The sequence below is a fragment of the Bacteroides sp. genome, from assembly GCF_028690125.1.
Classification (GTDB): domain Bacteria; phylum Bacteroidota; class Bacteroidia; order Bacteroidales; family Bacteroidaceae; genus Bacteroides.
Window position 1 is genome coordinate 1 of the sequence record NZ_JAQVBV010000034.1, and the last position, 57,403, is coordinate 57,403.

The 57,403-nt window shown below is 40.4% G+C and carries 58 protein-coding genes, 1 tRNA gene and 1 pseudogene; 16 read left to right on the forward strand and 44 right to left on the reverse strand.

Annotated features, from left to right (window positions below; genetic code table 11):
• Nucleotides 1-107: 107 nt before the first annotated feature.
• The 5 genes from PHO71_RS18725 to PHO71_RS18745 all read right to left on the reverse strand — a co-directional run bounded on the left by PHO71_RS18725 (nucleotide 108) and on the right by PHO71_RS18745 (nucleotide 7,545).
• Entirely contained in the window at nucleotides 108-1,280 is a 1,173-nt protein-coding gene (locus PHO71_RS18725) for a 6-bladed beta-propeller (RefSeq protein WP_300206259.1), read from the reverse strand.
• Nucleotides 1,281-1,282: 2 nt separating this feature from the next.
• Nucleotides 1,283-2,458, reverse strand: coding sequence for a 6-bladed beta-propeller (locus PHO71_RS18730; RefSeq protein ID WP_300206261.1), 1,176 nt, complete (start codon nucleotides 2,456-2,458; stop codon nucleotides 1,283-1,285).
• Nucleotides 2,459-2,488: 30 nt separating this feature from the next.
• Nucleotides 2,489-3,952, reverse strand: a complete 1,464-nt coding sequence (locus tag PHO71_RS18735; RefSeq protein ID WP_300206263.1) for a lipopolysaccharide assembly protein LapB — start codon at nucleotides 3,950-3,952, stop codon at nucleotides 2,489-2,491.
• 274 nt (nucleotides 3,953-4,226) lie between these two features.
• Complete coding sequence (locus tag PHO71_RS18740; RefSeq protein WP_300206265.1) at nucleotides 4,227-5,867, reverse strand: C69 family dipeptidase; 1,641 nt, start codon at nucleotides 5,865-5,867, stop codon at nucleotides 4,227-4,229.
• 25 nt (nucleotides 5,868-5,892) lie between these two features.
• On the reverse strand, nucleotides 5,893-7,545 hold the full coding sequence (locus PHO71_RS18745) for a M23 family metallopeptidase (protein WP_300206267.1): 1,653 nt from the start codon (nucleotides 7,543-7,545) through the stop codon (nucleotides 5,893-5,895).
• 198 nt (nucleotides 7,546-7,743) lie between these two features.
• On the opposite strand from PHO71_RS18745, the gene PHO71_RS18750 reads away from it, so the two are divergent.
• The 5 genes from PHO71_RS18750 to PHO71_RS18770 all read left to right on the forward strand — a co-directional run bounded on the left by PHO71_RS18750 (nucleotide 7,744) and on the right by PHO71_RS18770 (nucleotide 17,491).
• Entirely contained in the window at nucleotides 7,744-10,380 is a 2,637-nt protein-coding gene (locus PHO71_RS18750; RefSeq protein ID WP_300206269.1) for a zinc-dependent metalloprotease, read from the forward strand.
• Nucleotides 10,381-10,411: 31 nt separating this feature from the next.
• Complete coding sequence (locus PHO71_RS18755; protein WP_300206270.1) at nucleotides 10,412-13,747, forward strand: SusC/RagA family TonB-linked outer membrane protein; 3,336 nt, start codon at nucleotides 10,412-10,414, stop codon at nucleotides 13,745-13,747.
• A gap of 20 nt (nucleotides 13,748-13,767) precedes the next feature.
• Complete coding sequence (locus tag PHO71_RS18760; protein WP_300206272.1) at nucleotides 13,768-15,105, forward strand: RagB/SusD family nutrient uptake outer membrane protein; 1,338 nt, start codon at nucleotides 13,768-13,770, stop codon at nucleotides 15,103-15,105.
• 480 nt (nucleotides 15,106-15,585) lie between these two features.
• Complete coding sequence (locus PHO71_RS18765; RefSeq protein ID WP_300206274.1) at nucleotides 15,586-16,131, forward strand: RNA polymerase sigma factor; 546 nt, start codon at nucleotides 15,586-15,588, stop codon at nucleotides 16,129-16,131.
• A gap of 13 nt (nucleotides 16,132-16,144) precedes the next feature.
• Entirely contained in the window at nucleotides 16,145-17,491 is a 1,347-nt protein-coding gene (locus PHO71_RS18770; RefSeq protein WP_300206276.1) for a zf-HC2 domain-containing protein, read from the forward strand.
• A 58-nt stretch (nucleotides 17,492-17,549) separates the two neighbouring features.
• Here the strand turns inward: PHO71_RS18770 and PHO71_RS18775 are convergent, their stop codons facing one another.
• The 12 genes from PHO71_RS18775 to PHO71_RS18830 all read right to left on the reverse strand — a co-directional run bounded on the left by PHO71_RS18775 (nucleotide 17,550) and on the right by PHO71_RS18830 (nucleotide 26,902).
• Nucleotides 17,550-17,888, reverse strand: coding sequence for a hypothetical protein (locus PHO71_RS18775; protein ID WP_300206278.1), 339 nt, complete (start codon nucleotides 17,886-17,888; stop codon nucleotides 17,550-17,552).
• Between the two features lie 13 nt (nucleotides 17,889-17,901).
• Complete coding sequence (locus PHO71_RS18780; RefSeq protein WP_300206280.1) at nucleotides 17,902-18,483, reverse strand: N-acetylmuramoyl-L-alanine amidase; 582 nt, start codon at nucleotides 18,481-18,483, stop codon at nucleotides 17,902-17,904.
• Between the two features lie 34 nt (nucleotides 18,484-18,517).
• On the reverse strand, nucleotides 18,518-18,682 hold the full coding sequence (locus PHO71_RS18785; protein ID WP_300206282.1) for a hypothetical protein: 165 nt from the start codon (nucleotides 18,680-18,682) through the stop codon (nucleotides 18,518-18,520).
• Between the two features lie 99 nt (nucleotides 18,683-18,781).
• Nucleotides 18,782-20,503, reverse strand: coding sequence for a hypothetical protein (locus PHO71_RS18790; RefSeq protein ID WP_300206284.1), 1,722 nt, complete (start codon nucleotides 20,501-20,503; stop codon nucleotides 18,782-18,784).
• A gap of 21 nt (nucleotides 20,504-20,524) precedes the next feature.
• A complete protein-coding gene (locus PHO71_RS18795; RefSeq protein ID WP_300206286.1) occupies nucleotides 20,525-21,721 on the reverse strand; it encodes a fimbrillin family protein in 1,197 nt (398 codons plus the stop codon).
• A gap of 20 nt (nucleotides 21,722-21,741) precedes the next feature.
• On the reverse strand, nucleotides 21,742-21,951 hold the full coding sequence (locus tag PHO71_RS18800) for a hypothetical protein (protein ID WP_300206288.1): 210 nt from the start codon (nucleotides 21,949-21,951) through the stop codon (nucleotides 21,742-21,744).
• A gap of 38 nt (nucleotides 21,952-21,989) precedes the next feature.
• Nucleotides 21,990-23,627: an ABC transporter ATP-binding protein gene (locus PHO71_RS18805; RefSeq protein WP_300206289.1), complete on the reverse strand. Its 1,638-nt coding sequence runs from the start codon at nucleotides 23,625-23,627 to the stop codon at nucleotides 21,990-21,992.
• The gene (locus PHO71_RS18810; protein WP_300206290.1) at nucleotides 23,624-24,820 is read right to left on the reverse strand and encodes a nucleotidyltransferase family protein; all 1,197 of its coding nucleotides are present in this window, start codon (nucleotides 24,818-24,820) and stop codon (nucleotides 23,624-23,626) included. The genes PHO71_RS18805 and PHO71_RS18810 overlap by 4 nt, the downstream gene beginning before the upstream one ends.
• Nucleotides 24,821-24,829: 9 nt before the next feature.
• Nucleotides 24,830-25,096 carry a PqqD family protein gene (locus tag PHO71_RS18815; RefSeq protein WP_300206291.1) on the reverse strand — a complete coding sequence of 89 codons (267 nt, stop codon included), beginning with the start codon at nucleotides 25,094-25,096 and terminating at the stop codon, nucleotides 24,830-24,832.
• A gap of 15 nt (nucleotides 25,097-25,111) precedes the next feature.
• Nucleotides 25,112-25,576 (reverse strand): S24/S26 family peptidase, encoded by a 465-nt coding sequence (locus tag PHO71_RS18820; protein ID WP_300206292.1) that lies wholly within the window; start codon nucleotides 25,574-25,576, stop codon nucleotides 25,112-25,114.
• Nucleotides 25,564-26,529, reverse strand: coding sequence for a hypothetical protein (locus PHO71_RS18825; protein ID WP_300206294.1), 966 nt, complete (start codon nucleotides 26,527-26,529; stop codon nucleotides 25,564-25,566). The genes PHO71_RS18820 and PHO71_RS18825 overlap by 13 nt, the downstream gene beginning before the upstream one ends.
• Nucleotides 26,530-26,650: 121 nt before the next feature.
• Nucleotides 26,651-26,902 (reverse strand): hypothetical protein, encoded by a 252-nt coding sequence (locus tag PHO71_RS18830; protein WP_300206296.1) that lies wholly within the window; start codon nucleotides 26,900-26,902, stop codon nucleotides 26,651-26,653.
• Nucleotides 26,903-27,182: 280 nt separating this feature from the next.
• Between PHO71_RS18830 and PHO71_RS18835 the strand changes: the two genes are divergently transcribed.
• Nucleotides 27,183-28,280, forward strand: a complete 1,098-nt coding sequence (locus PHO71_RS18835; RefSeq protein WP_300206298.1) for a helix-turn-helix domain-containing protein — start codon at nucleotides 27,183-27,185, stop codon at nucleotides 28,278-28,280.
• A 355-nt stretch (nucleotides 28,281-28,635) separates the two neighbouring features.
• On the opposite strand, the gene PHO71_RS18840 is transcribed toward PHO71_RS18835, so the two are convergent.
• From PHO71_RS18840 to PHO71_RS18875, 8 genes are all read right to left on the reverse strand, one after another.
• Complete coding sequence (locus PHO71_RS18840) at nucleotides 28,636-29,574, reverse strand: nitronate monooxygenase family protein (RefSeq protein ID WP_300206300.1); 939 nt, start codon at nucleotides 29,572-29,574, stop codon at nucleotides 28,636-28,638.
• 199 nt (nucleotides 29,575-29,773) lie between these two features.
• On the reverse strand, nucleotides 29,774-30,373 hold the full coding sequence (locus tag PHO71_RS18845) for a DUF4858 domain-containing protein (protein WP_300206302.1): 600 nt from the start codon (nucleotides 30,371-30,373) through the stop codon (nucleotides 29,774-29,776).
• Nucleotides 30,374-30,378: 5 nt separating this feature from the next.
• Nucleotides 30,379-30,930: a DUF4858 domain-containing protein gene (locus PHO71_RS18850; protein ID WP_300206304.1), complete on the reverse strand. Its 552-nt coding sequence runs from the start codon at nucleotides 30,928-30,930 to the stop codon at nucleotides 30,379-30,381.
• A 40-nt stretch (nucleotides 30,931-30,970) separates the two neighbouring features.
• Nucleotides 30,971-31,492, reverse strand: coding sequence for a DUF4943 family protein (locus PHO71_RS18855; protein WP_300206306.1), 522 nt, complete (start codon nucleotides 31,490-31,492; stop codon nucleotides 30,971-30,973).
• A gap of 11 nt (nucleotides 31,493-31,503) precedes the next feature.
• Nucleotides 31,504-32,550, reverse strand: coding sequence for an outer membrane beta-barrel protein (locus PHO71_RS18860; RefSeq protein ID WP_300206308.1), 1,047 nt, complete (start codon nucleotides 32,548-32,550; stop codon nucleotides 31,504-31,506).
• Nucleotides 32,531-33,085, reverse strand: coding sequence for an RNA polymerase sigma factor (locus PHO71_RS18865; RefSeq protein ID WP_300206310.1), 555 nt, complete (start codon nucleotides 33,083-33,085; stop codon nucleotides 32,531-32,533). The genes PHO71_RS18860 and PHO71_RS18865 overlap by 20 nt, the downstream gene beginning before the upstream one ends.
• A gap of 198 nt (nucleotides 33,086-33,283) precedes the next feature.
• Nucleotides 33,284-34,132, reverse strand: a complete 849-nt coding sequence (gene nadC, locus PHO71_RS18870) for a carboxylating nicotinate-nucleotide diphosphorylase (RefSeq protein ID WP_300206312.1) — start codon at nucleotides 34,130-34,132, stop codon at nucleotides 33,284-33,286.
• Nucleotides 34,125-34,517, reverse strand: a complete 393-nt coding sequence (locus tag PHO71_RS18875; RefSeq protein WP_300206314.1) for a DUF4783 domain-containing protein — start codon at nucleotides 34,515-34,517, stop codon at nucleotides 34,125-34,127. Before PHO71_RS18875 ends, nadC begins: the two co-directional genes overlap by 8 nt.
• A gap of 126 nt (nucleotides 34,518-34,643) precedes the next feature.
• Between PHO71_RS18875 and rlmH the strand changes: the two genes are divergently transcribed.
• The gene (rlmH, locus tag PHO71_RS18880; protein WP_300206316.1) at nucleotides 34,644-35,117 is read left to right on the forward strand and encodes a 23S rRNA (pseudouridine(1915)-N(3))-methyltransferase RlmH; all 474 of its coding nucleotides are present in this window, start codon (nucleotides 34,644-34,646) and stop codon (nucleotides 35,115-35,117) included.
• 18 nt (nucleotides 35,118-35,135) lie between these two features.
• Here the strand turns inward: rlmH and PHO71_RS18885 are convergent, their stop codons facing one another.
• The 11 genes from PHO71_RS18885 to PHO71_RS18935 all read right to left on the reverse strand — a co-directional run bounded on the left by PHO71_RS18885 (nucleotide 35,136) and on the right by PHO71_RS18935 (nucleotide 43,727).
• On the reverse strand, nucleotides 35,136-35,768 hold the full coding sequence (locus tag PHO71_RS18885) for an HD domain-containing protein (protein ID WP_300206318.1): 633 nt from the start codon (nucleotides 35,766-35,768) through the stop codon (nucleotides 35,136-35,138).
• 32 nt (nucleotides 35,769-35,800) lie between these two features.
• Nucleotides 35,801-36,832: a 6-bladed beta-propeller gene (locus PHO71_RS18890; RefSeq protein ID WP_300206320.1), complete on the reverse strand. Its 1,032-nt coding sequence runs from the start codon at nucleotides 36,830-36,832 to the stop codon at nucleotides 35,801-35,803.
• 222 nt (nucleotides 36,833-37,054) lie between these two features.
• Complete coding sequence (queF, locus tag PHO71_RS18895; protein WP_300206322.1) at nucleotides 37,055-37,510, reverse strand: preQ(1) synthase; 456 nt, start codon at nucleotides 37,508-37,510, stop codon at nucleotides 37,055-37,057.
• A 65-nt stretch (nucleotides 37,511-37,575) separates the two neighbouring features.
• The gene (gene queC / locus PHO71_RS18900; protein WP_300206325.1) at nucleotides 37,576-38,235 is read right to left on the reverse strand and encodes a 7-cyano-7-deazaguanine synthase QueC; all 660 of its coding nucleotides are present in this window, start codon (nucleotides 38,233-38,235) and stop codon (nucleotides 37,576-37,578) included.
• 27 nt (nucleotides 38,236-38,262) lie between these two features.
• Nucleotides 38,263-38,943, reverse strand: coding sequence for a queuosine precursor transporter (locus tag PHO71_RS18905; protein ID WP_300206326.1), 681 nt, complete (start codon nucleotides 38,941-38,943; stop codon nucleotides 38,263-38,265).
• A 106-nt stretch (nucleotides 38,944-39,049) separates the two neighbouring features.
• On the reverse strand, nucleotides 39,050-39,418 hold the full coding sequence (locus tag PHO71_RS18910; RefSeq protein WP_300206328.1) for a hypothetical protein: 369 nt from the start codon (nucleotides 39,416-39,418) through the stop codon (nucleotides 39,050-39,052).
• Between the two features lie 84 nt (nucleotides 39,419-39,502).
• A complete protein-coding gene (locus tag PHO71_RS18915) occupies nucleotides 39,503-39,790 on the reverse strand; it encodes a transcriptional regulator (protein ID WP_300206330.1) in 288 nt (95 codons plus the stop codon).
• On the reverse strand, nucleotides 39,775-40,389 hold the full coding sequence (locus PHO71_RS18920) for a hypothetical protein (protein ID WP_300206332.1): 615 nt from the start codon (nucleotides 40,387-40,389) through the stop codon (nucleotides 39,775-39,777). Before PHO71_RS18920 ends, PHO71_RS18915 begins: the two co-directional genes overlap by 16 nt.
• Before the next feature lie 37 nt (nucleotides 40,390-40,426).
• On the reverse strand, nucleotides 40,427-42,607 hold the full coding sequence (locus PHO71_RS18925; protein ID WP_300206333.1) for an outer membrane beta-barrel family protein: 2,181 nt from the start codon (nucleotides 42,605-42,607) through the stop codon (nucleotides 40,427-40,429).
• A complete protein-coding gene (locus tag PHO71_RS18930; RefSeq protein WP_300206335.1) occupies nucleotides 42,604-42,978 on the reverse strand; it encodes a DUF2141 domain-containing protein in 375 nt (124 codons plus the stop codon). The genes PHO71_RS18925 and PHO71_RS18930 overlap by 4 nt, the downstream gene beginning before the upstream one ends.
• A 245-nt stretch (nucleotides 42,979-43,223) precedes the next feature.
• The gene (locus tag PHO71_RS18935; RefSeq protein WP_300206337.1) at nucleotides 43,224-43,727 is read right to left on the reverse strand and encodes an RNA polymerase sigma factor; all 504 of its coding nucleotides are present in this window, start codon (nucleotides 43,725-43,727) and stop codon (nucleotides 43,224-43,226) included.
• 163 nt (nucleotides 43,728-43,890) lie between these two features.
• Here PHO71_RS18935 and PHO71_RS18940 point away from each other — a divergent pair, with 163 nt between their 5' ends.
• Nucleotides 43,891-45,180: a DcaP family trimeric outer membrane transporter gene (locus tag PHO71_RS18940; RefSeq protein ID WP_300206339.1), complete on the forward strand. Its 1,290-nt coding sequence runs from the start codon at nucleotides 43,891-43,893 to the stop codon at nucleotides 45,178-45,180.
• A gap of 155 nt (nucleotides 45,181-45,335) precedes the next feature.
• Here PHO71_RS18940 and PHO71_RS18945 read toward each other — a convergent pair whose 3' ends face one another.
• Nucleotides 45,336-46,688, reverse strand: a complete 1,353-nt coding sequence (locus PHO71_RS18945; RefSeq protein WP_300206341.1) for a hypothetical protein — start codon at nucleotides 46,686-46,688, stop codon at nucleotides 45,336-45,338.
• 206 nt (nucleotides 46,689-46,894) lie between these two features.
• On the opposite strand from PHO71_RS18945, the gene PHO71_RS18950 reads away from it, so the two are divergent.
• From PHO71_RS18950 to PHO71_RS18975, 6 genes are all read left to right on the forward strand, one after another.
• Nucleotides 46,895-47,896 carry a 2-hydroxyacid dehydrogenase gene (locus PHO71_RS18950; protein ID WP_300206343.1) on the forward strand — a complete coding sequence of 334 codons (1,002 nt, stop codon included), beginning with the start codon at nucleotides 46,895-46,897 and terminating at the stop codon, nucleotides 47,894-47,896.
• A gap of 60 nt (nucleotides 47,897-47,956) precedes the next feature.
• Nucleotides 47,957-48,661 carry a pirin family protein gene (locus PHO71_RS18955; RefSeq protein ID WP_300206345.1) on the forward strand — a complete coding sequence of 235 codons (705 nt, stop codon included), beginning with the start codon at nucleotides 47,957-47,959 and terminating at the stop codon, nucleotides 48,659-48,661.
• A gap of 31 nt (nucleotides 48,662-48,692) precedes the next feature.
• Nucleotides 48,693-49,337, forward strand: a complete 645-nt coding sequence (gene pdxH / locus PHO71_RS18960; protein ID WP_300206347.1) for a pyridoxamine 5'-phosphate oxidase — start codon at nucleotides 48,693-48,695, stop codon at nucleotides 49,335-49,337.
• 68 nt (nucleotides 49,338-49,405) lie between these two features.
• Entirely contained in the window at nucleotides 49,406-50,137 is a 732-nt protein-coding gene (locus PHO71_RS18965) for an MBL fold metallo-hydrolase (protein WP_300206349.1), read from the forward strand.
• A 13-nt stretch (nucleotides 50,138-50,150) separates the two neighbouring features.
• Complete coding sequence (locus PHO71_RS18970) at nucleotides 50,151-51,230, forward strand: DUF4468 domain-containing protein (RefSeq protein ID WP_300206350.1); 1,080 nt, start codon at nucleotides 50,151-50,153, stop codon at nucleotides 51,228-51,230.
• A gap of 13 nt (nucleotides 51,231-51,243) precedes the next feature.
• Complete coding sequence (locus PHO71_RS18975; RefSeq protein ID WP_300206352.1) at nucleotides 51,244-51,621, forward strand: VOC family protein; 378 nt, start codon at nucleotides 51,244-51,246, stop codon at nucleotides 51,619-51,621.
• A gap of 368 nt (nucleotides 51,622-51,989) precedes the next feature.
• Here PHO71_RS18975 and PHO71_RS18980 read toward each other — a convergent pair whose 3' ends face one another.
• Complete coding sequence (locus PHO71_RS18980; RefSeq protein WP_300206354.1) at nucleotides 51,990-52,175, reverse strand: hypothetical protein; 186 nt, start codon at nucleotides 52,173-52,175, stop codon at nucleotides 51,990-51,992.
• Nucleotides 52,176-52,274: 99 nt separating this feature from the next.
• Here PHO71_RS18980 and PHO71_RS18985 point away from each other — a divergent pair, with 99 nt between their 5' ends.
• The gene (locus PHO71_RS18985) at nucleotides 52,275-53,006 is read left to right on the forward strand and encodes a bifunctional 2-polyprenyl-6-hydroxyphenol methylase/3-demethylubiquinol 3-O-methyltransferase UbiG (protein WP_300206356.1); all 732 of its coding nucleotides are present in this window, start codon (nucleotides 52,275-52,277) and stop codon (nucleotides 53,004-53,006) included.
• Between the two features lie 253 nt (nucleotides 53,007-53,259).
• Here the strand turns inward: PHO71_RS18985 and PHO71_RS18990 are convergent, their stop codons facing one another.
• A complete protein-coding gene (locus tag PHO71_RS18990) occupies nucleotides 53,260-53,865 on the reverse strand; it encodes a TlpA disulfide reductase family protein (protein ID WP_300206358.1) in 606 nt (201 codons plus the stop codon).
• A 101-nt stretch (nucleotides 53,866-53,966) separates the two neighbouring features.
• On the opposite strand from PHO71_RS18990, the gene PHO71_RS18995 reads away from it, so the two are divergent.
• Nucleotides 53,967-54,040, forward strand: a tRNA-Thr gene (locus PHO71_RS18995).
• 124 nt (nucleotides 54,041-54,164) lie between these two features.
• Here PHO71_RS18995 and PHO71_RS19000 read toward each other — a convergent pair.
• From PHO71_RS19000 to PHO71_RS19020, 5 genes and pseudogenes are all read right to left on the reverse strand, one after another.
• Nucleotides 54,165-54,382, reverse strand: a pseudogene (locus PHO71_RS19000) (cell filamentation protein Fic); the annotation flags it as partial.
• 242 nt (nucleotides 54,383-54,624) lie between these two features.
• A complete protein-coding gene (locus PHO71_RS19005; RefSeq protein WP_300206360.1) occupies nucleotides 54,625-55,095 on the reverse strand; it encodes a hypothetical protein in 471 nt (156 codons plus the stop codon).
• A 33-nt stretch (nucleotides 55,096-55,128) separates the two neighbouring features.
• On the reverse strand, nucleotides 55,129-55,890 hold the full coding sequence (locus PHO71_RS19010) for a Fic family protein (RefSeq protein ID WP_300206362.1): 762 nt from the start codon (nucleotides 55,888-55,890) through the stop codon (nucleotides 55,129-55,131).
• A 2-nt stretch (nucleotides 55,891-55,892) separates the two neighbouring features.
• Nucleotides 55,893-56,633: a Fic family protein gene (locus PHO71_RS19015; RefSeq protein WP_300206364.1), complete on the reverse strand. Its 741-nt coding sequence runs from the start codon at nucleotides 56,631-56,633 to the stop codon at nucleotides 55,893-55,895.
• 26 nt (nucleotides 56,634-56,659) lie between these two features.
• The gene (locus PHO71_RS19020; RefSeq protein ID WP_300206366.1) at nucleotides 56,660-57,343 is read right to left on the reverse strand and encodes a helix-turn-helix transcriptional regulator; all 684 of its coding nucleotides are present in this window, start codon (nucleotides 57,341-57,343) and stop codon (nucleotides 56,660-56,662) included.
• Nucleotides 57,344-57,403: the final 60 nt, after the last annotated feature.

Sequence of the window (57,403 nt, forward strand, 5' to 3'; positions counted from 1 at the left end):
AAGTAATCCAGCTAGCAAGTTGAGCATACAAATGTAAAAGAATAAGTTTATAAATCCTACATTTTACCTAAATTTAATCACCTAAAAAGGGGATTTTGCCCATACTATTATTTGAAATGATACAAGATTAAAACGAGAGCATCATCCTTACCCAAACGAGAAGCCACTTCCTTTGCTTTACCGGATAATCTTCCCGATCTATATAACTCAAGTAGTTTTTTCGAATGTATTGCGGATATACAAGTATTTTTCGGAAAATTCCCATTGCTATTTCCCATATTGACAGGAAACGGAGGAGTAAACTCTTTATTTATGAGTATAGGAACAGAAACCTCCTGTGTCTTCAAATCAAATAACAATGATTTATTTTTCACTCCTTTTTCATTGGGAATATATACTTTTTCTATAATATCCATAAAAATAAAACGATCAGTCTTTATACTGACTCCTATCAACTTCAGAGGAAAAGTAGAACGAACGGCAGGAGTTCGGCGTAACAAAGCCTTCTTTTTATTACCATCGAATGAAAAAATAGTATCACAGGCGAAATCTGAAAGAATCACTTCATTTCCATTCTTTATCATCGGCTCGATAGTAATTGTATAACTCAAACTGCTAATTTGTTTCTCTTCCCGTACTTCACAGGTAAAAACATTCGTAATCCGGTGCTTCACATAAAACGGAAAAGGAGATATTCCAGCGTCTTTCTTGGATAATTTATAATAATAAATGCCATTATCAAACCTATCTTTGATTTCGCTTATCCCATCACTAAAAACCAAAGAGTCTTTATTATACCCGAAAACTTGATTAAATGACACTGGATAAGAAGCTATCAAACTCCTTTTATACTCACCAGCCAAGGAGTAAACCTGAATCCTATAACGAAAAGTCCTCATAAATATCTCTTGATTCTCTTCATCTCCATAAATCGAAAAAACATAGTCGTATTGTTCCTTTTCTCCCCCAGTATGATTGAACTGATGTAGTTGTTTTCCTGTCTTATCGAACACAAAAACAGTTCCTTTCCTATTATATGCAAATATCATATTTTCTGATATTGTTCCATACAACAGATCGAATGTTTCCAACCGTTCCGTTCCTTGAAATTGCAAAGGAATGTATTCGATTTCAGCCTCTTCTGCCAAGTCTATTTCTCTTTCCGGATAATCAGCGGTGATATCCAGAACCGGTAATGAAGAGTCCGGAATAACTTTTACCGATTGACGGCTACATCCTGCCAACAAACTAAGCGAGAAAAGAAACCATACGAACTTCATAGTTATTTGAGATTGAATTTAGACAACACAAATACAGGATTATCATCCTCAGTCATTTTAGAAGCAATCTCTTTTAATTTACCTGTCAGCTTGCCTTCTTTATAAGCTTTGAGCAAACGTTCTGAATCATGACAGTCAAGAGTACAATTCTCCGGTAATTGGACATCACTGTTGTCAATCATAAACGGGCGTTTATTTGAAGTATCAGTATTCATTATTTCCAAACTTCCATATATTTCTCTAGTTGAAAGATCGAATACAAATGTTTTTGCTTTAATTCTTGATTCTTCATAAATCTTCTTCGGAATTGCTGACATAAAGAGGTAATTCCCCACTTTCGAATTACAAAAGAACATCACACGAGGATCAGTTTCTGCCGACTTCGGAGTACGAACAAACAAAGGAGTAATTTTCTTATTTTTATAAAGATAAACAGTATCTCCCGCCAAGTCTGAAAGAATAAATTCAGTACCATTACTAACCATTGGTGAGGCAGTTATTGAATATGTTGAGGTCATTTCCGGTGTATCCTTAGTATAAATCATATTCCCAATCCGATTCTTTATTGTTATCGGAAGACGTGAAATAGTGCCATCTTTCTTTGACATCAAGAAATAAGGACAATCATTTGAAACCTTTCCCATCCTATCTAAATCGTAACCATCATAACATATCAACGATTGATCATCATAAATATACATCTCGCCGATTCTAATATTTCTAGGAACAGGTAAACGACGTTTAAAATTCCCTTCCAAAGAGTAAACCAAAACTTTACTGCCAGCCAATAAGTATAATTCCTTTGCTTTTTCGTCTATTCGCAAACTAAATATATAAATATATTCTTCTCCACTCTGCCCTTTATGATTAAAATGGTGCTTAATTTTACCCACCCGATCAAAGACAAAAATAGTACCATCTTGTCTATTGCAGGTCGCAATATAATGGTCTGTAAAAGTGGTACTATAATAAACGAGGTTATCAAGTAATACGTCATCAGTGGTCTCCAACGGAATAAATTCTGTGGTAACATAGTCTTTCAATGTAATTTCTTTCTTTGGATAATCTTTCGTAACATCAATTACCGGCAAAGCCTTACTTGTAACCTGTTTCTTAATTTGTGCAGATGTATTAAACGCCATGCACAGCGCAAATGATAACAATAATAGTTTTCTCATGGTCTTTTATTTTAAAAGGTGAAACAAATACTATTTTGATAAAAACTCTTCCAATAAATCGTCTGGTGCAAGATTCATTTTCTTCTTGATTCGTTGTTTAGATTTGGTTACAGAGCGAGAATCTATATTAAAAAGTCTGCCCAAATCCATATTATTAATACCCATATGAAGTAAATAACAAACTCTTTTATCTTGTTCTGTCAGTAATCTGCATTTACTAAGCTTCCCGGAAATATCTCCATATAACAAGTCTATTAATGCATATAACTGTTCCCATTCCTTTTGAGTTTCAAGAAGTCCATAGTAAGGTTCACTCTTCAATTGACAGAGATGATTATAAGCCATATACTGTTCAGAAAAGTTCACTTCCAAAGTCCCTACATTAAGCCGACGTAATATACCCTCTCTATCTGAAAGTAAAGTTCTGAGTTCTGTCGATAATCGATTATTTCGTTCTTTCAGGTTTTCATATTCCATCCCCTTCTCCTCCAACAACACAGAGTTCATTTTCTGTTCATTCAACAAATTGGCAATCATTCGTTTATTTTCTTGTAACAAAGAAGTATAATCACCGATTTGTTGTTCATTTTCTCTCAATCTCTGCATGATTCGAAAGAGTTCCTCCTCTTTTTTCCTCTTCTCGTGATAATAAAAGAACAAAACGATTATAAACAAAAAACAACCAACCAATATACCTATTAGATAGTGCATTCTTCGTCGTAATTGCTCATTCTGTAATTCTCGATTTTGGCTCTGAAGACGTTCCTTCTCATATTTTTGTCCCAAAACCCGAATATCAGAAGAGTAAGATAACTGCTGTTCTAAAGAATCTCTACATTGATTATAGGAATCAGCATAATGAACTGCAGCTTTCCAACATTGTCCTTCTTTCTCCAATTTATATAATTGCAAATAAGCATTCGAACAAATATACATATCATCCGTTTGAGTAGCCTTCAATAACCATTTTCTCGCGTCATCTTTTCGATTTTGAAAAGATTCATATTCTCCGAGTAACAAATAAGTAGAAGCTTTATCCTCCAAGCTATCAAGAAATCTCAATAATATTCTGGTAGAAAAATGAAAAAGTCCGACTTTCGAATATATAGCCTCCAATTCTGATGATATTTTATGCTGTAATTCCTCATCAGATAACTGCATCGCAACTTCCAAAGCCTGATCATAATAACAAAAAATACTATCAGATTGATGCTGCAATAAATTTACCCTGCCAATATTCCGTAATGTGATAGCTCTTTCCACACAAGGCTTAATAGTTGCATATATAGAAGCACCCTGTTTAAACATTTCCAAAGCATCACCATATATCTCCCGATACATATATATAGTGCCAAGCCGACTATAAAGAGTAGCCTCCAACCAAGAGTTTTTTTCATGCTTTACTAAATTCAAGGATTGATTATAGAGAATTACTGCATTTTCTTCATCCCCATGTTCCCTACAACTATCACCTTTCTCAAATAAAGAATGCATTTCTTCTTGAATATTTTTCTCTTGTGACGAAGATTGACAAGAGAAAAAGAAAATTCCCGAAATTAGCATATATAAAAGTGAGGTGACTTTCATCGTATCATGATTTACTGGTTTATGCAAATGTAGGAAGTATTGAGAAAAAAAGCAAATTTTAGAGATGGACAAATCAATTATATATATCCACCTGATTATTAATCAAATAAAAATCCACATCCCTCAAATTATTTGAATGATGTGGACAACATTTTAAACAGAAAAAACGATAATAACAGAATTATTCTGTAACCATGTATCTTTCTCCAGTTTGTTTTACATATTCTTCGAGAAACTCCTTCGGATATCCCGGACGAGTTACTCCGGCAGGCTGACCAATGGAATTACGTTCAAACTTTCCGTCTTTCACTTGTTTCACTACTCCATCGTTATACTTCACGATCAGGAAAGTACCCAATTGTTTCCAAGTGTCGAAGGTACTCTGTGCAGTCATATTTGTATAGTTAGTAAGAAAGTCGATAGCAGCATTCTTATCTTTTGCCAATAGTTTAGCTGCCATTTCTTCAATACCGTCCTGTGCTTGGTTGAAAGTTGTTTCCAGCTCTTTTTGAGTAGCGCGTACGTCATCTATCATCAGGCTATAACGAGGATAAACCATATTCGATACCCAATTGAATATCCAGAAAGCAGAATTCCAGGAGAAAGTAATATAATCTGCCCCATCTACACGTGTATAACACAACGGAGCTTTAGTCGCACAACAATAAACGGGTGTAAATACAGCCATATTTGCATCATCCACACCAAACCAAAGCACACCACCAATTATATCGGGTTTATTAGCACGCATCTGTGCCACAAATACAAAACCGCTCTGTTGAGTAGAAATAGGGCGTTCGTTAAAATATTCTTTATCACCGACTTTAAAGTTCAACGGAGAAAGACGGTAAGGAGTTTTATAAGGACCTGCCCCAAAATCATTGGAAATATCAAGCGGCGTTCCTTCATAATGATCACGCATCATGTCTTTCACATCTTGAACGGTAAGTTTCTGTTTAGGACGGATAAAAAGAGGCATCGGATCGTTAGTCTTACCTTCTATATAAGGAAGATATTCTTTTCCATGATCAGTAAATTTATTAAAATAACTCCAAACACGAGCTTCACAGAAACGACGCGCACCAAAATCAAGTGGTGCATACGCATTAGAAAAACTGAAATCTTTATTGACTCCATTGAAATAACCCTTCTCGCGCGCAAAAGAAATAACATCATGAGAATATAAACAGTTCTCTTTATCATTCATATCAAATTGATGAATACGGGATTGATTGGCATGAGCCGAGATACAATCATCCGGCACTCGAACAGCCACCCAAACAGCCCCACGGATACCCGGACCTTTACCAATCATCTCCATAATCCAAACCTCATTAGGATCGGCAATCGTAAATGACTCTCCTCCACTATAATAACCATACTGTTGTACCAGATCAGTCATTACCTTGATAGCTTCGCGCGCAGTTCGCGAACGTTGCAGACCGATATAAATCAAACTCCCATAATCTATAATTCCGGTTGAATCCGCCAACTCTGGACGACCGCCAAAAGTTGTTTCAGCAATAGTCACCTGATACTCGTTCATATTTCCATTCACATTGTAAGTCTGGCGTGCTTGTTCTATTTCTCCCAAGTATTTACCTGTATCCCATTCGTACACTTTCAGCATCGTCCCTTTAGGATAAGTGGCAGCAGGATAATGATAAAGCTCTCCAAACAATCCATAGGAATCAGCAGAATATGAAACTATAGTCGATCCGTCAGCAGAAGCATTCTTTCCGACAATCAAATTAGTACAGGCAAACGTATTCGCCACGGCTGCCAATAAAATAGCAGCACAAGAGACAATTTTTCTTCTCATAATATATGATTCACATTTTTAGTAATCACCAGATAAAACTTTCACGGGACACAGTCTCATTGCCACAACAATCGGTTACTGTCAATTCAACAATGTGTTTCCCTCCTTTCTTCACATACTTTGGGTCAAGTTCACATTCCCAATAAGAATTTACGATATTAGGACGTCCGAAAAGTGCATACTTTCCATCGATCGTTCCACGATAAGAATTGACACCTGTCCCCTTATCTTTCAAACGATAAACAATTTTATTATTTCTTCCCCATCGATTTTTATTGATAGGAACGATTTCAGGCGGTATGGTATCAACATCAACCGTATAAGTACCCAGTTCACTGATTGTTGCTTTCATATAACCGTTCTCATATTTCCCGCCTACACTATATTTAGCACCTTTGGGACTAACAGAAGCTACATAGTATTTCGTAGTATCTGCCAATGGTTTCCTAAGCAATCCAATTCGCAGTTCACAACCTCCATGAAGAGATACCGGTTTATCATTCAACTGATAAGTAAAAGAAATAGCTCCACTATCTGCCTTTACTTCATAATAAAGTGGAACATCATCGTAAAGCATTCCTTTCGGAACAACCAAGCTTAATCCCGGTTCATGTAAAAAGTTCGTTTTATTCCATCTAAAGTAATATTTATCAGGATGTTCCAATGGATTAACAGGTTGTTTCCGTCCACGCACTGTAAAGTGATAACGGGAAGTATTACCGAAAATATCTTTCAAAGTATACAAGAATTGATAATCCCGTTCTTCATCAATGGTTATCAAGCCACGGTTCCCATTAGAAGCCTTCAGCATACGCAAGGTATTTCCCGGATCAATGAATGATTTCATATATGGTCCATGAGTCCAAGAGTTTATCATTCTGTTTTCGTTCGGAGAGAAGCGGTCTACAGTACTACGGAAAACTTCTGTTTCGTCTACAGTAAGAATTACAGAATATACTCCATAATGGTTGTTCACACCATCCATATAGTCATATGCTTTAATGCCTGTCCCTATAATTCCCCAGGCTTCCACCGGCTGTTCACGATTCGGTAGAATGACCAGATTCTCTTGCTTCCCTGCTATCACGCCTTTACCCAACTGTGGAAAAAGCATGATACCATCTGCTTTAGGAGCACGCGTATCTTTGACTTTAGTTTTGAAGAAAGGCATAGGATCAATAGATTCGCCTGATTCTGTTTCAAATACATCCAGATGTAAATGAGGTCCGAACGAATATCCGGTATTCCCACTCAAAGCTATTGGCTGTCCCGCTTTTACCGGATATTCTTCCGGTTCGGGAATAATCTCAACTTCCCAATTTTCTTTTTCATATTGAAGTTTTTCCACCCTTTCAGCAATTGGAGAAAGAAAACCACTTAGATGGCGGTTTATAGTTGAATATCCGTTATGATAGCAAACATCCAATACATATCCTGAGCCATTAGTGACACGGATACGCGAGATATAACCATCAGCAAGAGCATGTACCGGTTTACCGATCACTCCTCCAGTTTTAAAGTCTAATCCACCGTGAAAATGATTAGAACGGATCTCACCAAAATTTCCGCTTAAAGTGATAGGAAAATCAAAAGGCGGTGTAAAGGTCGCTTGCGTTTTCTCTTGTGCATACCCCTGTATGCTACAAGCAAGCAAGAGGATAGCAATATATTGTCTCATATAATACATACTTTTTAAAACTCTACAAAAGTACACTATTTCAAGTAGATTACGAAATGTCCAAGAGAGAATGATTCATTTGATTCTAGTTAATAATTCTTTTATTTTTGGCATTTATATCTCATTTTGAAAGTAACTTATGAATTATATTTGTATTTTTGCAAGCTATTTCTTATTTTTAATTAATCGAAAAAAACAATGAGAATTTATGAGAGAGTAATGGCAACGGTGGTTGCCTGCGTACTGCTGGGTGTTGTATGCCCCCACATGGCATCAGCAGAATCCTCCGTCGCAGAACACGCAAGTTGGTTGAAGAAGAAGAAAAAGAAGAAACTCCAACAGGAAGAAAAGTCCAAAACGGACTATGAGAAACTGGTAGAAGGAAGCAAAGCTACCAAAGGTATGTTTACCGTATACCAGAAAGAAAATGATTTTTATTTCGAAGTTCCTACCTCTTTGTTAGGTCGTGACCTACTAGTGGTCAATAAGTTACAACGGGTACCCGCAGAGCTGAATGAAGCCGGTGTAAACCGTGGTGTAAATTACGAAAATCAAATGATCAGTGTTGAATGGGACAAGGCTAGCAAAAAGCTAATGTTTCGTCAGCAACGCCCTTTGCCTTTAGCTCCCAAAACTGATGCAATCTACCAATCGGTAAAAGATAACTTTATCTCTCCACTGATTGCCGCATTTAAGATAGAAGCTATCAATCAGGATTCTACTGCATTGGTAATTAAAGTAAATGATATTTATGACGGCACGGAAACCAGTATAAATAATGTATTTACCAATATCAATCTGGGGACCTCAGCTATTAAAAATCTTTCACGTATTCTGTCTATAAAATCTTTCACGAACAATGTGGTAGCAACTTCCGAACTGACAACTAAAGTAACGGAAGGAACGACCAGTGTATACGTAACGGTAGAAGTAAGTTCATCTATTCTCTTGTTGCCGGAAACTCCTATGATGGGACGCTTCGACAATCAAAAGGTAGGCTATTTTACTAATCCCCTTTTAAGTTTCAGCGATGCACAGCAAGGTTCCGATACGAAACATTATATCACCCGCTGGCGTTTGGAGCCTAAACCGGAAGATCGCGAAGCATATCTGAAGGGTAAACTTGTAGAACCTGCTAAACCTATTGTGTTCTATATAGATAGCTCAACTCCTTATCAATGGCGTACCTACATCAAAAAAGGTATTGAAGATTGGCAAGCCACTTTTGAAAAAGCAGGTTTCAAAAATGCAATCATCGCCAGAGAAGTTACCGATAGTATGCAGATAGATATGGATGATGTCAATTACTCCGTATTGACTTATGCTGCTTCGGAAAAGAAGAATGCCATGGGACCTTCCATCCTCGATCCACGTTCAGGAGAAATTCTGGAAGCAGATATCATGTGGTGGCACAATGTACTCTCTATGGTAAGCGAATGGATCACTGTACAAACCGGAACTGTCAGCCCGGCAGCACGTAACGTACAATTGCCTGATTCTTTGATGGGGGATGCTATCCGTTTTGTGGCTTGCCATGAAGTAGGTCACTCTTTAGGGCTACGCCATAATATGATGGGATCAGCAGCATTTCCCACAGACTCTCTCCGCTCTGAATCATTCACATCTAAGATGAATTCCACCGCTTCATCTATCATGGATTATGCCCGTTTCAACTATATCGCCCAACCGGGAGACGGTGTTAAAGTCCTTTCTCCGCATATCGGTCCTTATGACCAATTTGCCATTGAATATGGTTATCGCTGGTATGGTAAAAACACTCCGGAGGAAGAAAAAAATCTTCTGTTCAATTTCCTGAGTAAACATACTAACCGCCTTTACAAGTATAGTGAAGCACAAGATATACGGGATGCTGTTGATCCGCGGGCACAGAACGAAGATTTGGGAGATGATCCGGTTCGTTCTTCTCTACTCGGTATTGAAAACCTGAAACGTATCGTTCCTCAAATAATCCAATGGACTACCACCGGAGAGAAAGGACAAACGTATGAAGACGCATCTCGCTTATATTACGGTGTTATCAATCAATGGAACAATTACTTGTATCATGTACTTGCCAATATAGGAGGTATCTATATTGAAAATACAACTGTAGGTGATGGTGTCAAAACATATACATTTGTGGAGAAGGAGAAACAACAAGCTTCCCTGAAGTTCCTGATGAACGAAGTACTGACTTACCCCAAATGGTTGTTTGATACGGAAGTAGGGCAATATACTTTTTTACTTCGCAACACTCCACTCGGCAAACAAGAAAATGCGCCTACACAGATATTGAGAAATGCGCAGGCATATATCCTTTGGGATCTGCTAGGCAATAATCGCCTGATGCGTATGATTGAAAATGAATCAGTAAATGGCAAGAAAGCATTTACGGTAGTAGAATTTATGGAAGCGCTTCACAAGAACATTTTCGGTATTACGGAACGGGGAGGAAATCCTGATGTAATGGAGCGTTCTTTGCAGAAAAACTTTCTGGATGCTTTACTTACAGCAGCTGCTGAACCCGAAGCTGTTAAAATCAACAAGAAATTGGCTGACGAACATTTCCTGCTCGATCACTCCACTCCTTTCTGTAGTTGCCATGCTGCCGAACAGCGTACTCTCCACGAAGAAAGCCGGATGGGTGCTCCACGAGTATTGAATTTCTACGGTAGCCAACTTAACCGTATATCAGATGCAATTTCTGTAAAACGCGGTGAATTGCTCCGTATCAAGAAACTCTTGCAGAATCGCCTCAGTAGTTCAGATACAGCAACACGATATCATTATGAGGATATGATATTACGTATCAATACTGCACTGGGAATCAAATAAAAAATTAATCACTTAAGCATATCTACAATTAATGAGAAAAAAACATTTGTGCATACTTATATGCTTTCTCGCAAATGCATTGGCAATGGCCGGTGCCAATAATCGCACAATCACAGGTGTTGTACTATCCAGTGAAGATGATCAACCATTGATCGGTGCTTCTATATTTGTGCCCTCCGACGAATTACAAAAAGTCGGTGCCTCTGAAACCTCTTTAGGTACTATTACTGACTTGGATGGAAAGTTTTCTCTTTCCGTTCCCGAAAATATAACAAATATCCATTGCAGTTACATTGGATACGAAGAACAGGTAATCAAATTACAGACCGGAAAAAACAACTACCGTATTGTACTTCAAGCGTCATCACATACCTTAGGAGATGTAGTCGTTACAGGTTATCAGGAATTGGAACGCCGCAAATTAACTGCCGCTATCTCCAAAGTAGATGTAACAGATGCTATGTTAGGCTCTGCAAAAAGTATCGATCAGGCATTGGCAGGACAAATTGCCGGTGTAGCTGTCACTAATACTTCCGGTGCTCCGGGATCTCCCGCACGTATTCGTATTCGTGGTACTGCTTCTTTGAATGGAACTCAAGACCCTTTGTGGGTATTGGATGGAATTCCTTTGGAAGGAACAGATATTCCCAGCTTAGGAGACAATGATAATAATATCGTTGATATGAAGCAATCTTCAATTGCCGGACTTAGCCCAAATGATATTGAAAGTATCACTATTCTGAAAGACGCAGCTGCTACAGCTATCTATGGCGCGCGTGCTGCCAATGGCGTAATTGTGGTGACAACAAAACGAGGAAAAATAGGGAAACCCGTAATTAATTTTAATACACGACTGACTTATAGTCCTAATCTTGATACGTCCCGATTAAATCTTCTTAATTCACAAGAGAAAATCGATTTAGAGCTGGAACTAATGAAAGAACCGGCAGATCCAATTCTAGGCATTCCGGCTTTTTATCAAAAAGGAGGTGTGGCTTCCATATTAAAACAATATAAATTGTTTGATGCTTATCAGGAAAAAGGTTGGAACGGTTTGACAGCTGAAGCACAAAATGCGATTAACCAATTAAAAACAATCAATACAGATTGGAATGATATTTTGTTTAGAGACGCTTTCACACAAGATTATAATTTTAGTATTTCAGGTGGAAGCGAAAAAATTACATACTACAACTCACTTGGCTACTCAAAAGAAGATGGTAATGTTCCAGGTGTAAGTATGAGTCGCTTCAATCTTACAAGCAAAACATCCTATCAGGCAAATAAGATGCTCAAAATTGGTATGTCACTTTTTGCTAACCGACGAAAGAATACAAACTATGTAACAGATAAATATGGCTATGCTAATCCTATCTACTATGCCCGCACAGCCAATCCATATCTGAAACCTTACGATTCAGATGGGAACTATTTATATGATTATGATATTTCAAACAGTAACATACCTAATCCTAAACAAGGATTTAATATTTTTGAAGAAAGAGCTAATACAAGTAAAGAAACACTAACGACTGCAATTAATGCAATCTTTAGTGCAGATTTGCGCTTTAACGACCACTGGAAACTATCATCTCAAGTTGGTCTGCAATGGGAGCAGGCAGGGCTGGAACAATATGTTGGCAACAACACATTTACAACTCGTAATATGCGTGAAGGTAGCCAATACTGGGATAACGTAAATAAGGTATATAAATATGTCATCCCTGAAGGAGGAATGCACAAAGCAGCGAACTCTACAACATCACAGATAACGTGGAAAGTACAAGGCGAATGGAATCAAACTTTTAAAGATATCCATGAAGTTCAGATTATGGCTGGTTCAGAAATTCGGAAAAACTGGTATGAGTCACTGACCTCTAATGCTTACGGATATGATCCGAAAACACTTACAACAAAACCACTCATCTTTAAAGATGAAGATCAAGCCAAATCTTATCCATTGCATACGAAAAGTTATATTGAAAACGCTTTTGCGTCCTTTTATGCAAACGGTTCATATACTTTAATGAAACGCTATACATTAGGAGGAAGTATCCGTATGGATGGCTCTGATCTTTTTGGAGTGGATAAAAAATATAGATTCCTGCCTATTTATTCCATAAGTGGATTATGGCGTATCTCCAATGAATCATTCCTTGAATCAGCTAAGAATTGGATGGATAATTTGTCACTGCGATTATCCTACGGACTACAAGGAAATATAGACAAAAGCACCTCTCCATTCCTTGTAGGGATATACGGTAACCAGACTATACTTCCAGGCAATACAGAAACAAGCATTGATATTTCGGGTGCTCCTAACGACAAATTACGCTGGGAAAAAACAGCTTCATACAATGCCGGAATTGATTTCTCCGTACTCAATTCTGCAATCAATCTTAGTGTAGACTATTATTATCGTAAAGGAACAGATCTTATTGGTAAAAAAAATCTACCTCTGGAGAATGGTTTTGAAAGCATGACAATCAACTGGGCAAGTATGGAGAATAAAGGTGTAGAAGTGAATTTACAAACACGCAACATTACTACACGTAATTTCTCGTGGTATACTACATTCAATTTCGCATATAATTATAATAAAGTATTGAAAGTCTTAACAGCTTCAGATAGCAAAACTCCAGGACTGGAGGGATATCCAGTAGGTACAATTTTTGCCATCAAAAGTAAAATAGACCCTAAAACAGGACGTATATTAATCTATCCAAAAGGAAGCTCCGAGCCAGTTAATGTCGAAACTCTCTTCGATATGTATGATGAAAGTGGCATCGGCTACTATACATATAATGAAAAAGCTGATTTCCAAAGAGAGTTATACACATCTGTCGGAACAACTGAAGCACCATACACCGGAGGATTTATCAATACTTTCAACTACCGTAATTGGGAGTTAAGTTTTAACTTTGCTTATAACATTGGAGCACACGTTCGCACTAGTCCTTCATATGATATTGTTGATTTCGACCCAGGACATAATGCAAACCGAGATGTTCTCAATAGATGGACACCCGAAAACAAGAATGGACAATTTCCTGCTTTACTTAACCGAAACAATTATTCAGCGGACTATTATCTATTCGGAAACGAGAGAGCACTCTACAGAAACTTGGATTTATGGGTAAAACGTCTTAACTACGTACGACTCCAGAATATACGATTAGCATATACATTACCACAAGAATGGCTACGTAAGTTCAGCGTTCATGGAGCAACAGTTGCTGTAGAAGGACGTAATCTGTTTGTCTTCGGTTCCAGCTACAAGAATTATATGGATCCAGAATCAATGGGAAATCTTTATTCTACCCCAATGGCTAAATCGTTTACATTCAATCTTAGTCTTAACTTTTAAACTAAAAAATAATTGTGAATATGAATAAAATTCAAAAATTATATATATACTTCATGCTTGCCGGAAGTCTTATTATAACCTCATGCAGCAATTTTTTAGACATACAGCCCACAGGAAAAGTGATTCCCAATACATTGGAAGAATACAGGGCACTTATGACTACTGTCTATTCTAAAGGATTGATAGACAGAAGTCTTTGTGATATGCGTACAGGTGATATTACAATCCGGAACGACGAATTTGATCAAAGTACCTACAGAGACATTGAGAGATGGGTAGCCAACAATCCTTCCGGGACCGAATTTGGCTGGTCTTCATATTATGAAAACATCTATTATGCTAATGCTATCATAAATAAACAAAATGATATTACTGAAGGTACCAAAGAAGATATTGACCAATTAGTTGGAGAAGCTTATTTTATGAGAGGATATATGCACTTTATACTAGTCAATCTTTTTGGGCAACCATATACTAAGGAAGGAGCACCGATGACAAAGGCTGTTCCACTGAAACTAACACTTGATTTAGAAGAATTACCAACGCGTAATACTGTGGAACAGATATATATATCGATTCTTTCCGATATTGAAAATGCACGCAAGTTCATCAACCGCACAGAGTGGGAAACTGGTTTTAATTATCGCTTTAGTACGTTAGCAGTAGATGCTTTCGAATCACGAGTGTGTCTTTATAAAGGTGATTGGAAAACTGCTTATGATGTAACCGAGCGTTTATTAGCACAAAAATCAACATTAGAAGATTTCAATAGTTCCGATTTCAAAATGCCAAATTTATACGAGTCCATGGAATCTATCACTGCTTATGAAAATGTATATAATAACAGTACACTCAAAGCTTCACAAGCTACAGAAGCATTTGTAAAAATGTTCCAAGAAGGTGATCTTCGTCTCGCAAAATATATTGACGTAGTAAATGCAGATGGCAATTATCCCATTATAAAAAATGATGGAACTAGTAAATACAAATGTAGTTTCCGTACTTCGGAATTATACTTGAATGCAGCAGAAGCTGCTGCTCATCTAAATAAATTACCAGAAGCACGTAACCGTTTGTTACAACTAATGGAAAAACGATATACTCCAACTGCATACGAGCAGAAAGAAAATGAAGTAAGCAATATGAATCAAGCTCATTTAATCACGGAAATATTGAATGAACGTGCTCGTGAATTAGCTTTTGAAGGTCACCGTTGGTTTGATTTGCGCCGCACTACCCGACCAGAAATCAAAAAAATATTCAATGAACAGACCATTGTTTTACAACAAGATGACGTTCGCTATACATTGCAAATCCCGCTAAGTGCAACTAATGCTAATCCTAATTTAATGGATTAACTACATAACTAATATACGATTATTTAGCTTATACAGTTATTATAGTTGCAATCGGTTTCTGGTACAAATGAACACCTAAGTGATACCTGTTTACTTATAAACGATTTGATATTAGAGGTTATCTCAAAATTGAGATGACCTCTTTTGTTAGTCAATCTTAATAGAGAAGAGAAAAACTAACACCCTATTTTAAAACATCAAGTACAACCTCTTTTTTATTACATAAATAAGTCACCTTTCATTTTTATATTCAATATATGAAAAAATAAGAGCTAAAACCTATATCTATCACTTAAAATTTATTCTTTCACTCCCCCTTTACATAATGTTATCCACCATACTCTACTTACATCCATCTCAACTATTTTTCTTGCAATAACGAAAAAACATCTTATCTTTTACGTCTTTTCGTCTCCTTTTGCGTCATTATAATAGATCGCGGTCATAAAATTTAAAAAGAAGAATAACTAAAAATGAGACATGAAACAAGAATCGATCCTCAACAACGAAGATGTGCTAAGTCGTGAACTGGCAGAGCTTATAGAAGCAGAAAGGACACACTTACTACGGTATGCCTGTTACAGAATAGGTAATCTTGCCGACGCTGAAGACGCCATACAAGACATTTTCGTACAGTTGCATATCAGAGAACGAGACCATAAAGGTCAGACACCGGCAAATATGCGTAACTATCTGTATCGAAGTTTGGCAAACTTATGCACTGATCGTCTGCGGAGAGTACAATGCTTACAATTTGTATCACTGGAACAAGTTATCAATTACAGTGAAGACACCCCCGAAGACTTTGAACAAGAGTTTCGCCTTATATCAACTCTGCTCTCTACCATTCCCGAAGAACAGGCAGAAGTGATACGACTACGGATCCATAGTGACAAAAGCTTTGCCGAAATAGCAGAAATACTGAATATGCCTATATCATCGGTTAAGTCACGTTTTCAATACGGAATTGAGAAAATAAGAAAGGGATTGAAGGAACAACAGTCCCTAAAAGTAAAAGAACAATAAACTTTGTAACACCATGAAATGTAAAGAATTCAAGAAGAATATAGTGGAGCTGTGTGATAAAAATACAGATCCTAGATTAGTAGACGAATGTATGCACCATATGGAAGAATGCCTCGAATGTAAATCATATTACGAGGATTATATGGCAACTGTAAGTATGTTGTGCCCACGCTATGCACCTATGGCAATACAATCAAAGTCACCAGAAACAAAGATTGAATCATCTGCTATCGAAAGAAAATCTAGTGAAAAACAACACAAAATTCAACAGTTGCGCATAAGGTTTACACAAATAGCAGCAGCTCTAATTATCTTCGTGGCAGGTATAATGACAGGATTAAGCAATCTTTTCTCAACGGATGCAAAAGCTATTCCATCACCATCACTGATTTTCGAACAGGCTATCAGAAATGTACACAATGCCGGTAGTTTTATCATCAACATGAATGCACGCACTCTACCAAACGAGAATATGGCTTACTTTAATCCTGATGCCGAATTCGTAAATATTAGCTTAAAAGTTCTGCACCAAAATGATTCTACTTTCTGGAGATTAGAAAAGGAAGGAGGAAGAGCGATCCTGTTCGATGGTCGAGAACAATATATGTGGGATAATATCGGTCTGAAAGTACGCGGCTCAGCCACTACTGGTTTTATGGAAAGTTTCGCTTCATTACTCGAACCCGAAAAACTTCTGGAACAACAAAAAACGGCTATAGCCAATAATAACAAAGGAGATGTGAAAATGTCAGAAACTGACTCAAAAATAGTCATAACAACATATACAGAAATGTACGACAATAACCTCTATTCACTTCTCCATAATTCCAAACTGGGAAAGCATAAATGTATAATCGAAAATGTGTTTACCAAGAACGATGGTCTACTCCGGGAAATACGGGTATGGGTAGAGCAAAATGGCAAAAAGGTTCTGATTCTCAGCAGTTCTGAGATAAAATATAATACATTATTACGTAAAGAGGACTTATTATGCCTTCCTAATATTGACAAATCACAATGGGTATCAGCCGAGGAGCCACTACTGAAAGAAGGAGCGCATTTAAAAGCTCTACAAAATGAAACAGCCACAGAAGCAGCACGTAGAATTTTAACAGCACTTACTAACGGAAACCCGGAACAAGCCAAAGAAGCTCTCCAAACCTATGACCGGGCAGAACTTTCTAAAAGGTTAAGTGGCTGCAAGGTTTCAGAGTTCAGTATGCCTAAAAAGAAAGAAAACAATGCAAGTGTATTCGTATTTTATAAATTGACTCAACCTGATGGAACATCCCAAATGAACTATGTCGTTCTGCGTCAGGACAATGATCAGAAAATATGGATACTTGACGGTGGTCTTTAATTCTTAAAAATCGGACATAAGATAAATAGACGACACAATCCCTTTCTAAAATATCCCCTTACGAATAATGAACTGCACTCCTAAAGTTTTGTGTCCAACTTTTGGGGTGCAGTTCATAACGCCGTGCGTCATACACCGCCGCAATCACCACATTGAGGTTGAGCAGCAGAGGGGGCGACATACGGGTGTAGCCTTCTGCCGTGCGCTGCACGGGTGCGGAGATGCCGCCCGATGTTTCGCGCTCTACACTGAACAGCGACACCACCATCTTGTTGGGCTTCTCTTCCACACCGTTGCCCACCACTCCCGCTTCCGCCAGTCCTTCGGGCTGACGGTGCAGGTGCGAGAGGTATTCATCCAGCCGCTCGGCGTAATAGGTCAGAATCTTGTTTATCATCCTTGTTTCAGTCTTATTGGTTCAGGTACGCAAGTACTCCTTCCACGGTGATGTCCGTCACGCACTGCTTGCCTGCCTCTGACAGCAGGAAGTCCACATCCTGCTTGTTGTCTTGGAAGAAGTTCTCCACCAGCACAGCGGGACAGTTGGTATGCTTACAGATGTAGAGGCTGCTCGTCCAGTAGTTGTGGTCGGCGGCTTCGGTACGTACCTTCACTTTCTTCGTGGCTGCCACATCGGCAAGGGCGGTTGCCAACCGCTTGCTGCCCGCCGAGGCTGTGGGGTCTACGAAGACGCTCCACCCGCCGGCGTTCATCCATGCCGAGCCGTTGCCGGCGGCATTGCAGTGGATGGAGACAAGTATCGCCTGCTTGCCGCTTTCGGCATAGGCGGCATTGGCGCGGCGCACGCGCTCTTCGAGGGAGATGTCGGTGTCTTCCGTCACAATCCGCAAAGAGTCGATGCCGGCGCTTTGCAGGCGGGCTACTACGCTGTCGGCTATCTCACGGGTATATGCCCATTCCAGCAGACGCCCGTCGGGCGAGCGTTTGCCGGGTGTGTTGTTGCCATGACCATTGTCTATAAGTACTTTCATAAGGCTGATTGTTTTTAAGATTAATTTCCTTGCTCTATCGGTTCACCGTGAACTTGCTCAAGCGGATGTTGGGGCGGGAGTACTTGTCGCCCTCGCCATAGTCTACATTCAATGACAGGTTGGTGCCGGTGTATGCAGCGTCAGTGCCTTCAGCGACCATTGCTCTCGCAGCCAATAAGGAAAATACATTTCGTTTCATAACTATTTATTATTTCGTTTTTTAGTCTTGTATCTATTTGACAATTTTAGTTACTGTGAGCGGCAGATTGCAAATCCGCCGCAACGGACTGCATTATCCTTAATATCCCAAATCAGTTGTTCCAAGAGGCTCCCCATTGAACGTAGCACCCTGCCAAACTTCTAAAGGAAGATATTGTGGATCCGTATTCTTCGTTTTGCCGACTTTACGGATTTCAGTACCAGTAAGACTTCCATTACTATTCTTTGCTTTGAAATCACTAAAATACACAGCCGGGTCTGTCTTTGTACTTTCTATCACAATGGGGCTCTTGATAGTCTGTGTTCCATTTGTCCTATAAGAAAAGCCTATACCAGCACCACACATTTTAAAACCCATATAATCTTCAACATAAGCTGTAATTGGCGAATTGACAATTTTTATGCTGTTTATACTGCAGTTGGCAGCACTAAATCCAAAACCAATGGTAGCCGCCATTGGTCCACTGGTGGCAATTATAATGGAATTTTTAATAAGAATATCATTTATATTAGCATGTGCTCCATCATGCCCCATGCCTATAGCTGCGCCTCCGCCAGAATCCCCATAGCCTCCGGTCACATCAAGTGTGACATTTTCTATTGTTATGTCTTTGCATCCTTTTTCTTTTTCGGAATCACAGCCTATTCCGGGTTGTGTAGATGTACCTGCATGAATGGTCAATTTGCTGTCCGCAGCATTTTCTGTTGATCCCTTTATAGTTACGCTGGCATCGGGGCCGACGAGAATACCCGCTCCATTGCCCTTGAAATTGTTATTTGTACCGATTACTGTAATCACAGGGCTTCCTTGGGTTACTGCAATGGCGTTCGTTACACCATCAGAGACAGTGCGACTTGCATCCTTCAAGAAGACAGATACATCGCCCGTAATGGATACGGTACCCGTATAGGTGCCACTCATCAAGATATAACCACTGCTATATGTACCACCTTCAGCAGGAACCTTGGTTACAACGGCATTTGCAGCATAGCTTTGTCCATTCACTGAAGCATCGGTGACGGTCTTTTCAATCTTATACGTTGATCCGTCTTGGACTATAGCAAAAGTAAAATTAGCACCCTTCGTCCATGAGCCATAGAAGTAGGCATTGCCTTTGTCGTCGGCAGTGGCGGAGATTGCGGTGGCGGCAGTGGTGATTCCATCGTTGGCGGTGAATGCCTCTGAGGTGAGAGTTACCTTATTAGTAGCGGTAGCTGCTACACGCAGGCGGCTGTACGTTCTCGTCGCGGGGAAAGCGATGCTTAACTTACCCTCTTTTGTGAGCGAAGTATAAGGCATTTGATTCTCGGCAGTGAGGTATTCGTCCGTTCCGGCTGCTTTGTCGGTCTTCAATGCTAACTCTTTTGAGGCGGTGTTCCACTCATAGCAGGGCGCATAATAGGCGGTGGTCTTTATACCTGCCTCGTAGGTGGAGGTAGTGAGGGATATAGCTTTATCGGCTGTCCAAGAAGTGCCATTATAGGTCAGCTTGTAGCACTCGGTGCTTACAGCCTTGCCTGTGCAGGCTTTTGTTACATCATCAAAGCCGGGATAAACTTCTACTTTGAGCAGAATCTCATCACTGTTTGCCCAAGCGGTTTTGCCTGCATCGAACGTTCCGACGGCACGGGTAGCGACATTCTCGGTAAATGCGGGGAAGGCACCTACCTCTATTGGGGTGCCGTTGAGCGTGGCGTTGCCGCCGTTGTCTGCCAATTCATCGTCGGCAGAGCAAGCTGTCAGTGTGCAGAGTAGCAGGGTCACTAACAACGATTGTATCTTGAAACTATACTTTTTCATTTTTCTGTTCTTTCTATCTGATTATTTAATTTCGGTTTCGCCGTCTTCTGTGCCCCAGCCGGGAAGCGGAGTGGTACTGCCCGAAGGAGTGGTTACCTCTACGCCCGAAAGGGTAAGTTTATCGTTCAACGTCAGATTGAAGGTATAAACATAGCCGCTCACAAAGTTTTGCTTTTTGGTAATCTTTTTCAACTCAGAAGCATCCATGCTGAAAGAGGTGTAGGTGTTTCCGTCTTGGGTGGTGATGTCGAACGTCAGATGCTTGTCTGCCAAAGCGTGTTCGGCATCTTGGGGAAGTACGAGCATATAGCCGTAGTATTTGCCTTCGGCTGCTATGTTGGCATCTGTCAAATTGAGCGTAACGGACGAGGTATAGCCTGTTTTATCCGTAGGTTCAAGGATGCTGACCCGTGTATTTTCGTCTGTCACTGTACCCATAAGACACTTCCATTGTTTTTCATTGGGGAAGATTTTGCTGCCATTCGTTTCGCGCATCACGATGGACGTTACGGTTGCTGCCTCCGGACGCTGGTTGGTCAGTGCTATGCGGATAGTAGCCGGTATGTGCTTGAAGTATAGGTCCGAAGATGTCAGTTGTTGGTCAGTTTCTCCCTTAAGTGTGCCTGTCCCTGTCATATACATATAGTCTTTCAGGTGTTTGGCATCGCCCGATGCAGCTTGGGTAAAATCAGTAGGCATAGCCAAATTTTTATAAAAAGAGTTCGGAATATCAGGATCAGGAGCGTTTAAAATAGGAGTAATGCAATAAATCGCATTACCAGCGGAATGTTTACTTGCATCTAAATAATATCTGGAAGTAAGTGTAGCTTTGTCCGGTTGGCCGGTCAGTTCAATTTTTAAGGAACTGTATGGAATACTAAAATTCTTATCCGGTTCTGTACTCCATGATGCACCGATTGTTCCATCCTTAGTAATGACCATAGAATAAATATCATAAAGTTCATCGCCTGCTTGATTATTGCCTGCAACATCCCAATGAAAAGACAGACCGCCTGTGTGGGTATTGTTATCCTCCCAATGCGCCCCACGCGTCATTGATTGTTCGTTTTCGCCATTGTAGGCGGTCATCACCAGCTTCTTTCCAGCCGGCTGTGTGGTGGCTGCATCATCCTCATTGCTGCAAGCAGCCAGCGAAAGCAACATCAGTGCAGCCAACGATGCCGCACCGATATGTTTGATTTTAAGTTGTTTCATCATCTTATTATTCTCTTTCTGTTTTATGCCATTTTTGAATTGTCCGTCCAAGGGAACTCTCGGGTAGAATTCATGGGAGATGCGTCTCCGAATGTTCCGCCGTATTCTCCGCTACCTCCATATCCTTGAAGTACGGCATCTTCCACTTCCATCTCTATCACTTCGATAGCAGGCTTTACATACGTTTCTTTACTGGTTTCCAGACTCTGTTCTGTACTTTTTAATTCATTCATAATTTTACTTTTTAAAAATGTTATTATTCAATTGATTGTTAGTATGCTTTCTTTAGTTCCACCGTTTCATCCGCCCACGGCATCACCTCGCGGCTGTGGGTGATAACAAGTACCGTTTTGCCGGTGGCCGCTGCTTTCAACCGTTGCATCAGCAGTTGCTGCGTCTGCGCGTCGAGTGCCGAGGTAGGCTCGTCCAGCAGCAGGATGCCGCCGCTTCGTAATAGCCCGCGGGCAATGGCGATGCGTTGCGCCTGCCCTTCGCTCAGCCCCGCGCCCCCTTCTCCGCAAAGAGTGTCCAAACCGTCGGGTAAGCTGAACACAAATTCCGCTACGGCGGTCCGGAGGGCTTCTTGCAGTGCTGCTTCCGTGGCGCACGGGTTGCCCAGCAGCAGGTTATCGCGGATGGTGCCGCTCATCAGTGTGTTGCCTTGCGGCACATACACCAAGTTACAACGGGTAAGCGGCGATACCGCTTTCTCTTTCTCCTTATTGTAGAGGGTGATGCTTCCTTTATCGGGCTGCAACAGGGCAAGCGCCAACCGTATCAGGGTGCTCTTGCCCGCTCCCGTTTCGCCGGCGATGGCGGTCAGGCTGCCGGGCGTGAAGTGGTGGCTGAAATTCTTGATGACTTGCCGTGTGCCATCGGGATAGGCGAAGCTCACGTTCTCCATCTTGATTCCGATGCTTCCGTTGAGCCGCTGCGGCGTGCCCTGCTGCTCTTGGGGCAGGTGGTCAAGTTCTGCCAGCCGTTCCACCGAGGTGAGCGTATGCACCAAGGCGGGTATCTGCCGGCTCAGCTCCACCACGGGACGCTGCACCTGCGCTACCAGTTGCAGGAAGGCGGTCATCATGCCGAAGGTCACCGCTCCGCTCTGCAAGCCGAAGACGCCCCACAGGAAAGCGGTGGCATAGCCTGCGGCAAACCCACCTTGCACGGCGGTGCGCGAGAAGAGGGAGAAGTCCGTGCGCTGCATCACTTGGCGCATCAGGGTGGTTTGCAAGGCGGCAAGCGTGCCGGTGGATTGCTCCGTGTGCTCCAAGGTGCTGATCAGGGTGCGGTGTTGCAGGTGCTCCTGCACGTGTGCCTGCACCCGACTGTCGGTGGTGCGTATCGCCTTGGTCAGGCTTCGCATCCGCTTCATATAGAGTTTGCTCATCAAGAGAGCTGCGGGCATGATGGCGAGCAGCGTCCATGCCAGCCGTGCTTCGAGCATCAGCAGGAAGCAGAAGGCGGCAATGAGTTGAATCAGGGTGACGAGGGTGAATGGCACGGCGCTGCACAGGGTATCGGTCACTACACGCACATCCTCTTCCAGCCGGTTGAGCACGTCGCCCGTATGCAAGCGTTCGCGTCCCGTCCATTGGCTCTCCATCAGTCGGGAGAAGAGGCGGTGGCGCAGGGCGTTCCCCATGCGCACGCTGTTCTTGGTGTCGATGCGGGAGGCAGCTGCCGAAACAGCCAGTTGCAGTGCCATGCAGGCGAGCATCCCTATGATATAAGGGGTAAAGCTCTGCGCAGTGTTTCCGGTGGCGATGTCTATCAAGCGTTTGGTGAACCACACAAAGGCAAGCGAGGCGCATACGCACAGTACTCCTGCCGCTCCGCTGAGCGAAACGGAAAGACGGAAGCCCTGTGAGGTGTTCCAAAGCCATTGTATGCAGTCTCTTGTCTTCATTGTTCTATGTTTATTCTTTTGTCTTTATTCTCTGTTTTCTTTTCTGTTTCCGAATAGTGGAAACCCATACCTGTTAGGGCTTGTATCAGCCCTTTAATACCTTGCACAAGGAAGCGCGCGTAATACTCCGCTGCCCTTAGGGGCGACACGGAGGCTATCCCAATGATTCGGCTGCTGATGTATCGCAGCGAGTGGAGCTTTCCGGTAATGATGCCGTCCGGTCTTCCGCTTTGCGCGGTGTTGTACTTGCCGAAGTTGCCCTCGGACAGGATGCGTGCCAGTACCTTATCCGCCTGTGGGCGTAGGCTCGCGTCGAAGAACGGAAATTCCGCTTCGGGCAGTCCCAGCTCCTTCACGGTGATGCAGCCGAAGATGCGCCACGCCCTCCACAACCCGAAGGATGTGAGGCGTTCTTTCAGTTCGGCAAGGTCTGATTTTTCGTAAAAACGATGCAGCACCATGACCCAGTCGCAAAGTTGCCGCAACCCGATACCGCCCGCGATGAAGTGGTGCCACAGGTGGTTGAAGATGTACACGGCATTGACGCAGACGGAGGGCACTTGTATCTCTTTTCCTTCTATGTGCACGATGTCCGTTTGGTCCTCTTGCAGATGGTCCGTGCTCCAACGCTGAAAACGCGCGTCCTGCCACGGATTGGAGAGCTTTTCGGCGATGCGGTGCAGCTCCACCGTGACACCGCCGAAGGTGGTATGGAAATGCTTCTCGCTTTCTGTATAGGGTGTTTCTTCTCCGTTCCGCTTCCTCAGCAGCCGGCACGCGCGGGGGTAGTTCTCCTTACCGATATAGAGGTCGATGTCTCCGCACATCCGTAGCATGGGGTGTGGATAGAGCGTGGCGACGCCCTGCCCTTTGAGCAGTACGGGATGAATGCCCTCGGCTTGGAGCAAGCCAACCACCTCGACCAGCCTGTTATTGAGCAGCGCGTGGCGGCGGGCGATGGCAGCCACCTGTCCGGTAAGCTTCCTTAGCGTGTCCGTTGCGGGTTGCAGCTCCGCCGGCAGACGGAAAATGGCATCGGCTACCAGTCCCGACACCGTCTGTTGTTCGGCAAGTGTTAGGAGGACGTTCCAATCGGTATCTTGATTGAACAGCCGCTCGTTGTCTGCCGCTTCATTCCAAAGCCCGGCACGCAGCAGGGTGAAGAAAGCCTCCGTAGGGTCTGCTTGTGTCATATCCTCTCCTTATTCTATGATTCGGGCATCCGCCCAATTCTGCAAAATTTCTTGCGCATCGGCACGCGCCGTTGCCTCGTCCACCTCATAGTGCTCGGTGAGCAGGCTGGCGAGGGTGTCGGTGTCAAAGTCTTTGTTCTCCACTTGCTGCCACAGGTAGGCGGCAGATGCGTTCATGCCAATCATTTGGTTGAAGTCCACTTGTCCCAGTCCTTCGCCGGTCACGATGTATTCCGTGCCGATTCTTCTTAATTTAAATCCTTCTATAATTTTCATTGTTATCTGTTTTTATTAGCTCCTCATAACTCCTTTAACCCTTTCTATTCTTCTATACCCTGCCAGCAACCAACGACGCATGGGGCGTAATCTGCGCCATAATGCCGCCTTGCAGCGTTCACCTCGGCTGTCGGTGTCAATAGGGCATCCGTTCCGGATAATCCTTACCGCTTTGGCAAGTACCCGGCAGGGGGTGCATTGTTCCGTGCCGCTCAGGTTGCCGTCACCCATCAGGGTGATACGGTCGCCGTCGAGGGCGATGATGCGGTGGAGTACATAGTGCCTTTCCGCAATCTCTGCCAGCACGATGTCACCCGTTTGCAGACGGTCCGCCTTTTGCAGTACGACACTGTCCCGTCCGCTCACGATGAAGGGCAACATACTGTTTCCCTTGCCACGGAGGGTGACGGAAAGCCCCTCTTGTACCATTCGCCCTACTTCGGGCAGCAAGGTTTCGTTGGGTACGGTCACTCGCTGCATAAGGACTCCTTTCTTCCGGGATTTCCGGTTTCCGTCTCCTGCTTGGGTGCTGCAACGGTGGAGTGGCATAGCTGTGCCGCCGCTTCATCGGGCAGGCACTCCAAGCGGTAGCAGGGGACAGTGGTTATAATCTGTTCAATAGTGGCGTGCACATCGTTCGCCATCCCGCTTTCCCACTTCATACACGAGCATGAGGGGGTGAGTGAGGCGTATGCCTCTAGGGTGGAGAGCTTTTTTATCCGGTTTTCCTTGGCTTGGCGCAACCGCACAATACCGCCCACGGGTGCGGAGGCGTTGCGGTAGCAGGGTGTCTTGCCGCTCCACGGACTGCCGTAGGCAATGACCTCGCCCGTCTCGTTGATGCGCAGGATGGGGTGGTCGTCGTTGAGGGGTTCTACACCTCTTATATAGTGTTGCCAAAGTCGGCTGTGCGTACTCTTGCCCGTGCCGCTCCGTCCGAGGAACAGATAGGCTTTTCCTTCGAGCATTACCGCCGAGGCGTGGGTATGTACCGTGCCCGTTCCGGCAGTGGAAAGGGCAAAAAGCAGCATGAGCGCACTGTTGAGTCCTATCAGTTGGTGCAGGTGCGAACCGTAAAGGACAGCTTCGGAACGGGTGAAATCGGGGGAGACACGCAGACGACAGTTCTTCTCGCCGGATAAGGCGGGGTAGAACTCAAACAGATAGCCACCGCTGGTGCGGAATACATCTAGCCGGGAGGATTCTTCCGATCTGTCGCTATTGATAAAGACAGGGGTGGCATCGTCTGCTTCCAGCTCTTTGCAGACAGTTAAAGTGAAAACAAGTCCGGTTTCATCAAGAGTTTTCGCTTTCCCATCGGTAGCTTTTGCTTCAAAGGGAGCATAGGCGGTGAGCCACTCCCACAAGGGAGAGCCAGCTTCCATCTGTAAGCGGAAGGTATGGCGGGCTACGGTATAATCTATCTTTTTCATTTTATCGTTTCTTTTGCTGTTCATCCTTAAATGGTAGCGTTCAGCGTACTTAAATAGTCGAACGATTGTTGTTCAGTTTGTTTCATTCGGAATTCAATTTTTGTATCTTCTTTCTGATCTGTCAGGCACTATCCAGATGGAGTTTGTACTCAGCAGCTGTGGCAAACCAACGGATATAGAGTAGTTTCTTGGCATAGTGGTCATAAACAGAATTACAACAATCAGCCAACGTAAGGGCTAAAAGCGTAAGCACGAGTGGCAAGGAACTGTTTATTGCACGCGTTGCACGAATTACTAATTGTAGGTAAGAATGTACATAAATATCCGACATCACCAGATTATTGGTGATCAATATTACATCTATTTTTTTCATGTGATGGGTAAGCATTGGCAAAGTCTGAAATTTTGTCACTCAGCAATATTTACGAGTTGTTATCTCTTCTTAAAAATGAAAACTACACATTGCAGTTTTCACGGCACAAAGGTAGTCACTGCGTTTCATTGGTGTGTTTCATATACGTAAAAACCCGCCTTTCAAATACGTAAATTCGCCTTTATTTCTTTCAAATGCATCAATTGACGTATTTGAAAGAGGTTTATTTGGCTTAAAATAAATAAACCCGTACCTTTGCACGCGTTAATTAAGCAAAAGAATGATAGAAGATTATTATAGCAATATACAGTTCGCAGTGTGCGTGCTTTTACTGGCTACGGGGAGTCACTTATTGATTGGAAAGGTTCCGGAAAAATCAATTTTTGATACATACCGCAAATCGAGGAAGATAATGGGAGGAGGTTTTCTTGTGTTCTGTATGCAATTTTTCATCCAATGGAAGTTTAATGCCAGAGATGCCTTTCCAATAGTGGCATCGGCACTGAATATCACCTTCTTCTATTTATCAACTATTATGGTAGGCTTTTCGTTTATTTCACTACTTAACGAGAAGTATATGAACCGCAAACGGACGGTGACACACCTCTCTTTTTGGGCTGTTATAAGTACTATCGTTTGGCTTTCTGTGGCTTTTTTGCCACGAAGTGTCTCAATATGGGTGCTCATATTCGCTGCGGGATGGCTTTTTGTGTACGTGGGTCGCCTGTCATGGGTATTTTTTAAAACATATCGCAACGCAGTACAGAAGATACAGAACTATCATTCCGACGACGTAGACGGCTTTATCCGATGGGTCAGCAAGAGTGTGTTTTTTACTATTGTCATGGGGCTACTCTGCTCTGTAATGGCATTTGCTCCCAAGTGGATGATTACCATTTATCTTACCGTTAGTATTCCTTTCTTCTATTATATTTTTGTCTGCTTCCTCGATTATCTCATTCACTACGAAATGGTGGACAATGCCATTGAGGAGGAATCCGAGATCGAAACTTCGAACATACAGACAGATAAGACTTTGACATATGAGCAGATAGAAGAAAAACTGCAAGACTGGATCGCGGCAAAAGGCTATCTGCAGTCCAAGATAAATATGGGAGATATTGCCCTACAAATAGGTTCGAACCGTTCCTATCTGTCCAGTTTCATCAATACAAAATATGGCTGCACCTACTACAAGTGGATTGCGCTACTGCGCACCCAAGAGGCGAAAAAGCTGCTGATTGACCAGCCGGAATTGACGATTCCACAGATAGCTGAAAAAGCGGGATTCTCTTCCAACACTCATTTCACCACCCTATTCACAAAGGAGGAGGGACTTCCACCAGCCCAATGGAGGGAGAAACACACAGGTGTATAAACAGTATTTCCGGTACTTTTCCTATTTTTGTAACTATGCGAACAGACATACGTCCTCGATAGCGAACTGGTGTAACAAAAACTAAGAGCAAACATTTTTGGGATAAGGAGAAATCTTGTTTTCCTTTAAATGAAAAAATGTTTTTTATTTAAAGGAAACTATAACCGCAAGCTCCGTTTATATAATTGAAGCTTTTGATTACATAATCGCAAGCTCCGATTTTATAAACGGAGCCTGCGATTATAATTCTATTACCATAAAAATAAGTTTTATTTCAGAGATAAACAAGTAATCTTCCTTCCAAAGAGAGATTATTCATGGGACTATTAATGTTAATCCTCAATCAACTATAATCTTATAAATTATAATCTTTTGCTACCGCTCTTTGAAAAGCCTCCACCAGTTCTCGCATTACTTCTTCAACATTCTGCTGACGTGAAATTAATGCGGAAACTTGTCCTATTTCCAATTCACCTTCTTCCAAATCTCCTTCAAAGATGCCTCTTTTAGCACGACCTTTCCCCAACAAACCACGCAGTTCTTCGGCTGAAGCACCTTCATTCTCTGCTTTCTCTACCGCATCGCGAAAATGATTCTTTACCAAGCGTGTAGGAGCTAATTTCTTTAATAGTAACTTAGTGTCCCCTTCTCCAAGACTCAAACAATATTCTTTAAAAATCTGACTTGCTGAACTTTCATCCGTTAATGCAAAACGAGTTCCTATTTGTACTCCTTCAGCTCCCAATACCATGGCGGCAAGCATTCCTTCACCCGTACCAATACCTCCAGCGGCAATTAACGGTAGTGTAGTTGCATTACGTACAGCAGGAATCAGACAAAATGTTGTTGTTTCCTCTCTCCCATTATGTCCACCAGCTTCAAATCCTTCGGCTACCACAGCATCGACTCCTGCTTCCTCACATTTCACAGCAAAACGAGAAGATGAAACAACATGAACAACTGTAACGCCCCGTTCTTTCAACCATCCGGTCCATGTTTTAGGATTTCCGGCGGAAGTAAATACAATCTTTACCCCTTCTTCTACTACAATGTTCATGATATCCTCTATCTGAGGATACATCAAAGGAATATTCACTCCAAAAGGATAGTCTGTTGCAGCACTACACTTACGAATATGCTCACGAAGAGTTTCAGGATGCATTGATCCAGCACCAATCAGTCCTAAACCTCCGGCATTACTTACAGCGGAAGCAAGCCGCCAACCGCTACACCACACCATTCCTGCTTGAATTATAGGATATTGAATCCCAAAGAGAGAAGTAATTCTATTCATAATTAATATCATTCTATGTGCTAATAGCCAATGTTCCATATGCTCTCTGTCATTAAATCTAAGGGAGCGTAGTGAAACATTTCTTCTTAGTTTTAATAACAAGAAAGAAAAGATCATTCACTACGTTCCGAATGACAGAGACTCTTGTATATTATAATAAACTAATTAGGATGTACTGCCTTATGTAATAATAACATCTTCAGCGGGCAATCTGTTCAATAGGAGTATTAATCAGCACGGTAGTCGAATCTCCATATGTACTCAAAACCTCCAACGTACGGTCACGCGCCTCCCGTCTCTTTTTACTCCAGAAATCTTTCGTAAAGGCAGCCATTAAATCAAGACCTCCGATAGCCCCTCCACTGATATATACCCCGCTTTTACCAATAGAGATATTGGAGCTTTTGGTATATAGCAACTGACGAAGTTCATAAAAAGGATCTCCACGCCAGGTGTTTTTAGTTACTTTTATTTTTTTCTGATAAATAGGATCCCAATCATAGGGGGTAGTAGCAGTATAAGGCTTTAATGTGAGAATGACTTTCGGTTTAGGTAAAACCTGAGGAAGAGATTTGTCGAATTGCATCCAGCTTTTCTCTTTAGACATCCGAGGAGATCCTGTCCCATTGCCCAGATCTATTGACTTTACAGCATCAGGATTCAGTTTCAACTCCGGATCACCATCTAACCACTTTTTCAAACGCAAAGAATCCTTCGCAGTCCATTCTTGCGCATATACCAATAAAGTTGTTAAGCACAAGACCATAGCTATAACAATCCGCTTTATCAATCCATCCATTCTTTTCACTTATGTTTATTATAATCCTTAAGCACCTCCAATGTATGCGTACGCATCTGTTTTTTCCGAAACTGCCAGAAATCTCTAGTAAAAACTTGCAGCAGGTCTAACCCAAAAAACAATCCTCCGTTCACTCTTACTCCATTACCTAACGATATACCTTCGGGAGGAGGTAAATATATACCCATCGTTGTCTGCAATGTATCCAAAGGCAAGGGAATATAAACAAGCTTATAGGTTTCCAACATCATAAGAGGTAGCTTTCTATCAGACAGTCTCCGGCTATTGTACGATGAGTCTGATTCCACAACTTCAGAAGGAGAAATAACCCGTGGAAGCGATTCATCAAAACGCATCCACCTTTTCTCATTAGACATACGGGGAGTCTCCTTACTGTTATCGAACTTAATACTTTTAACAGCCTCGTTGTTTAATTTGAGTTCTTCACCATTCTCCAGTGATTTCTTCAATCGTAGAGAATCCTCTGCATTCCATTGAGCGTAGCACGCCCCTGTCAGCAGCATTAAAACTACTGATATAAACAAACGACCCCACATTTTTGCTCATCTTTATTGTCCGAAAACTTTTTTTTCGTTGTTACCACCAACGGTAACCTGTTCCACAAAGCGGTTCATCATAACACGGATCAATTGTCCAGGTTGTTCTCGGATATTTTCGCCCTTCCCACCAACGGCGGTAACAAGCAGCAGCATCCAAGACCTCTTCATCCGTCAGGAAATAAATTGCTTCATAATTTTCAGCATTCGCCAATACCATCTTGCATCCTAACGACGGAGGCGTACCTTGGCGAATAGACTCTACTACCCAAAGCATACACTCACCTAAACGGATTTTTCCGTTATTCATATTATATACTGAGGGAAAGGAAGGTATAATGGTTAAATCTTCCGCATATTTTAAAAGTTCAGGAATATCTTCTTCTGTGAAATGGGGTACATCTACCACCCCTTTCTCATTCTGCACCTTATATGTTCCTGCCTTCAATTGTTTCACAAAAAGGGTAACATCAGGATTGTTATAATCCATTTCGCTGCTGCATCCTATCAAAGATACCATCAGGCTAACGGCCATGCACAGCATAATAAGTGTTTTTTTCATTTTCATAAGGGTTAATACGTCATGCGAATTCCGCAAAGCAAATTAAAATTAGTCGGCCTTTTTGTACGTACCGTAGCAAGTTTCGAATCAGTGCTGAAATGATGGGAAATACCTGGTTCGGCAAAAAGTGCAAGTTGATCATTAATCTTATAATTGATTCCTATACCGGCAGTCACTGCCAGTTGGATAGGTTCTTCTTTAAAACTATTATCAGGTGCTCCGCCTATGCATTTATCTACAATGCCACCTACAGATGCATAAACATCCACCTTCTTCGTATTAGCTAATGTAATATTCAGTTTTACCGGAATTCCCAAATAATGTAAAGCTTGTTCTTCGGAACGAAGATTCGAATAGAGCAACCCTGTTTCTATTCCCAGAAAATTGTTCAATTTCCGCTCTATTGTTACACCTGCAGAAACCGGCATTTTATATGTACCGTTTTCAGCCGGAAGAGCAGTCCCTATCTGAGCTTTCATTGCCCAATGATGTTCCTTCTCCATTTTTGCCTGAAGCGGAGCATTCGCAGCATCTTTCTGTTCTGTCACTGTTTCTAAATCCGGTTGCTCGTTGGTTGCTTGCCAATAGTCATTACGCCTTTTCATCCGGCTATCGTTACCCACAGAACTTGTCGAAGAAAAGGTAAACGACATAGAAAAGGAAATTGAAACTGAGTCTTCGGCTTCAACGTGTTGTGAAAGCATTCCGTAAGATCGCGGTGAAGGTTTTGCCAATACCGGTTGCACAGGCTGAGGCAACTGATTGACACGTACTCCGTCTCCATCCAAAGCTCCTCCGTGCGTTACCGCTATTTGAGTAAACGCTTCTTCAATCTCATCTTTTGGTGAAAGATACCAAAACGTAGCCGATGATGCAGCCAAAACCAACAATACGGATGCCGCAGCTGCCACACGGAAAAGCAACAACCGGCGACGATGTTGGCAAGCCACAGGAATATCCTGCGAAAGCTCTTCCCAAAATCCCTCCCGGACAGTCATCCCGGTATCGGCGAGACGTGTACGAAACAGGTCGGTTATTTCATCTTTTTCTTTCTTCATGATTCCTATATTCTTTAATTTTTTTTGCTAACAAATATTTGGCCCGGTGTAACTGCGAAGTAGACGAATGCTCTTTGATATGAAGCATTTTGGCTATTTCTTTATGAGATTTCTCTTCAAACACATAAAGATTGAATACGGTTCGGCAACCATCCGGCAATTCGGCAACAAAAGCCATCAATTGTTCCTCGGAGAACCCCTCTCCTCCTCCCGACACCGAAATATCCGGTATATCGGGAAGCTGTTCTTCATGCACCACCAACTGATTGACTCTTTTCTCACGCCTCAGATAATCGAGTGATTGTGTCACCATCACCCGGGTAATCCAGGTATTGAGCGAAGATTCTCCCCGAAAGGAAAAGTTGGTAAAGATCTTGATGAAACCGTCATGCAGTACATCATGCGCCGCGTCCATATCGCCCGTATATCGATAACATATCGCTAACATCTGTTTGGAATAGAGGGTATAAAGCTCCTTACGGGCTGAATCCTTTCCTGCCCGACAGCCTTGTATCAATTCTATCTCGTTTTCCAAAGTCAATGTCTTTTAATCGAACGTATGTCTGCGTCGTTTGTTCTTTAGACGCAAGTATTAAAAAAATGCTGCAACGAAAAGTGTTAAAGAATAAAAAAGAAACCTTTCTCCTACCCTCTCTCAAGGAGAAAGAGATAGAGAAAGGTTTCAACTATCTTTCTATTTTATACTACATGCCAATTATTGCAATAAAAACCATTAGCATGCCTTAAAGCTCATATCAAGTCCTTTTACCGAATGGGTTAAGGCTCCAACAGATATAAAGTCTACTCCACATTCAGCATAATCACGAAGAGTATTGAAGGTAATACCACCGGAAGATTCAGTTTCATATTTACCTGCAACCATTTCTACTGCTTTTTTCGTCATTTCAGGAGTGAAGTTATCAAACATGATACGGTCTGCACCACCTAAATCGAGTACTTGTTGCAGTTCGTCAAAGTTACGAACTTCGATCTCTATTTTCAGGTCTTTACCTTTCGCCTTACAATATTCTTTTGCACGAGTAATCGCTTTATCAATACCACCTGCAAAATCCACATGATTGTCCTTCAGCAGAATCATATCGAACAAACCAATACGATGGTTCACTCCGCCACCTATCTTCACTGCCATCTTTTCAAGGATACGCATACCCGGAGTTGTTTTACGAGTATCCAGTACTCTGGTATGAGTACCTTCCAACTGTTTGGCATATTTACGAGTCATAGTAGCAATACCACTCATGCGTTGCATGACATTCAGCATCAGGCGTTCCGTTTGAAGCAGTGACTGAACTTTACCCTCAACAACCATTGCTACATCACCCGGATTTACTTCAGTTCCGTCGTTGATAAATACTTCAACCTTCATTGTGGGATCAAAGCGGCTGAAAATTTCTTTGGCAACTTCGATTCCGGCCAATACACCAGCTTCTTTAATCAAAAGTTTAGATTTTCCCATAGCCGTATCGGGAATACACGAAAGCGTGGTATGATCGCCATCGCCAATATCTTCTGCAAAAGCAAGATCGATCAGTTTGTCGATCAGTTCTTTTTCCTTATTCATTGATTTTCTCAATCCTTATTTGATGAATTAAATATTGATCTTTCATTTTCTTCAGGAAGCAGTTCACACGGAATTTTCCTTTGGATGTGGCTAATGTGCCAACAATAAAACTCGATTCATCCCGTTTCCCCTCATGATTTACCGTGAAACCATTGACTTTATTTTCAGTAAAGAAATCCTGCATCATAGCTGTAGCTTTCTGCTTGTCGAGATTCGTCGAACGACCTTGGAGCACCAAGTTTACCTTGTCTCCCATATACTTACTGAGCTCTTTCGAGCTTCCTCTCTTAAATGCCGTTATCACGCCTTCCGGTACCTCCTGTGCCATAAGCAATGAGATTGAAAGAAGCAAAGCGGTCATTCCTAAAAGCACTCGTTTCTTCATAAATCCAAGCTTTTTGGTTGAAGTTTATGCATTAAACTTTCACCTAATGATAGGCAAAGGTAATCATTAATTGCATAATAACATAAAAAATGCGTATTTTTGTGCAGTAATCAGAACTGTAGACACATGAAAACAACTCTGCTCGTCGTAGGACGGACCGTAGAAAAACATTTTATTACTGCTATTGACGACTATATCCAGCGGACAAAATACTTTCTTTCGTTTGATATGGAAGTGATTCCCGAACTGAAGAATACGAAGAATCTTTCTATGGAACAACAGAAAGAGAAAGAAGCCGAACTGATTCTCAAAGCGTTGCAACCGGGAGATGTAGTTGTACTGCTCGACGAACATGGGAAAGAAATGCGCTCGATTGAATTTGCCGATTACATGAAACGAAAAATGAATACGGTAAATAAACGGCTGGTCTTTATCATCGGCGGTCCTTACGGATTCTCAGAAAAGGTATATCAAGCAGCACATGAGAAGATTTCAATGTCGAAGATGACTTTCTCACATCAGATGATCCGACTGATCTTCGTAGAGCAGATGTACAGAGCGATGACAATATTGAATGGTGGGCCGTATCATCACGAATAAAATCTCCACAGCCATATATCAATAATTCTCTTCAGAATATAACTCATCAAACACTCGTTGAAGTTCCGATTCGTCTGCAATCAACTGACGAAGTTCCGCCAACCGTCCGGCATTATCCGATTGAGGTATCCACAGTTTTAGATATCCGCCCTCGGCATACTTTTCGTAGAGATGTTTCCGGAAACGGATATATTGTTGCGTTTTATCCATTTCCGGATAATGAGATAACCCATATTGAACAGTTCGACGCAAAGTAACCTCCACATCAATTATCCGGTCAGCCTCAGCTACAATCTTGCCATAAATACTTTTAGGAATTTGCTTATTAGAAGCACGATGATCTTCCACAGCCTCTTTCATTTGTACAACCTGTTCCTGAGTGAACCACTGAAGTAATTTTTCATCCGCCTGCAATATTTTGCCGGAAACCAAATGATGGAACTCACGGCCTTCACATAAACCCAAATCATGATATGCAGCAATCGTATAAACCATTGAGTAGTTTACGTCGTAGCTAAGAGCTAGTTTTAGGCTTTCTTCAATAACTCTTTCTGCATGGTCTATCTGATGTGCCTTGTCAAATCCGGCATATTGTGGTATAATGCTGTGTTGGATATATCCACACAGATGAACAGGTATATTATTAATCATTCGGCTTTAATTTTGATCTTGTCTAGCAATTACTATTCTTTTAAATTATACAATATTAGTACAGGATTTGACTCATTATTCATAAATCCTAGAGATGTTTCTTTTAGCCTATCAAATACTTTCTCAGGAAATTCCCCAGGCACTATTTGATAGATAAGCTTTCCCTTTGAAATATTTACAATTTCAGGTAATGGCGAAACTAATATTTTTTCATCATGAACAACATTAAAATCATAAACTGTCATCTCCGAATTCTTTAAAGAGATATAGCAATTGTATCCTACATACGGCATTTTATCTTTTAAAGCATGGCTAAAAGAAAAAAACAAATGATCTCCATAGAGATGAACATCATGAATATGTCCTTTAGAACTTTCTACATCCCCACCTTTCAATTCTTCATTTTTTCCAAACTCTAACGCAATAAATGGTAAAATACTATCTTCCTGTATTTTATAAATAGTATCATTGTCTTGATAGTGAAATATTAGCTCCCCATTTTTCTCGTTTTTAGAAAAATTATTGGTAGGACATAAAGGAAGAACCTGATCACTGGCAAAACATCCTCGTTTTATTTTCTGAAGATTTTCATCTAATAAAATCAAATTATAATGATCCTTATTTTGATATACATTGATACCCCAACATCCTTCCGGTACCACATAAAATGTATACAAATAATAAGCTGATTGAATGGAAGAAATAAATTTCCCCGAAATATTATAATTTAATATTCTACGAGTTGCTACATCTAATATCTGTACTGTATCATTCTGCATCTGAACATCTCCAATATTAATATATTCTTCAGGAGAAGGACCGCTGCGCCCTATGGATCGTTGATATCGACCAGCATTATCAAAAACAAAAATATTATTGTTACCTTTATCCCATACAACAAGTGCAGAATCACTTATAAATACTTTTCCGATAGAATTAATTAAGCATTCATCTTTTGTTTCCAAAGGAATTATTTTATCAAGATCAGCTATCTTTTGCAAATTAAGTTCAGAAACGTTATCCGTATTTATCTCATAAGAATAAATAGGTGAAACTCGTTTCATTATCGAACTGTTATTACAAGAGCTCATTATACATATGGCAAGAACAAATAGAAGATTTATCGCTATTTTCATTTTAATTGTATATTTTTTCACACTATCTTTTATCTAATAAAGGATAGTGTGAAATATTAAAGTATTCATAAAAAACAGAATGACAGATATAAGGCTTACAGACTTTTCGACGCCATCAAATTAAATCTATAAAACTAATTCCATTATTTCCTATTCCCGATTCATCAAGCGATATTCTGCCATTTGCTCATATTTTGTACCCGGACGACCATAATTGGCATACGGATAAATTGATATTCCGCCACGTGGAGTAAAGATTCCGGTTACTTCAATATATTTCGGGTCCATCAGGCGAATCAAATCTTTCATTATAATATTGACGCAATCTTCATGAAAAGCTCCATGATTTCGGAAACTAAATAGATAAAGTTTCAGACTTTTACTCTCTACCATCTTAATATCGGGAATATAAGAGATACGGATCTCCGCAAAGTCAGGTTGTCCGGTAATGGGACAAAGACTTGTAAACTCCGGGCAATTAAAACGTACCCAATAATCGTTTTCGGGGTGTTTGTTATCGAATGCTTCCAACACTTCAGGAGCATAATCCTGTTTATACTCTGTTGTTCTTCCCAGCAAGGAAAGTTGATCTTTCAATTCTGCCATTTCTTCACTTTAATTTTAGTCCCTACACAAAGAAAAAATGCGTTTGAACTTTTTATATAGAGAGATTATTGATTCTTACTTTTTAAATACTTTTCCAACCCTTCCCGACGTAATTTACAAGCCGGACAATGCCCGCAACCATCTCCGGGGATGCCATTATAACACGTTAATGTCTCCTTGCGAATTACATCCATCACTCCCAACTGATCGGCCAAAGCCCATGTTTCGGCTTTATCAATCCACATCAACGGAGTATGAATCACAAATTGTTCATCCATTGCCAGATTCAAAGTGACATTGAGAGACTTGATAAAAGCATCCCGGCAATCAGGATAACCACTGAAGTCTGTCTGAGAAACTCCCGTTACTATGTGATTAATTCCCCTTTCACGGGCATAAACTGCGGCAATACTCAGAAAGAACAGGTTACGTCCCGGCACAAATGTATTCGGAACACTATCCGCCGGTTTTTCCATATCCATTATCATAGTGGTATCTGTCAAAGAGTTATGGCCCAGTTTCCCGATAAAGGAAACATCCATCACTTCAAATTCTACTTTTGCTTTCCGAGCTATTTCCCATGCCAGTTCCACTTCGTTTTCATGTTTCTGACCATAGAGAAAACTCAGCGCATATACCTTTTTGAAGTTATGCTTTGCCCAGAACAGGCAAGTAGTCGAGTCCTGTCCTCCACTGAACACCACTAATACACTCTCTTTATTCATGACACGCTCATACATTAGTTGTACATTCTAAATATCTTTAATTTTCAATACATTATAGGATATTCCAGTATCATAGGCATCACTACCATCTATTTTTTTGATAGCTTTCACCACCCGGATAGTCACCGGCAAAATAATCACTTCATACATAGATTTCAATACAATCTGAATTCCCATCATAATCAACAATTCCTTCCAGGCAATCACACCTCCGAAAGCAACCGGGAAGAAGATTAAAGAATCGGCTGTTTCTCCAACAATCGTAGATATAATGGCACGTGCCGAAAAGTTTCGCCCCTGACTGGCTATCTTCATCTTACTCATCACATAGGCATTGAGGAATGAACCAACGAGAAAAGCCATCAAACTTGCCATTACAATCCGGGGAGCCATTCCGAACACAAAATTGAAATGCTCTTCACCTTCCCAGAAGGGAGCCGCAGGTATTGCAACAGCAATCAATCCGAGAGCTACTACAAAGAAATTCATGGCAAAACCACTCCAGATAATGAGACGCGCTTTCTTGAACCCCCATACTTCGGCAATACAGTCATTAATAATATAAGAAATGGGAAAAACCAATAATCCGGCAGTCACAGTCAGACTACCAATCTGAATTACTTTTGTTTCAAGAAGATTAGCTGCAATGAGGCAAACATTAAACAGAATACCAAGCAGCATAAAAGGTACGGATACTTTTTCTTTCATAATTCCTGTTTTTTACGTGGTGTTCTAGAATACACGACCGCTATTCACGGCATCATACATCTTTTAATTAGTTTCGGGGGCAAAGATAAGAAATAATTCTCTTATTTTATTCCTTCTTGAATGTATCTTTTATAAAATCATTGGCCTGATCCATCAAATTATTAAATGTCTCTTTCAACTCTTTACTATCAAATTTAGATGCTTCTTTCATCATTTCTTCTTTCCACTCTTTGAGCTCTTTTTGTTGCTCTTGAGTCAAATTCTTAATTACCTGCTTTCCTTTTTTATTCAGTTCTTGATATTCGCGGGTAACTTCTTTCCAATCCTCTGACGTATAGTTTGATCCATTTTTAATGACCTTCGTTGTCAAAGCCTTCATATCAGCCACATAATCTTTTGCTGTATACTGGCAAGAAGCAAAGAAAAATCCTGCCAACAACAAGAATACAATTTTTCTAAAGTCTTCTTTCTTCATAATGAATAACACTTCATGATTTATTGATTAACAACAGTTCATAGAAAAAGTTGCTCAGCACACATACTTTCCTGTTTATCCCAATCAGAATCCCGAAAGATACTCTTTCAACGTATCCACATACTCCTCCATTGCCTTCCGGCCTTCAGAAGTCATCCTGCAAGAAGTACGTGGCCTCTTTCCGACAAAGCTCTTTTCTACTTCGATATACCCCGCTTCGCTCAACTTATCCAATTGCACACTAAGGTTCCCTGCCGTTGATTGGGTTTTCTCCTTCAAATAAACGAACTCTGCCTCCTCAACCGTCAGAAGTATAGACATTATTGCCAAACGAAGCTGAGAGTGTAATATTGGATTCAGTTCTTTAAACATTGTTTCATCTCTTTGTTCATAATATGTCCGGGAACAATTATCATCACTATAAAGATCAGTCCAAATACGAGATAAATTTCACTTCCTCGAATGAAAAGCATTGAAAAAGAAAGAGCAATACCAATTACTCCTGATATACTGAGGGGCTTATATCTACATACTAATCCGGTCAAAGTAGTTCCCATCCCCATCAACAAAGAGATAACAAATAATATATCGATATGAACCACAAAGGATATACACGACAGACAGAAGCCTACTATTCCAAACACGCTCCATATATGGGATTTAACACGATCTATATAGTTTTTCGTCCCATTTTCCTCATTTTTTTTATGAAAAAAGACAGTCAGCGGACCCGCAATAACAGGGAGTGCAAACCAAAGGAAATTTACTTGCCACATTTCCGTCTGCAAAGATAGATACCATACAAGGAGCGATATAACAACAGTAGTATATCCCCATATCAACAATGGATAAGCTGCATAACGGGCTGTATGCCTCTGTGTCTCCCGAATCATTCTGGCTATCAGTTCCAAACTCTCTTTTTCAGAAATCGTTTTATCTTCCATACCTAAAATCAATGAATTTTGTTTCAAAAGTAATATCTTTATCTAATATACCCAAAATAAAGTACTATTTACTACCCTCCAAACGATTCCTTTCGCTGGAAGATTGTTTCTCCACAGTCACTGCTCTGGATTTACTGCCTTGCTTGAAATTCCAAGTAAATGTCAATTTTAAAAGCCTTCCCTTCGATGCTAATGCAAAATGACTCATAGAATCATAACTTGGCACATTGCTGAAATAAGAATTTCTTCGATCAAAAATATTATCTATTCCAAGAGTAGCTACACAGCGACCATCGTTCCATTTTTTACGCAAATGGAGATTAAACGTATGATGGGGTTCAATTCCGCTATTGCCGGAAAATAAACGGCTGGCACCATTAAATTGTCCTTCCACCGAGTAGTCTTTTGGCAAATTGAAAGTTGCATTGGCATTTGCAAAATAGAGATAATGACTCATATAATCACTTTCCTTATACATACGTATATCCTGCCTTACTCCGATCAAATTAGCATTCAGATTCAACCAGGTCACAGGTTGCCAGGGAGCACTGACAGCTACAAACCAATGATTTTCCCGATTATGATTTTCATTAATAACATAAGAGATGTCCGAGTTCACAGCGTCTTCTTTCCCAAATTCCCGGATAAGATCGCGATGCAAGTTTCCACCAACCGTTAATGTATATCGAAAGTTATAAACCAAAGTCATACTGAACTTATTAATATAAGTAGGCCGCAATGTAGGATTTCCTATAAGATAACTATAATCAGATGTCTGAATCCGGTTAGGATTGAGAGCGGTAAATGCCGGTCGTTCAATGTACCGCCCATACTGTCCGATAAGCATCCATTTCCGAACTTCATCGAAATAGAAACTACCGTCCATATGAGGAAACCAGTCCCAGTATTTCCGTGTTTGCTGTTCAGTATCATTAGAAGTTTGCGTATATTCCCCCCGAAGTCCGAGATGGATAGCTCCTCTTTTCATATCCAAAGAATAAGTACCGTACAAAGCGCCGATGTTCTCACCATAATCAAGTTCATAACCATATTCGACATTTGGCTTCCAGCTTTCGTCCGGTTCCCGACCTTCATATAAAGCATCATCTTTCATACCTATATATGTATACTTCATACCTAACTGTAAAAAGGATTTCTTATTAAGCTGCTGCTTCCACGAAAAGTCGGCTGTTGCAATTTGATAAGTAACATCGGAGTGAGAACGGTAAACTGTATCTTTGTCAAGCGCACCTATTTGCTGAATGACCCGATATTGGTTATTACCTCTGGAATCTTTTGAAATATAATCAGCTACGAGCTTCAAAACAGAGCCTTCCTGATCCAATTTATGCACATAGTTGGCAGTACCCGAATACATATTATACATTTCTTTCTGGCGATATATACCCTGGCTTTCCATTTCTGTAGGACCAACAAAAAGGGATGAATAACTTTGGGAAGGCGAAATAAATCCGCGTCGCACATACTCAAACTCCACTCCTACACTGTTGGAATCATCCATTGTATAAACAGCCCCTGTCCTCACGGTTCCATAGCGCGAAGGTTGTTTCATGAGTGTCCTACTTGAAAAATCTTTTTCACCGTTAATATATTCGCGTGTTGTATATAAATCACCTTTATTTTGTGGAATCAGTGTACCGGATGCAAATCCATACAAATCCCATTTCCCACTATGGAAATTCAGACTTCCACTCGGCTGATAAGATTGCAAAGACGATGCAAAAGAGGTATTCATAGAAAGATTTCCTTGTAATCCCTTTTCCATCCGACGTCTCATTATAATATGGATAGCACCACCTTGTGCGTTTGCATCCTTATCTGCTCCTGACATTGGTATCACTTCAACACGTGCTATATCATCCGATTTTAATGAATGTAAATACTCTATCAACAATTCTCCTGTAAGTCTTATCTCCCGGTTATCAACATACACCTTCGTACCCGAAGAACCGTTGATAGATATTCGCTCGTCGGATAGCCATACACCGGGTGCTTGCTGTAAGAGTTCAACTCCATCTTTATTTAAACCAGTGGGCACGGATTGTACAAACCTATCAACCTTTCGTTTCACCAAACTTGTTTGTATAACCACCTCCTGCAATTGATATATTGAGTCTTTATTTAATGAATCTTTTACAAATATATTCTGAGATTTACCTTGGGCATATCCCAGAGAGGTTGTTCCAGTCATTCCAACTAGTAACAGTAAAGTCAGTATTTTCATTGTTGAACAGGATAATAAATCTTAACCTTCATTGTTGCCGGAGCATCCTGCTCCTTTTTACATTTTTCTCTTGCATATCCTTCCACAGGAATCCCTTTATCATCCATATCAAGTTCCCAATTAGCATTTTCATCATGATAGAGAGATACCAGAAATTTCTTCCATGGAACATCTTTCAAAATAACAGTTACCGTATCCTTTACGGCAGGCAACATGGCGTATACAGGCTTTGATTCAGAATCCGCCTGAGCCATCACCATTATACTTCCTTTAGCACTACGAATGCCACGAATCTCTACTTTTACCTCTTGGGAAAAGACAACCGTCTGGCAACAAATGAGTCCTAATGCAATGATTAATAAGCGTTTCATCTTTTATTTGTCTTTATTAAATTAGTTGATAATATTTAAATGGTTTATTTTATAAACCAAAAACAGATAAAAATAAGCAAGGAGCTGCGCATCTCCTTACTTCGGTGCAAATATAAATAGGTTTATTTTATAAACCAAACATTTTAGAAGAATATTAAAAAAGCCTTCCCGTCATTTATCAATACGACAGGAAGGCTCATCACTTTGACCTTAAACTACACAATTGTCATAGAGACATTGGTATATCATGAAAAATCCTTCAATTCTTCTTTCAATCGCTTACGTATAAAGAATAAGCGGCTTTTTACAGTTCCTATCGGCAACCCTAATTTCTCGGCAATTTCCCTATATTTAAATCCGGCAACAAACATCTGGAAAGGTATTTTCATATCTTCGGGTATAGTATGTATGATACGGTATAGTTGTTTTATATCATATGTTAATTCAAAATGTTCGGCCTCTTCATCTTTTATCATATTTTGTTGTTGGGCGGAATAAGTATCGTCAATCATCCTCATCTCACGAGTTGCACGACGATAGTTATTAATGAAGATATTTCTCATAATGGTATACATCCACCCTTTCAAGTTTTTAGCATGAGTAAATTTCTCATGACTGTCTAATGCTTGCAACACGCAATCTTGTACCAAATCATTAGCAGAATCCCGGTTAGCCGTCAATTTATATGCAAAACGATGCAAATCCGATTCCATCGCTAATATTCCTTGTGTAAAATCTCTTTTTTCCATTGTCGTATTTAAATTATCTAATTAGCACGATACAAAGATCCGCTTTTCTAGAATGATTATAAATAGCAATTCTTCCGATAAGTTTGGCTATTTTTCCTTTACCCCTCTCAACCATTTCTTTTCTTAGTTGTTGTTTGGACATTCACCTAAAACTTAACTGATAATGAAAACAAGCTTTAAAATGGTATTGATGCTACTCGGGGTAGGAATTTTCCCCTTGTGTGCCCAAGCACAGAAGAATGTAATTATAGAAGATCAGGAACCTAATTCCATCATGTTTGTCTCACGCGACAAGGCAGGAGATGAAATTATCCGAATCATGAACGACCGGCAGCAATTTCGTTTTCACGACCCGAATGCTCCTCGTTTTTTATTAACCGACCAAAAAGGGAAATTTGCTTTGGGTATCGGTGGTTACGTACGTGCTACAGCTGAATATGATTTCGGTGGTATAGTGGACAACGTGGATTTTTATCCCGCATTAATCCCCCAAAAAGGAAGTGGGAATTTTGCCAGAAATCAATTTCAGATGGATATCACCACCACCACTCTATTTTTAAAGTTGGTTGGACACACCAAACATCTTGGTGATTTCGTCATATATACTGCCGGAAACTTCCGTGGTGACGGAAATACATTTGAATTGCAAAACGCTTATGCACAGTTCCTCGGATTCACCATCGGATATAATTATGGTATGTTCATGGATCTTTCCGCATTGCCTCCTACAATTGACTTTGCGGGTCCCAACGGCTCTGCCTTCTACCGCACAACTCAATTAAGCTATATGTATAATAAACTAAAAAACTGGAAACTCGGTGTAGCTATGGAAATGCCTTCAGTAGATGGTACAACCAATAATGATGTTTCCATCAGTACTCAACGAATGCCGGACTTCGCAGCTTCTGCACAGTACAACTGGAATAGTAATGGTCACATCAAACTGGCAGCTATCGTTCGCAGCATGACCTATTCAAGTGCAGTACATGATAAAGCTTTCTCCAGTACGGGATTCGGTTTGCAAGCATCCAGTACATTCAATATTACTAAAAAATGGCAAGTATACGGACAGTTTAATTATGGCAAAGGAATCGGTACATATCTAAATGATTTTAGTAATCTAAATGTAGATATTGTACCTGATCCTGAAAATGAAGGAAAAATGCAGGTTCTCCCAATGTTAGGATGGTATGCAGGATTGCAATATAACATAACTCCGAATATATTTGTATCCGGAACCTATAGCTTATCCAGACTTTATTCCGAACACAACTATCCAAGTTCAAACCCGGAAGCTTATCGCAAAGGACAATATTTTGTTGCTAATGCATTCTGGAATGTCAGCAGTAATTTGCAAGTAGGTGTAGAATATCTGAGAGGATGGCGTACAGATTTTAGCTCTTCAACCCGTCACGCCAATCGGTTGAATGCATTAGTACAGTATTCTTTCTAATCTAACTTAGGCCCGATTGGAGAATCGTAGATTCTATGTCAAGCTTTCAGCCTGAATGTATTATACCGAATTTACATGATATTAAATAATAATAAAGCCGTCTCAAGACAATGTCCGAGACGGCTTTTTCTATAATTAAAGGTTGGATTATGAAATCAAAATCTGTAATCTATACTTGCACCAAATACCTTATTAGTACGGCTATATACATTCGTCCCACTCAATCCGGTATTGTTATAGTTCTTTGAAGTTTTCGTGTAATCGTCATAGTTAGTCCACATATAACCCACGTTTAAAGCAGCTCTTTCACTCAACTTCAACTTCGCCCCAAAACCCAAAGTATAAGAGTCACAAGAGAAACTGGTATCGCTTTGGAAGTTATCGGACAATCCGTAATCTGTGATTTGACCACCACAACTCAACGTCAGATATTTGGTGACATCCCATTCAATCCCGGCAAGATACTCATTAGTTCCTTTGGTCAAGAATTTCTGTTTGTTATCTGCCATACCTGCGTTCTTATCATCATAGAAATGATATTCTACTGACGCACGTAATGTCGGAATAAACTCATAAGCCACTGCTACCGAAAGCATAGAAGGTATATCATTCGGAGTATTCACACCATGCTTAAAGGCAGCTAGAGCACCATCAGCAGCTGTGTTTTCTTTCGTATCGTTCTCAATATTCAAATTCGTTTTAAACTCATACTTGGCACCAATATTGAACTTACCAAACTTGGCATCCACACCGATAACCGGAGTCAATCCCCAGCCCGTTTGGTCGCAGTCCAGTTCCAGAGGATCCATTAGCTGCGCACCACCTAAAGCATCCTTCAAATTAGCTCGCAGAAAGCCTTTATAGCCACCCGTAAAGTAATTCATACGCCCACCGGCAAATGCAGAAAGCCATTCATTGATTTTGTAAGTCAAGCCCAATTGCAAAGAATAGATATATTGTTTGCCATCCATCGCACTGTTGATGTTATACATATCAGGAGTCACAATCTTGCCTTCTTTCTTCAAGGCTGTCTGGAAAATACCTGCCATAGCCAATGATTCGAACATAGGCAGACCATCGTCAAACGAAGCTTTTCCTCCTCCGGCAGTAATCGCAAAGAAACCGGAGACTGTCCAATCACCTTTTTTATAAGCAGCAAACAAACTGGGAATAATCGGAGCAGCAGCTTTTCCTTTATAATACTTGTTGAACGGTTGGTCGGAAACAGTAGGCTTTGTACCATCAAAACCGTTATAAGTAAAAAAACTAGCATCAATATTTCTTGTTTGGAAAGCACTTTGAATGCTCAAACCCATATGAAAACCATCATTAGGCAAGAATGCCAAACCGGCAGGATTAGACAAAGCAGCATCTATTTCGGTAGTAGCACCACGAGATAACATACGAAGAAATGCAGCATGCTGATTTGTATTTGTCAGGATACCGCCTGCAAAAGTTGGAATTGAAACGATTAACATCACAATGCTAATCAAAGAAAATCTTCTCATCTAAATCTTTTTTAAGTTATTTTGGGCGCAAAGTTACAACAATCTTGCACATAGAAAATACATATGTGCATTTTTTTTCGTTTCTTCTCTATTTTAATTGAAAATAAAAACTGTTTCATTAGAAACCGTATAGCCTGAAGCTAAAATAAAAGATGAACAAATCAGAGAATGAAGACGTTTATTATCTATAATAAAAACAGATCATTATGGCCTATACGATTGCTTTTTTTGGGACAAAACCCTACGATGAAGCTTCTTTCAATAATAAAAATAAAGAGTTCGGATTTGAACTTCGGTATTATAAAGGACATCTGAATAAAAACAATGTACTTCTTACACAAGGAGTAGATGCTGTATGCATTTTTGTCAATGATGTAGCCGATGCAGAAGTGATGCACATTATGGCGGCTAACGGAGTAAAGTTACTTGCTCTGCGCTGTGCCGGATTCAATAACGTAGACCTGAATGCAGCAGCCATAAACAACATTACCGTTGTGCGTGTACCGGCTTATTCGCCCTACGCTGTAGCCGAATATACGGTTGCCCTCATGCTATCCTTAAACAGAAAGATACCACGTGCCACCTGGCGTACCAAAGACGGCAACTTTTCACTTCACGGATTAATGGGATTCGATATGCATGGAAAGACTGCAGGTATCATCGGCACTGGTAAAATAGCCAAAATCCTGATTCATATTCTGAAAGGGTTCGGCATGAATATATTAGCCTACGACCTTTATCCGGACTATAACTTTGCTCGTGAAGAACAGATCGTATATACTTCACTGGACGAATTGTACCATAGTTCCGATATCATCTCTCTTCATTGCCCCCTTACCGAACAGACCAAATACTTGATTAACGACTATTCTATCAGTAAAATGAAAGATGGTGTAATGATTATCAATACCGGTCGCGGACAGCTGATTCACACCAACGCGCTGATTGAAGGTTTAAAAAACAAAAAGATTGGTTCTGCCGGACTGGATGTATATGAAGAAGAAAGCGAATACTTTTATGAAGATCAGTCCGACCGTATTATCGACGATGATGTATTGGCACGTCTACTTTCATTCAACAACGTGATTGTCACTTCCCACCAAGCTTTTTTTACCAAGGAAGCAATGGGGAATATCGCTATGACAACATTACAAAACATCATAGATTTTATCAATCATAAGCCTTTGCTAAATGAAGTGAAGAGATAGAACTTTTCCATTTCACCTTTTGTTCAGCAAGCATATAAACATTAAAAAAAGGAGAGATTTATGAAAAAAGTAATACATAAAGCAGATACGAGAGGGCATTCGAAAACTGATTGGCTAGATAGTTACCACACTTTCAGTTTCGACGAATACTTCGACTCCGACCGCATCAATTTCGGTGCACTTCGTGTATTGAATGATGATAAGGTAGCACCCGGAGAAGGTTTTCAAACTCATCCTCATAAAAATATGGAGATTGTTTCCATCCCCTTAAAGGGGCATCTGCAACATGGGGATAGTAAGAAGAACAGCCGGATTATCACTGTTGGTGAAATGCAGGTGATGAGTGCCGGAACCGGAATCTTTCATAGCGAAATGAATGCAAGTCCCGTAGTGCCGGTGGAGTTTCTACAAATATGGATCATGCCAAGAGAACGTAATACACGTCCTGTTTATCAAGATTTCAGTTTCCGTGAATTAGAGCGTCCGAATGAACTGGCAGTCATTCTATCACCAGACGGAAGTACTCCTGCTTCATTGCTGCAAGATACCTGGTTCTCTATCGGGAAAGTAGAAGCGGGTAAGAAACTTGGTTATCATATGCATCAAAGTCATGCCGGAGCATACATCTTTCTCATCGAAGGAGAAATTGTTCTAGATGGTGAAGTATTGAAACGTCGTGATGGAATAGGTATTTATGACTCCATGAGTTTTGAGCTGGAAACATTAAAAGATTCGTATATCTTGTTGATCGAGGTCCCTATGTAGAAAAAGTTTGTATATTGTAACTATTCAATTTATGGAAATAAATCTAGCCGGCATACGGCAGGAATATACTAAAAGCGGGTTGAGGGAATGTGAACTTCCCAATGACCCGCTTTTACTTTTTAGTCGGTGGTTGCAGGAAGCAATTGATGCAGAAGTGAATGAACCGACAGCCGTAATTGTGGGTAGTGTATCAGCAGAAGGAAAACCTTCTACACGTACTGTCTTGCTAAAAGGTTTGCATGACGGAAAATTCATTTTTTACACTAATTATGAAAGCCGAAAAGGGAAGCAATTGGCACATAACCCATTTATTTCACTCTCTTTCGTCTGGCACGAACTTGAAAGACAAGTACATATAGAAGGAATTGCGACTAAAGTTCCTCAAGAAGAGTCGGATAAATATTTTCGTAAGCGTCCATACAAAAGCCGGATCGGAGCACGGATTTCCCCACAAAGCCAGCCAATCAAGAGCCGGATGCAATTGATACGTGCCTTCGTAAAAGAGGCGGCCCGATGGATAGGCAAAGAAGTGGAAAGGCCTGAGAATTGGGGCGGATATGCCGTCACTCCCACAAGAATAGAATTCTGGCAAGGAAGACCCAATCGACTGCACGACCGCTTTTTATATACTCTCAACTCAGACGGTAAATGGGAAATCAGTCGTCGTGCTCCCTGATTTCGTCGTTTTTTTTTGGCTACTCCAACTAGAATACGTAATATTGCAACCTATAATTAGAACATTTTATGATACTGGATTATATTTATCACAGTGGTTTCGCTATTGAATCAGAAGGCGTAACGGTGATCATAGACTACTATAAAGATTCCTCGGAAACGGAACGAAACCGGGGAATCGTACACGATTATCTCCTGAAAAGACCGGGTAAATTGTATGTATTGTCCACTCATTTTCATCCAGACCATTTCAACAGAGAAATACTAACATGGAAAGAAGAACGACCTGATATACATTATATTTTCTCTAGAGATATATTAAAACATCATCGAGCTAAGGCCGAAGATGCCATTTATATACAGAAAGGAGAAACATACGAAGACGATGTAATCCGTATCGACGCTTTCGGCTCAACAGATGTGGGCAGTTCATTCCTGATCCATCTGCAAGATTGGACTATTTTTCATGCAGGCGACTTGAATAACTGGCATTGGAGCGAAGAATCTACCGAAGAAGAGATACGAAAAGCAAATGGAGATTTCCTTGCAGAAGTTAAATATTTAAAAGAAAAAGCACCCAAAATCGGCCTGGCACTATTCCCGGTGGACTTCAGAATGGGAAAAGATTACATGAAAGGTGCAAAACAGTTCATCGAACAAATAAAAACTACTATATTTGTGCCCATGCACTTCAGTGAAGACTACGAAGGCGGTAACGCATTCCGTAAATTTGCCGAAGAAGCCGGGTGCCGTTTTATCAGTATCACCCACCGGGGAGAAAGTTTTGATATAACCAAATAAACACATAATAATTATGAAAAATTTAGCAATTCTGTTTCTGACACTATTTCTCGTAGGTTTGCCAATGGCAACGAGAGCTGCATCCTTAAAAAAAGAAAAAAAAGATGATTCCAGATATCTTGCTGGAGCTGTGCCCGAAGTCGATGGCAAAGTCGTATTCTCTAAAGAATTCCAAATTCCAGGTATGAGTCAGGACCAAATCTACAGCACTATGCAGAAGTGGATGAACGAACGTCTGAAGGAAAATGGCAATAATGAAAGCCGCGTAGTATATGAAGATAAAGCCACAGGAAGCATTGCCGGAATAGGCGAAGAGTGGTTAGTATTCAGATCTGCAGCTCTTATGCTGGACCGTTCTTTAATGGAATATCAAATAACGGTCACCTGTAAGCCCAATAGCTGTCTTGTCGAACTGGAAAAGATTCGTTATACTTATCGTGATACTGAAAAGTATAAAGCAGAAGAATGGATTACTGACAAAGTTGCACTCAAAAAAGACAAAAAGAAACTGATGCGTGCAATGGCTAAATGGCGCAGAAAAACGGTAGATTTCGCCGATGATTTGTTCTTTGATGTTGCTGTAGCATTCGGTGCACCGGATACTCGTCCTAAAGCACAGAAGAAAAAAGAAGAAGAAAATAAAGCAACGGCTCTTGTAGCTGGAGCAGGTCCTGTTGTCATAGGTCAAGGTGGTAAGATCTCTACTTCTACAGGAAAAGAATCTGCTGATATGCCGCGATATACAGAAGTCGATCTGAAAAAGATTCCAAGCGAACTGTATGCTTTGATGGGTAACTGCAAATTAGTAATTTCCATCGGCAATGATGAATTCAACATGACAAATATGACAGCTAACGGAGGTGGTGCTCTGGGTAACCAATCCGGTAAAGCAGTAGCTTACTGTACACTTTCGGCTGAACAACCTTATGAAGCTATGGATAAAGCAACCAATTACACATTGAAGCTTTATGCACCGAACCAAACGACTCCGGCAGCTGTTATTGAATGCAAGAAACTGAGTGCACAAGAGGCTCAATCGGGACAACCTCGCACTTATGTTGGAGAAATCGTTAAACTTTTAATGAAAAAGTAAATAGAATTACATAATGGAAATCAAAAGCAAATTCGATCATTTCAATATTAATGTAACGAACCTGAAACGAAGCATCGCTTTCTATGAAAAAGCGCTTGGTTTGAAGGAACATCACCGCAAAGAAGCTTCCGATGGTTCGTTCATTCTGGTATATCTGACGGACAACGAAACCGGATTTCTATTGGAATTGACATGGTTGAAAGCTCATACAGAGCCTTATGAACTGGGAGAAAATGAGAGTCATTTGTGCTTTCGTGTAGCCGGTGATTATGAAGCGATACGTCAATATCATAAAGAAATGAACTGTGTATGCTTTGAGAATACTGTTATGGGACTTTATTTCATCCATGATCCGGATGATTATTGGATTGAGATTCTTCCACAGAAGTAACCCTATAAAAACAGCAAAGGCAGGACTCAATCGTCCTGCCTTTGCTGTTTTTATATCACTTGCTTATTTTATAACCATCAGATAGCAATCGAAACATATAAAAAACTGGGCAAAAAAAATTATGGCAACATATCTCGCCTTGTCCCTCTAATTGGTATTCAATTTTAGGTTCGCATAGTTGAACATCTCTTCCTTAGATTCCCTTCGTATAGAAATGTACCTCCACTACTTTACCACAAACCTTGCCATCAAACTATGATAGCGTTGCCTTCAGAGCGGTTCTTAAATATTCCATATTACGCAGCATAAAAAAAACCTCTCAAACCTAACATGAATGCCAATATGCTAATAATGACACTCATAGATCCTTATTTTTTATGTCTACTAGCTCTTTTCCTTCGAATCTCTGCTTTCATCTTCGCAGCTCCCGAACCATGCTGTCCACGAATATATGTTGCTTTCTTAGCTTTCGTTTTCACCTTCTCTTCCTGTTTCGGACCGTCTTTCTTTCCCTTAAAAACGATTCCGCCCATAATTGCATCTTCTATACTCATGCTAATACTTATTAGTGATTTATATTTTTCAACGGCAAAGATAACCCTTTTCTACAGAAATATCTATCTTTGCTAACTAAACAATCATTTATTACCAAAATGAAAATAAAGACCCTCCTTACTGAAAAAGACCCGATGGGTGCTGCAATAGCCGATTATTTCAATCATCACAAAGCTGATAAACTACGTGTATTCTCATCTCAATTCGATGAAGATGAGATTCCGGTTAAACAACTTTTTCGGAGTATGCAATCTATGCCTTTGTTAGAACGCACTGCACTTCAAATGGCAACGGGACGTATTTTGGATGTAGGTGCGGGAAGTGGTTGCCACGCTTTAGCACTTCAGGAAATAAAAAAAGATGTATGTGCGATTGATATCTCACCGCTTTCTGTTGATGTCATGAAAAAACGTGGCGTCAAGGATTCCCGTCTCATCGATCTTTTTGATGAAACATTCACCGAAACATTCGATACGATCCTGATGCTCATGAATGGTTCGGGCATCATCGGAAGACTAAATAATATGCCATCTTTTTTCCAGCGAATGAAACGTATTCTACGTCCAAACGGATGTATTTTAATGGATTCAAGCGATCTTCGGTATCTTTTTGAAGAAGAAGATGGAAGTATGCTGATCGATCTTGCCGGAGATTATTATGGAGAAATTGATTTTCAAATGCAATATAAGGAGATTAAGGGAGAACCGTTTGACTGGCTATATGTCGATTTCCAAACACTTAGTCTATATGCTTCGGAATGCGGATTTAAAGCAGAGCTAATAAAAGAAGGGAAACATTATGACTATTTGGCTAAATTGAGTATTGAGTAAAGAATCTACCAAAAATAAATGGCATAAGATAGATAGGTCGAAGAGCAAACTTATAATAACAGACCAAATGCTTTTCTATACTATTTTTTAGACGCAGATGAACGCGGATTTTTTTTCTTATATCCGTGCCCATCCGCGTCATCCGCGTCTGGAAAATCTTTCTCATAGCCTGCATTACTTTCACTTATATCTCTAAGCTGCTCTTACCGAACGCTCACTATACAGACCTATTTTACTAAGAGAGATATAAATATCACTGTTTCAGCATTTCATTAATTTTCTCTACAAGAGAGGCAAATTCCTCTTCATTATACAAACGGGTTAGCTTCACAATCCGTCCTTCACGGTCAATCAAAACATTTCTTGTTATTCCGGCGTCACGAAGCGCATACTTAGCAAAAATATCAGCTCCGGGATCCAACCCCAACGGATAAGTAACTCCGGTAGACTTAGCGAAAGCAAGAACTTTATCAAGCGGTTCGTCACGATCAATGCCAATCAAGGCAAAGTCTGCATTGTCTTTATGTTTCAACCAAATATCTTTTTCAATAAATGGCATCTCCGCACGACATACCCCACACCAACTTGCCGTAAATTGCAGCATAACCACTTTACCACGGAGAGAAGATAAAGTTACTTGTGTACCATCAGTTAATATAATGGTAAAATTAGGAGCCATCTCACCTACCTTCACAATATACCCTGTTTTATCTGCTTGAACAGTAACCGTATCACTCATTATTTTCCCACTACCTACCACTGCCTCAGCCGTTTCTGTCCCTTTCTTTTGCCCGGAACAAGCAAATAGACTTATGGCTAAAAACGCCATACCACATACATTCATCATTCTTTTTTTCATCTTCTTATAACTATTAATTAGATTGCAAATATAAAAAAGTAAACTTAGTATTTGCAAATTAAAAAGTTATTTTTACCTTTGCACCCGCAAAAGAAAAAAATGCCTCTTTAGCTCAGTTGGCCAGAGCACGTGATTTGTAATCTCGGGGTCGTTGGTTCGAATCCGACAAGAGGCTCTCCTAAAAACAAAATGCCGCTATATGCGGCATTTTTATTAACCATCAGTTTTTCCACTCACGAAACACAACTATGCCTACCGCTACTCATATTAACAAAATCCCAACACCACTGTTCACGGTAGAATGTCGTTTCCAACATCTTTTCTATTACTGGCAACATAACATCAAGGTACATACAGTTGGCGAAACGGAAATTACCTTTTAATACATTCAAGGTGCGCATCTTTTCAGCAAACTTATACAGCCTATCAAACAGGTAGTGATATCACATAATCCTTTTATTGTACCTACTTCGATACTATCTATATCTCCAGTATTAAACAAGGCATAAGCTTTTATAAGGTTCTATTTATCAATTTCGTTTGTATTCATACTTATTCAGCTTTTAATGATATTGACTTACCGCAATGAGGACAGGATAAAGAGGCACTTCATTAATAGATATCCCATATTCTTTAATGGCTTCTTTAATTCTTAATTACTCAATCATATTTTATAGCTTTCATTTCTGCAAAACAGTTATTTCCACTTCAACAACTAACTGCTGAAAGTCTTCCGTTAGATGCTCCCTATGTGACGCATCATAAAGGGTACTGATTCAATATTTGAAGTCTTTTAAAATCTTTTTCTCTACCAAAAAGAGATAAAATTCTTTTTTGCTCTCCAATTGTTGGTATTCTGACAATCATTTTTCCAACTGAAACTTCTCTATATTCCTGTACACAAACAGGTTGCCAAATATTGTTCTTCTTAATATGAAGGTTTCCCATGACCTCTATATCCATTAGAGGAAGATTAAATCTGGCAAAATTAGAGTGAAATAAATCATTCTCTTTGGTTTCAGGAGCAACTTCCATATACACTTTCAGCAAATGTTGCAACTTAGATGCATTCATTTCAGTTGTCAGAATATCAATATCTGATGTTTCCCCTATCTCTATATTCGACAAAATCATAGCAGATGCACCTATAATATAGAACTCTGAATTTATTTCCTGCAATTGAGTAGCTATACCTATGAGGGTTTGATTTATTTTATCCTTAATATTCATGTGTCTACAATTTATTTCTTCTCAAATAGCTTGTTAAGCCATGATAGACAAATACTTCTGCAAGGCAGCCATCTCTGCTTCAACAACCAATTGCTGAAAGTTTTCCGTCAGATGTTCCGTGTGTGACTTTTCCAATGCCTTGTAATAGTTGATTTTAGCATCATTACTACCTTTCAGGGTAATAATAACATAACCATTGCGAAGAAGGTACAAGTTCATCAACAGTCGGGAAGTACGACCATTGCCGTCAATGAATGGATGAATACGCACCAGTTCATCATGCAAGTAAGCAGCTACGAGTACAGGGTGTACCTTTTCTTCTTCCATTTGTCGAAAGCGAAGCATGAAATCTTCCATCTGCTTCTCTATCAGATAAGGTTGTGGGGGCATATGCGTACTACCTGAAATCATAGCAGGAACGGTGCGATACCTTCCGGCATTCTCACGATCTATTCCATGAAGAATAAGGGCGTGTATCTCTTTGATGGTACGCTCGCTTATCTCTATGTCCTGTTTCGCAACATCCTTAATATAATTGATGGCTTCTGTATGATTGATAGCTTCCAAATGTTCACGCATTGACTTTCCCGAAATCGTAACACCTTCGTTTACAACAAGGGCAGTTTCCTGCAAGGTAAGCGTATTCCCTTCTATACGGTTACTCTCATAGGTATATTCAATATCCAAAGCATCCTGAATCTTTTTCAAGGCTTCTTCGGGAAGTGGGCGCAAAGAGGATAGTTGCTCTTTGAGAACATCTACTTCATTCAGTAATTCCTTAACATCTTCATTCATGGTTACTCTATTTCTTTAATTCGTTCCACTTGCTTGTTCAGCAAGTAATCGGCATAAGGAGAATAATCGCCCATTTCATAAAAGGCAATCAACTCTTTCCTGTAGTTCAGTATATCGGCATCTTTGGAGGAATAGACAGGGATAATGTCAGCATTCATCAAAGCGATGCTTTCCACCATTCGGGAAGTACGCTTGTTGCCATCAATGAAAGGTTGCAACTTAGCTATGTTACAATGGAGATAAACAGCCCGTTCCAATGGATTGATATATTGCTCCTGCTGATAAAGTATTTCATTCAACTTAGCCCGAATATCGTGTAAGTCCTTCGGGGGAATGTATTCCGTACCACTGATACGGACGGCTCTTGTTCTTAAATAGCCCGATTCTTCATCGGAAACCAAGCCAGTAGATATAGATTGATGTACTCTGAACAAAGTACGCTCATCTATCACTTCTTGATTCTTCCCTTTATTGATATACTCCACTTCGGAAATAAAAGTATTATATAGGTTTTTCAGCATCTGGGCATCTTCATACTTCTTTTCGGAAGTAATACCATCTTTGAGCAATGCTTCTGTTTCCACGTAAGTATAGGTATTACCTTCAATCTTACCTGAATAGTAACACCACACCACTGCCAAATCTTTTATTTCATTTGAGCGCAAATCCGATAGCTTAGCTAAAGGATGATTCAAAATGAATTGCGCTTTCTCCTGCTGTTCTTTATTAAATATCTGTTCCATAATCATAAAACAATTGTAGCCTATGGTTAGATTTTATTGTTCCCTATAATACTTTTCCCTTCATAATACTTAACCCTACCTTTCAGTTCATCAATATCCTTCCTGATAGAATCAGTAACAGGAATATTGTGCTTATCCAAAAAAGACATAAGTTTCTGTAGTTCTTCCTGTACTTCCATCTTTCGGATGGCATAGTAGTAGGTAGATGTAAAGTCGAATTCATCTTTAGACATCAATACCCTTGCCACATCTTTCGGGGTGGTTTTATCTGTTATTGAAATCTCTGATTCTAATAATGAGGAAATGTATTTCAGATCCGCAGCATCAGGACTATACTGTTTCTTTAGTATATCGAAGTATGAATTAAACTTCTGTTCTTGGGCATTCCATTCGAGTTTTACCATCCCGAAGCCGTGAATTGAATAGGCTATTACCTTTTTAATGAGTCCTTCTAACTCTTCCTTATTGATGCATATACCATTCGTAGTATCAGAAGAGTAGTTATCAAAGAAGTAAGCTGGCTCTATATTAAAGTATTGAGCCATAGTCAGCAGAGTGTCTATCTTGGTAGAGTTCGCTTTGATGATTTTGTGCAAACTCTGCTCCGTCATACCCAGTTCGACGGCAGCCTGTTTCATTGTTACGTTTTTCTTTTCGCACAACTCTTTTATTCTTTCAAGATGAACCGTAAGATTGTATTTAAAATTCAAACACTAAATAAATAGTTTAGCTTTAAATATATTCTTTCTATATCTATAGGCACAAAGATA

What these genes read in the sequence shown, in the direction of transcription:
- PHO71_RS18730 (WP_300206261.1), bottom strand. Translation starts at nt 2,458, where the DNA reads ATGAGAAAACTATTATTGTTATCATTTGCGCTGTGCATGGCGTTTAAT.
- PHO71_RS18945 (WP_300206341.1), bottom strand. Translation starts at nt 46,688, where the DNA reads ATGAGAAGATTTTCTTTGATTAGCATTGTGATGTTAATCGTTTCAATT.
- PHO71_RS19005 (WP_300206360.1), bottom strand. Translation starts at nt 55,095, where the DNA reads ATGAATATTAAGGATAAAATAAATCAAACCCTCATAGGTATAGCTACT.
- PHO71_RS18990 (WP_300206358.1), bottom strand. Translation starts at nt 53,865, where the DNA reads ATGAAAAAAAGAATGATGAATGTATGTGGTATGGCGTTTTTAGCCATA.
- PHO71_RS18830 (WP_300206296.1), bottom strand. Translation starts at nt 26,902, where the DNA reads ATGAAAAAAATAGATGTAATATTGATCACCAATAATCTGGTGATGTCG.
- PHO71_RS18785 (WP_300206282.1), bottom strand. Translation starts at nt 18,682, where the DNA reads ATGAAACGAAATGTATTTTCCTTATTGGCTGCGAGAGCAATGGTCGCT.
- PHO71_RS18780 (WP_300206280.1), bottom strand. Translation starts at nt 18,483, where the DNA reads ATGAAAGTACTTATAGACAATGGTCATGGCAACAACACACCCGGCAAA.
- PHO71_RS18765 (WP_300206274.1), top strand. Translation starts at nt 15,586, where the DNA reads ATGAAACAAGAATCGATCCTCAACAACGAAGATGTGCTAAGTCGTGAA.
- PHO71_RS19010 (WP_300206362.1), bottom strand. Translation starts at nt 55,890, where the DNA reads ATGAATGAAGATGTTAAGGAATTACTGAATGAAGTAGATGTTCTCAAA.
- PHO71_RS18805 (WP_300206289.1), bottom strand. Translation starts at nt 23,627, where the DNA reads ATGAAGACAAGAGACTGCATACAATGGCTTTGGAACACCTCACAGGGC.
- PHO71_RS18745 (WP_300206267.1), bottom strand. Translation starts at nt 7,545, where the DNA reads ATGAGACAATATATTGCTATCCTCTTGCTTGCTTGTAGCATACAGGGG.
- PHO71_RS18860 (WP_300206308.1), bottom strand. Translation starts at nt 32,550, where the DNA reads ATGAAGAAAGAAAAAGATGAAATAACCGACCTGTTTCGTACACGTCTC.
- PHO71_RS18750 (WP_300206269.1), top strand. Translation starts at nt 7,744, where the DNA reads ATGAGAATTTATGAGAGAGTAATGGCAACGGTGGTTGCCTGCGTACTG.
- PHO71_RS18935 (WP_300206337.1), bottom strand. Translation starts at nt 43,727, where the DNA reads ATGGAAAAAAGAGATTTTACACAAGGAATATTAGCGATGGAATCGGAT.
- PHO71_RS18840 (WP_300206300.1), bottom strand. Translation starts at nt 29,574, where the DNA reads ATGAATAGAATTACTTCTCTCTTTGGGATTCAATATCCTATAATTCAA.
- PHO71_RS18850 (WP_300206304.1), bottom strand. Translation starts at nt 30,930, where the DNA reads ATGTGGGGTCGTTTGTTTATATCAGTAGTTTTAATGCTGCTGACAGGG.
- PHO71_RS18800 (WP_300206288.1), bottom strand. Translation starts at nt 21,951, where the DNA reads ATGAATGAATTAAAAAGTACAGAACAGAGTCTGGAAACCAGTAAAGAA.
- PHO71_RS18815 (WP_300206291.1), bottom strand. Translation starts at nt 25,096, where the DNA reads ATGAAAATTATAGAAGGATTTAAATTAAGAAGAATCGGCACGGAATAC.
- PHO71_RS18740 (WP_300206265.1), bottom strand. Translation starts at nt 5,867, where the DNA reads ATGAGAAGAAAAATTGTCTCTTGTGCTGCTATTTTATTGGCAGCCGTG.
- PHO71_RS18980 (WP_300206354.1), bottom strand. Translation starts at nt 52,175, where the DNA reads ATGAGTATAGAAGATGCAATTATGGGCGGAATCGTTTTTAAGGGAAAG.
- rlmH (WP_300206316.1), top strand. Translation starts at nt 34,644, where the DNA reads ATGAAAACAACTCTGCTCGTCGTAGGACGGACCGTAGAAAAACATTTT.
- PHO71_RS18970 (WP_300206350.1), top strand. Translation starts at nt 50,151, where the DNA reads ATGAAAAATTTAGCAATTCTGTTTCTGACACTATTTCTCGTAGGTTTG.
- PHO71_RS18885 (WP_300206318.1), bottom strand. Translation starts at nt 35,768, where the DNA reads ATGATTAATAATATACCTGTTCATCTGTGTGGATATATCCAACACAGC.
- PHO71_RS19015 (WP_300206364.1), bottom strand. Translation starts at nt 56,633, where the DNA reads ATGGAACAGATATTTAATAAAGAACAGCAGGAGAAAGCGCAATTCATT.
- PHO71_RS18835 (WP_300206298.1), top strand. Translation starts at nt 27,183, where the DNA reads ATGATAGAAGATTATTATAGCAATATACAGTTCGCAGTGTGCGTGCTT.
- nadC (WP_300206312.1), bottom strand. Translation starts at nt 34,132, where the DNA reads ATGAATAAGGAAAAAGAACTGATCGACAAACTGATCGATCTTGCTTTT.
- PHO71_RS18725 (WP_300206259.1), bottom strand. Translation starts at nt 1,280, where the DNA reads ATGAAGTTCGTATGGTTTCTTTTCTCGCTTAGTTTGTTGGCAGGATGT.
- PHO71_RS18855 (WP_300206306.1), bottom strand. Translation starts at nt 31,492, where the DNA reads ATGAAAAAAACACTTATTATGCTGTGCATGGCCGTTAGCCTGATGGTA.
- PHO71_RS18810 (WP_300206290.1), bottom strand. Translation starts at nt 24,820, where the DNA reads ATGACACAAGCAGACCCTACGGAGGCTTTCTTCACCCTGCTGCGTGCC.
- queC (WP_300206325.1), bottom strand. Translation starts at nt 38,235, where the DNA reads ATGAATAAAGAGAGTGTATTAGTGGTGTTCAGTGGAGGACAGGACTCG.
- PHO71_RS18790 (WP_300206284.1), bottom strand. Translation starts at nt 20,503, where the DNA reads ATGAAAAAGTATAGTTTCAAGATACAATCGTTGTTAGTGACCCTGCTA.
- queF (WP_300206322.1), bottom strand. Translation starts at nt 37,510, where the DNA reads ATGGCAGAATTGAAAGATCAACTTTCCTTGCTGGGAAGAACAACAGAG.
- PHO71_RS18755 (WP_300206270.1), top strand. Translation starts at nt 10,412, where the DNA reads ATGAGAAAAAAACATTTGTGCATACTTATATGCTTTCTCGCAAATGCA.
- PHO71_RS18955 (WP_300206345.1), top strand. Translation starts at nt 47,957, where the DNA reads ATGAAAAAAGTAATACATAAAGCAGATACGAGAGGGCATTCGAAAACT.
- PHO71_RS18825 (WP_300206294.1), bottom strand. Translation starts at nt 26,529, where the DNA reads ATGAAAAAGATAGATTATACCGTAGCCCGCCATACCTTCCGCTTACAG.
- PHO71_RS18760 (WP_300206272.1), top strand. Translation starts at nt 13,768, where the DNA reads ATGAATAAAATTCAAAAATTATATATATACTTCATGCTTGCCGGAAGT.
- PHO71_RS18795 (WP_300206286.1), bottom strand. Translation starts at nt 21,721, where the DNA reads ATGATGAAACAACTTAAAATCAAACATATCGGTGCGGCATCGTTGGCT.
- PHO71_RS18910 (WP_300206328.1), bottom strand. Translation starts at nt 39,418, where the DNA reads ATGAAGAAAGAAGACTTTAGAAAAATTGTATTCTTGTTGTTGGCAGGA.
- PHO71_RS18770 (WP_300206276.1), top strand. Translation starts at nt 16,145, where the DNA reads ATGAAATGTAAAGAATTCAAGAAGAATATAGTGGAGCTGTGTGATAAA.
- PHO71_RS18735 (WP_300206263.1), bottom strand. Translation starts at nt 3,952, where the DNA reads ATGCATTCTTTATTTGAGAAAGGTGATAGTTGTAGGGAACATGGGGAT.
- PHO71_RS18940 (WP_300206339.1), top strand. Translation starts at nt 43,891, where the DNA reads ATGAAAACAAGCTTTAAAATGGTATTGATGCTACTCGGGGTAGGAATT.
- PHO71_RS18875 (WP_300206314.1), bottom strand. Translation starts at nt 34,517, where the DNA reads ATGAAGAAACGAGTGCTTTTAGGAATGACCGCTTTGCTTCTTTCAATC.
- PHO71_RS18775 (WP_300206278.1), bottom strand. Translation starts at nt 17,888, where the DNA reads ATGATAAACAAGATTCTGACCTATTACGCCGAGCGGCTGGATGAATAC.
- PHO71_RS18890 (WP_300206320.1), bottom strand. Translation starts at nt 36,832, where the DNA reads ATGAAACGAGTTTCACCTATTTATTCTTATGAGATAAATACGGATAAC.
- PHO71_RS18915 (WP_300206330.1), bottom strand. Translation starts at nt 39,790, where the DNA reads ATGTTTAAAGAACTGAATCCAATATTACACTCTCAGCTTCGTTTGGCA.
- PHO71_RS18975 (WP_300206352.1), top strand. Translation starts at nt 51,244, where the DNA reads ATGGAAATCAAAAGCAAATTCGATCATTTCAATATTAATGTAACGAAC.
- PHO71_RS18930 (WP_300206335.1), bottom strand. Translation starts at nt 42,978, where the DNA reads ATGAAACGCTTATTAATCATTGCATTAGGACTCATTTGTTGCCAGACG.
- PHO71_RS18965 (WP_300206349.1), top strand. Translation starts at nt 49,406, where the DNA reads ATGATACTGGATTATATTTATCACAGTGGTTTCGCTATTGAATCAGAA.
- PHO71_RS18985 (WP_300206356.1), top strand. Translation starts at nt 52,275, where the DNA reads ATGAAAATAAAGACCCTCCTTACTGAAAAAGACCCGATGGGTGCTGCA.
- PHO71_RS18950 (WP_300206343.1), top strand. Translation starts at nt 46,895, where the DNA reads ATGGCCTATACGATTGCTTTTTTTGGGACAAAACCCTACGATGAAGCT.
- PHO71_RS18820 (WP_300206292.1), bottom strand. Translation starts at nt 25,576, where the DNA reads ATGCAGCGAGTGACCGTACCCAACGAAACCTTGCTGCCCGAAGTAGGG.
- PHO71_RS18925 (WP_300206333.1), bottom strand. Translation starts at nt 42,607, where the DNA reads ATGAAAATACTGACTTTACTGTTACTAGTTGGAATGACTGGAACAACC.
- PHO71_RS18905 (WP_300206326.1), bottom strand. Translation starts at nt 38,943, where the DNA reads ATGAAAGAAAAAGTATCCGTACCTTTTATGCTGCTTGGTATTCTGTTT.
- pdxH (WP_300206347.1), top strand. Translation starts at nt 48,693, where the DNA reads ATGGAAATAAATCTAGCCGGCATACGGCAGGAATATACTAAAAGCGGG.
- PHO71_RS18845 (WP_300206302.1), bottom strand. Translation starts at nt 30,373, where the DNA reads ATGGATGGATTGATAAAGCGGATTGTTATAGCTATGGTCTTGTGCTTA.